The organism is Mesorhizobium loti CJ3sym (assembly GCF_000472785.1).
In the GTDB taxonomy this organism is placed as follows: domain Bacteria; phylum Pseudomonadota; class Alphaproteobacteria; order Rhizobiales; family Rhizobiaceae; genus Mesorhizobium; species Mesorhizobium loti_E.
In genome coordinates, this window is record NZ_AXAL01000028.1 from 55,645 (window position 1) to 96,633 (window position 40,989).

Consider the following 40,989-nt stretch of genomic DNA (forward strand, 5'->3'; position numbering starts at 1 on the left):
TGACTATGCCCGCGCGCTTTTCGCTGATGAGACCCGGCTGGAGTTCGTCCGTCGCGTCATCACCAGGCCGAGCGATGCGGCGAGCGAGGACCACGACACGCTGGCCGACGCCGCCTTCATCGAAGCCGAGGCCGACGGCGCCTTTGCCATTTCCTGGGAAGCGCATGGCTTGCGCTATGGCCTTCCGGCCGATGTCGACTGGTCGGTCACCAATGGCCATGTCGCGGTCGCCAATGTATCGCGCGCGATTATTCCGGTGCTGCGCGAGCGCTATGCCAATCTGGCCATCGTCGAAATCACCGCCTCGCCTGATGTGCTGGCCGAACGGCTGGCGATGCGCGGCCGCGAGTCGCGCGGCGAAGTGCTGGCGCGGCTGGCACGTAGCGCCAATGTGACGCTGTCGGGCCCCGGCGTGACCTCGATCGACAACAGCGGCCCGCGCGAAGTGGCCGGCGAGCGCTTCGCCGAGCTGCTGCGCAAGGCCATGGCCTTCTCCGACATGTCGGGCCTGATCTGATTTAGCTAGGCGCGCATCTTCGAGCCTCGGCGTGTGCGGCTCGACTGGACCGAAGCACCGCTTCGCTGATGCTTCACTTGCTTTGCCACAGCTTCCGGAGCGCTATGTGGTGCTGAACGCACATGTGATTCTAGGCTACGTTTCCCGGGAAAGCCGCCCGGAGTATCCGGGGCGAACAAGACAGGACAGGAAGCCTCCATGCAGAGTCTGACACCCATTCTCTCGACGATCACGGCGGCGTTTCTCGCCTCTGTCGTCGAGGTCGTGGAAGCCTTCACCATCGTGCTTGCGGTCGGCGTGACGCGCAGCTGGCGCCCGGCACTGACAGGTGCGGCCCTGGCGCTGGCGGTGCTGGCGGCGCTGGTGCTGGCATTTGGCCCGCTGCTGGCGCTGATACCCATCACCACGCTGCAATTCGTCGTCGGGGTGCTGCTGATCCTGTTCGGCATGCGCTGGCTGCGAAAGGCCATCCTGCGCAGCGTCGGCGTCATCGCGCTGCATGACGAAGAGGCGGCCTTCGCCAAGGAGACAGCCGCCCTGAACCAGCAGGCCAATGATCGCCGCGCCGACTACCTCGCCGGACTGGCCTCGTTCAAAGCGGTGCTGCTGGAAGGCGTCGAGGTGGTGTTCATCGTGATTGCCGTCGGCGCCGCTCACGGGCAGACGCTGTACGCCGGCCTGGGCGCGCTGGCGGCCTTCATCCTGGTGATGCTCATCGGCCTGGTAATCCACCGGCCACTAGCGCGTGTGCCGGAGAATGCGCTGAAATTCGTGGTGGGGCTGATGCTCACCAGCTTCGGAATCTTCTGGACCGGTGAGGGCATCGGTGCCGACTGGCCGGGCGCCGATCTCGCTCTGCTCGCCATCTTCGCCATCGTGGCGCTGGCATCCTTTGCCATGGTGCGCTGGCTGCGCAGCACCTATCCCTTATCGGCCGGAGGGCTCGCCCGATGAACGCCATTCGTCTTGTTGCCAGGGAATTCTTCGGCATGTTCGTCGATGACGGCAATCTGGCGGTGCTCGCGCTGGTGCTGGTGGCCGCCATCGCGGCAGCGGTGAAGCTGCTTGCACTGCCGCCGCTCATCGGCGGGGCGCTGCTTCTGGTCGGCTGCCTCGCCATCCTGTTGCAAAGCGTTCGTCGCGCGGCAGGCGCGATCAAGCGGTAGCATCGACAAGCACCATCGGCCGACGTCGGAACCATGGACGTCGGATGTAAAACCTAAAATCATGGTACCGGTATCACGATAGTACAACTTCCTGCCTGAGCGATCGTAGACAGGCGAATAACATTATAATAGCATACCATTATAACTCGTAGAGGAACCGCTAAATCCCGGGTTTGCAAGGGATGGCAGCGGGCGAGACCGATCTGTTTCAAATCCTTGGGCGGCCAGCGCCCCGCACGAGCGATGTCGACACGAGGCGCCCAAAATGCATGGGAGGAAAACATGCGGACTTTCCTGAGAGGAGCCGGCGTTCTGCTGGTGCTGGCGCTGTCGGCGTTGATGCCGTCCATCGCGTCAGCCCAATCGGTCGAGGATATCATCTCGCGCGGCAAGCTGGTCGTCGCCATCGACACAACGACGCCGCCCTACGGATTTCTCGACGCCAATCTGAAGCCGACCGGTTTCGACATCGAGGTCGCCAACAAGATGGGCGAGGCGCTCGGCGTTCCCGTCGAATTCGTCACCGTCACCTCGCCCGGCCGTATCCCGGCGCTGCTGACCAAGCAGGTCGATGCGGTGATCTCGATCTTCTCGATCACGCCCGCGCGTGCCATCCAGATCGACTATTCGATCCCCTATGCCGGCCAGTCGGCGGTGGTGATCGCGCCGAAGAGCACCAGCATCAAGGGCGTCGCCGACCTGCTCGGCAAGAAGGTTGGCCTGACGCGCGGCACCGGCGAGGACGGGCTGCTGACCAAGGCCGCTGAAACCAATCCAGGCATCGAGATCCTGCGCTTCGACGACTATTCCTCGCTGCTACAGGCAATGGTGTCTGGCCAGATCGATGCCATGGGTGGCGGCGACTATGGCGAGATCTATTTGAAGAAGGCCCAGAATGGCGACGCCTTCGAGCAGAAATACGTGCTGAAAACCTTCTATTTCGGCATCGGCGTCGCCAAGGGCAACGACAATCTGCGCCAGTGGATCAACACCTGGCTGTTCACAATGAAGACCGACGGCACGCTGGACGCGCTGTCGATGAAATACCGGAACCAGCCACTGCCGGTGCTGCCTGTCTTCTGATCACGCATCCGGAGTCGGGCGGGGCCGGATCGGCCCCGCCTCCTTGACCTCGTGACGGAATGTCCATGCAAACCGCCCTGCAATTCGGCCCGATCCTGGTCCATCTCGACCTGCTGCTACGCGGGTTGGAGAAGACCATCCAGCTGGCGGCGCTGTCGATCCTGTTCGGCACCGCCATCGGCGTTCTCGGCGCCGTCGGCCGCAGTTTCGGGCCGCGTTTCCTGTCGTGGCCGATCGCCTGCTATGTCGAGCTGATCCGCAACACGCCGCTTTTGATCCAACTCTATTTCGTGTTCTTTTCGCTGCCGCTGTTCGGCTTCAAGCTGTCGAGCACCACGGCGGCCGTCGTCGCGCTCTCAATCCATCTCGGCGCCTATGCCACCGAGATATTGCGCGCCGGCATCGAGGCCATTCCGGAAGGGCAGATCGAGGCGGCCAAGTCGCTCGGCCTCAGCCGCTACCGCATCATCCGTCATGTCGTGCTGGTGCCGGCGGCGCGCGCGGTCTACCCGTCGCTATCGGCGCAGTTCATCCTGCAGATCATGGGCACCTCGATCGTCGGGGCTATCGCGGCCGAGGAACTGACGGCGGTTGCCAACAACCTCGTCATGCAGACCTTCCGGAGCTTCGAGGTCTACATCATCATCGCGGTCATCTATTTCGTGCTCGTGCAGGCCGCCAGCCTGCTGTTTGCCGGCATCGGCAAGCTCATGTTCCGCTGGAAGGTCTAAACCATGAGCCTGCGCGATTTCGGCCCCAATGAATTGATGTTCCTGCTCTTGGCGACGCGCTGGACGATCCTGCTGGCGCTCATCGCCTTTGCCGGCGGCGGCCTGATCGGCCTCGTGGTGGCGGCGATCCGGGTGGCGCCGGCGCGGCCGCTGCGCTGGCTGGCCGCCTTCTACACCCAGTTCTTCATGGGCACGCCGATCCTGATCCAGCTGTTCATGGCTTATTACGGATCTTCGTTCCTTGGCTACCGGCCGGACCCGTGGGTGGCTGCGGCGGTGACATTCTCGCTCAATGGCGGCGCCTTCTTCGGCGAGATTTTTCGTGGTGCCATCGAGGCGATCCCCAAGGGGCAGTGGGAAGCAGCGACCGCGCTCGGCTTCCGCTTTGTCAGGACGCTGCGGCTGGTGATCATCCCGCAGGCGGTACGGCTGATGCTGCCGCCAACCGTTGGCTTCATGGTCCAGATCGTCAAGACGACGTCCATCGCCTCGCTGATCGGGCTGACCGAGCTTGCCCGCGCCGCCACGCAGGTCAACACCGTCACCTTCCAGCCGGTGATGGTGTTCGGCACGGTGTCGATCATCTACTTCGCACTCTGCTGGCCGCTGTCGCTCTATGCCGGCCACCTCGAGCGTCGTTTCGCTACCGGAACGATGCGCAAGGCCGAGTCGCCGTTGGTCATGTCCGCTATCTGAGCGAGCCCATCAGCCCTTGAAGGCCGGCAGCGTCAGACCCTTGACGCCGACATCGAGCGCGAACAATCCGCCTGGATTCTGCTGGCCGATGAAGTGGCTGTTGGGGCGCTTAAGCACGGCAGACGTGACGTAGAGAATGTCGAGGTCCTTGCCGCCGAATTCACAGCAGGTTGGCAGGTCGGTCGGCAGCAGCACGGTCTGCATCAGCCGGCCATCGGCGTCGTAACGGCAGACCTTGCTGGTCACCGGGATGGTCACCCAGTAGCAGCCCTCGGCGTCCACCGTAGCGCCATCGGCGACGCCGCCGGTCACCGTCATGTCGATGAAGGTGCGGCGGTTCTCGATGTCGCCGGTAGCAGGATCGAAATCATAGGCCCACACCGCGCCGGCATGGCTGTCGGAGAAGTACATGGTTTTCGAATCCGGGCTCCAGGCGAGACCGTTGGAGCAGCCAATGCCGTCGATCATCTTGTGGACCGACAGATCGGGATCGAGCCTATAGAGCGCGCCGATGAATTCGATCGGCTTGCCTGGCACTTCGAACATCGAGCCCGACCAGAAGCGGCCCTGGCGATCCGGCTTGCCGTCGTTGAAGCGGGTTGCCGGCATATGGGATTCCGGGTCGACGATCGGCTCGAATTTGCCGGTCACCGGGTCGAAGAAGTGGAAACCGTTGGTCATGGTCAGCACCAGACCGCCTTTTTCGCGCAGGCCGAGGCAACCGAGATATTCCGGCGTGGCGAAGACTTCGTCCTTGCCGGTAGCGGGATCGTAGCGGTGGATCAGCTTCTTCCAGATGTCGATCCACCACAGCACGCCGGCTTGCGGGTCCCAAAGCGTGCCTTCGCCGAGTTCGGCCCTGGCGTCGACGACACAAGAGATTTCGACCATGGTCAGCTCTCCTTTCTGCGCAGCCTGCCGCCGAGGCCGGCGAAGGTTTCGCTGCCGATCGAGACGGTGAGCAAGATAACCGCGCCATAGACGATGAGCAGTGCCCCGCTCGACAGGTTCAGCGCCGGCAAAAGACCGGTCAGGATGGTCAGCACCATGGCGCCGGCGACGGTGCCGAGATAATGCCCGCTGCCGCCGAGGATGGAGGCGCCGCCGATCGCCACCGCGGCGATCGAGGTGAACAGATAGGCGTCGCCCATGCCGAGATAGGCCTGGCCGGAATAACCGGTCAAAAGCATGCCGGCGAAGGCGGCGGTCAGGCCCGAGATGACATAGGTCAGGATGGTGGTGCGCGCTGTCGGCACGCCAGAGAATTCCGCCACCGTGGCGCTGGTGCCGAGCGCATAGAGATGCCGGCCGAACGCCGCCTTGGAGAGCAGCAGCGTCGCAACGAGAGTCAGCGCCAGCCAGATCAGCGCGATGACCGGAAAGCCACCGATGCGCCCGACCGACAGGAACTGGATCAAGGCCGGCGCCGAGGGCGTCGGCGAGCCGCCGGTCAGCACCAGGATCAGGCCTTGCAGGATGACGTTGGTGGCTAGCGTCATGATGATCGGCGGCACGCCGAACTGGGCGACGCCGACACCGTTGATCAGGCCGATGAAGGCGCCACCGGCGAGCAGCAACGGCATGACCCAGACCAGCGGCAGGTCCTGGCCGCCGCACAGCAGCGCCATGATAATCGCTGCCGAATTGAGCACCCAGGGCACCGAGAGGTCGATGCCGCCGCCGATGATGACGAACGTCTGGCCGAGCGCGACAATGCCGACGAAGGCCGCCAGCACGACGGTCGAGCGCATGTTGGAGACCGAGAGGAAGCCCGGTGAGAACAAAGCCGTGACCAGGAGCAGCACGACCATGCCGGCATAGGCAAGCACGATGAGGCGATTGCGGGCGAGGAAAGCGCTCATTGGACGCGGTTCCTGGCGGCCTTTTCGGCAACGGAACTGGCCAGCACCGAAAGCAGCAGGATGACGCCGGACGCGACCGGCTGCCAGTAGCTCGACACATGCAGGACGAAGACGAGGTTGCCGATCAGCGTCAGCACGAAGGCGCCGATCAGCGTGCCGGCGAGATGGCCACGGCCGCCAAACAGGCTGACGCCGCCGATGACCGCCGCCGCCACTGAAGGCAAGATATAGTCCTTGCCGATGGTCGGCGACCCCGCGCCGGTCTGCGTCACCAGGAACAGCGCCGCGCCAGCGGCGAACAGACCGGAGAGGCCGTAGGTGACGAGATTGACTCTTGTGATCGAGACACCGGACAGGAAGGCCGATTTCTCGTTGGAGCCTGCCGCCTGGATGGTGATGCCGACGCGCGTCGCACGGAACCACCACCAGAACAGCAGCAAAGCCAGCAGCATCCAGACCGGGCTGGTCAAGCCAAAGAGCTGCGCAGAGGCGAAGCCGACCCACCAGACGGGGATGCTGCCGCCATCGGTCGGCAGGATGATCATGGCGACGCCGTTGAGGATCGACCAGGTGGCGAGCGTGACAAGGAAGGGCTGCAGCTTGAGCAGCGAGATCAGCAGGCCGTTGAGCGCGCCGATCAGGAAGCCGAGCGCCAGAATGATCAACGTCCAAAGTGCGGTCGTCGACGGATCGTCGGTGAAGCGTGTCGCCGCGATCACCGTGCCAAGGCTGATCATGCCGCCGATCGACAGATCGATGCCGCCGCGCACCAGCACGATGGTCTGGCCGGTCGCCGCAAGCATCAGCGTCATCGCCGCCGCCGTGTCGAGGTTGATCTCATCGAGCGTGAAGACGCCGGACTGCAAGCTGCCATAGATGGCAACGATAAGCGCCAGCATCAGACAGGCGACCAGGAACGGCGCACGGTCGAGCAAGCGGCCGCGCCAGTCGATACCCGGCCTGGCTTGTTTCTCTTCAGCTGGCCTTTGCGCCATCTCCAACGGTCTCTCCGCAGCTGACATCACCATGCCTCAGGCCACCCTGGTTTCAAGCATGGCGGCGCGCAAAATGCCTTCTTCGGAGATATGATCCCCTTCCAGCGCCGCCGCGATACCGCCGTTGCGCATCACCATCACGCGGTCGGCGACATGCACAAGTTCCGGCATGTCGCTGGAATGGAACAGGATCGCGTAGCCCTTGGCCGCGAGGTCGCGCATCAGCTGAAAGATCTCGCCCTTGGTGCCGACATCGACGCCGCGCGTCGGATCGTAGAGCAGGAGCACGCGTGCTTGCGTGAGCAGCATCTTGCCGAAGATCACCTTCTGCTGGTTGCCGCCCGACAAGGTGCCGGCAAGCTGCTCCGATGTGCCAGCCTTGATGCGCAGGAAATCGACCATCTCCTTGACCAGGGCGGCTTCCTTTTGCCGGCTCAGCAAGCCGTTTTCGGTAAAGCGCTTGATGACCGACAAGGTGAGGTTCTCGCGCACGCTCTTGGTCAGCAGCAGCCCCTGTCCGCGCCGATCCTCCGGCACCAGGGCGATGCCGTCCTTGCCGGTCAGCGCCTGGCGCGGATTGTTGATCAAGGTGGGCTTGCCCCACAGCTCTATGCTGCCGCTCGCCTTGCTGGCGCCGAACAGCGCCTGGAACAGTTCGCGCTGGCCGTGGCCCTGCAGGCCACCGACGCCGAGCACCTCGCCTTCACGCAGCGCGAAATCGACCTGGGAAAGCCGACTGCCGCTGGAGAAATTCTTGACCCTGAGCGCAATGCAATCGGTCGCGGTTGCCACGCGCTCGGGATAGAGACGGTCGAGATGCCGGCCTATCATCTGGGTGACGATCTCGTTGTCGGACACGGCATTGGCCTCGTGCGCGGCGACGGTGCTGCCATTGCGGAAAATGGTCAGCCGGTCGGCGATGGCGCGCACCTCGGCCATGCGGTGCGAGATGAAGATGACCAGCCTTCCCTCTGCCGCCAGTTGCCGGGTCAACTTCAGCAGCCATTCGGCTTCGCGCGCGGGCAGCGCCGAGGTCGCCTCGTCGAGGATCAGGATGCGCGGGTCCTTGGCCAGGCCCTTGGCGATCTCGACGATCTGCCGTTCGGCCAGCGTCAGCCGCCGCAACTCCTGATCGGGGCGCAGTGCCGGAAAATCATACTTCTCCAGCAGCGCCAGCGTCTTTCGGCGCATCTCGCCACGGTTGACGGTGCGCAACAGCGTCCTCGGCTCGTGGCGGAACCAGATGTTCTGTTCGACGCTGAGATCGGGGATCAACGAGAGTTCCTGGAAGACGGCGGCAATGCCCAACGCCTGGGCCGCATCCGGATTGGCGGGGCGATAATCCGTGCCGTCGACTAGGATCGACCCGCCATCATGTTTCACGGCACCTGACAGGATCTGGATGAAGGTGCTCTTGCCCGCGCCGTTCTCGCCAAGCAGCGCGTGCACCTCGCCGGCGCGGGCGCTGAATGTCGCCTCGCTCAGCGCGACGATGCCGCCATAGCGTTTGGACAGGCCTTTGACGGTGACGAGGTCCATGAATGCGCCTTCGAAAAGCTCTCCCGACATCCTGCGATGCCGGGAGACAGGGTCGTGGTCACGGATGTTACTTCGCCCCGGCGGCTTCCGCAGCGGTGATCTCGACCCAGTCGGGCGTGATCGGCAGCGTCAGGCCGGGCGCTTGATCCGGAAAGGCGTTTTCGCCGACCGCGATCTTGATCATCTTGGTGCCCGGATAAAGCTTGGACTCGAAGGGATCGGTGGTGACGAAGTCGCCCTTGACCGAGACGGATCGCTCTGCCGGCTTCTTGCCGGTGTCGAGAATGTCGACCGCCAGCTTGATCGCTTCCGAGGAGAGATAGGCCGGGTTGGAGCCAAGGATGCACTTGGCACCTTGCGTCTGGGCGCAAGTAACGGCGGCGACATTGTAGGAGAAGCCGACGACCGGGACGATCGGCCGCCCCGCATCCTTGATGGCCTGGATGGCGCCGGAGCCGTAGCCTTGCGTCATGATGCCGTCGATCTTTGGATTGGCGGCAAGCAGCGCCGCGACTCCCGACTGCTCCGGACCGAGCGCGTAATTGCCATTGTAGTAACCGACGACCTTGATGTCGGGGTATTTGGCCAGCACCTTTTCATAGCCACCCTGCAGCTGCGCCGAGATTGGTGCGCCGGCGAGGCCGCGATCGAGGATGATGTTGCCCTTGCCGCCCAGCTGCGTCGCCATCCACTCGGCCATGACTGAAGGGATGCGGTCCCAGTCGGAAGCCACTGCGAAAGCGCAGGGCTCGGTCACCACCTGGTCGAAGGAGATGACGACGATACCGGCGTCGCAGGCCTTCTTGATGGTCGGGTTCAAGGCCGAATCCGAACCGGCGTCGACGAGGATCGCGTCCGGCTTCTGGCGGATGATGTTGTTGAGCGAATTGATCTGCGCCTGGACGGTGTTCTCGACATTCTCGATCTTGAGGTCGACGCGGCCTTTCAGCGGACCCTTGTTGACCGATACGGTGGCGACACGCTCCATCTGCTGGCGCCAGTCATTGCCGACGAAATTGTTTGAGAGATAGATGGTGTAGGGCTTCTTGTCTTCGGCATGGCCGGCCTGCATGCCCACCGCCATCATGGCGGCTGCAAGCGCTGCGAGGCCGATGTTGCGGCTCAATGATTTCATGATTTTCTCCTCCCGTTTTTGTTCGAAACAGTGGCGCCAAATACGGCGCATTGCACGCGTCAGGTTCCCGAAGCCTCCTTGGGCGTAATCTCGACCCAGCTTGGCGACACCGGCAAGGAAAGGCCGGGCGCCAGGTCCGGGAATACGGTCTTGCCGAGTTCGATCTTCACCGCCGAGGAATTCGGGGCATATTTGGCATCGACCATATCCGTGGTCAGGCCGGGTGAGTTGAACAGCACTGTGGTGTCGGCCGGCTTCTTGCCGGTGTCGAGTATGTCGACCGCGAGCTTGATCGCCTCGGCCGACAACGACGGCGGATTGGCGCCCAGCCAGCATTTGGCGCCCTTGGTCTGCGCGCACGTCACGCCGGTGCCGTTGAAGGCGGCGGCGACGATCGGCACCAGTGGCCGGTCGGCGTTCTGCAGCGCCTTGATGGCGCCGGTGCCGTAGCCCTGCGAAAAGATGCCGTCGACTTCCGGATGGGCGGCAAGCAGGCTGGCGACGCCCTCCTGTTCGGGACCAGCGGCATAATTACCGTTGAAATAGCCGACGATCTCGATGCCGGGATATTTCTTCAGGACGGCGCCGAAATTCTTCTCGAACTGTTCGGAGATCGGCGCGCCGGCAAGGCCGCGATCCATCAGCACCTTGCCCTTGCCACCGAGGATGGAGGCCATCCATTCGGCCTGGTTGTTGGCCATGATGTCGAAATCCGAATGCATCTTGTAGGCGCATTCGGCCGACACGGTCTGGTCGAAACTGACGACGATGATGCCGGCGTCACAGGCCTTCTTGATGGTGGGATTGAGCGCTTCCGCCGACGACGCATCGATGAGGATCGCGGCCGGTTTCTGGCGGATGATGTTGTTCAGCGAATTGATCTGCGCCTGGACTGTGCCTTCGGCATTTTCGATCTTGAGATCGACGCGGCCTTTCAGCGGACCCTTGTTGACCGCCACATTGGCGACGCGTTCCATCTGCTGGCGCCAGTCATTGCCGACAAAATTGTTCGAGAGATAGATGGTGTAAGGCTTCTTCTCTTCGGTATGGCCAGGCATCGCACCCATCGAGACTGCGAACCCGGCAAGCGCCACGAAGCCGGCGCACAAGCTCCTTAATTTCATGGTCTTCCTCCCTAGTGTTTCCTGCCCAGCCGGTGATGGACTGCGCCATCTTGATCGGATGAAGACGGCAAATTGATACCGGTACCAATTACGAATGTCAATTTGACCAGACTTCCCCCAGGCTACGTCCGCGAGCCGAATTCGCCGGAGTTCCTCCCTTGCGACTTCTCCCATGGCCAGCACTTCAGTCTAGCTATCATGCTATTATAATTTTATGAGCCTGTCTATGCGACGTCGGCAGAAAATACCGCCTCCGACACGCTTCAGGACAGGTCGTTGGGCGCGTCATAGGTGATGCTGAAGATGTCGGCGGGGTGGCGGGCAACGGAGAATTCGATGCTGCGCTGGTCCGCCGACTGGTAGAGCATTTCCACGGTCAGCACCGGGCTGCCGAGCGTGATGCCAAGGTCGGCAGCAACGGCCTCGTCGGCGATTTCGGCACGCACCGTGACATGCGCCACATCGAGCCGCAGGCCGAGATGTTTTTGCACCGAACGGAAAATCAGCACGTCCGAAAAATCTTCCCGCTTCAGCCGGGCGCCGATGTCGGGCGGGAAATAGGTGGTGATCTGCGCCTTGCGCTGTTCGCCGATCGACAGCACGCTGCGCAAACAATAGCCCGCCTCGTCCTTGCCCATGCCGAAATGGCGCTGCAGCACGGGCGAAACCTCCTTGCGGTAGGATTTCACTGTCAGCATGGCGTCCTTGGTGAAGGCCGCCATGTCGGCGAAATTCTTGAACTTCCAGCTCAGATTGACCGACGGACTGCGTGCCGCGACTACGGCCGGCTTGGCCGAGCGTTTCCGGATCAGGCCGTCGGCCTCGAGATCGCGCAGCGCCTGGCGCACGGTGATCAGACTCACACCAAAATGCTCGGCAATGGTCGCTTCCTTCGGCAGCTCGCCGCCGACCGGGAAAGTGCCGTTGCCGATCGGTTCGCGCAAAATGTCGGCCAGCTGGCGATAGAGCGGGCCATTGGTGCGGCCGAGCGTGCGCCTGGGAAGACTGTCGATGGTGGGATGGTCCATGTGCCTCGCCGTGCCTCTTGTCGAAGCTTTTATAATAGCTTCCTTCGCCTGAGGCTAGGCAAGGCCGACGGCTATCAACCGTCTCAGACGAAGAGCCGAAGCGGGTGTTCGATCGCCGATTTCAGGGTCGCCAGCCAAGCGGAAGCGGTGGCCTCATCAACGCTTGCCGCATCCACCGTCAGCAGGCATTCGGCATGGTCACCCGCCATGTTGGGCGAGACGGTGAGGCGCATGGCGCGGCCGGGCAAGAGTGGCATCATCACTGGCCGGATGTCGCTTGTGGGCAGTATCCGCAGGGACAGAGCCGCCGGCTTCTCCGTTTCGTCACGGCCGTCGCTCAAAGTCGCAAGCCGCATTGCGCGCAGCGATGTCAGGGACATCTCTAGACTTGTGGCGAACACCGCTTGCCGGCCCGTCGATTCCAGCGCCACGGACGCTTCGGCACCGCTGGCGATCCCACAATTTTCGGCGAATGCCCGACCTGCCGCTCGCAGCAGGATATCCTCGATATCGAAGGTTTTCCCGGCCCCCTCCAGCGCCGCCAGCAACTCTTGCAATGCATTCAGGGCAACGGACGTGGCACAGGCTGCGACCCGCGACGCAGCGAGAGATGGCGCGGCGACAGGGGCGACGGTATCAGGCGAGGTCAAGGGGGCGGCAATCGGAACGAAGCCAAGCACATCAGTCGCCAGAGCGGCAACGCGCGCTCGCGTGCCAGGCGACGCGCATAGGGCGAGGCTGCGAGCCGCCGTGTCGGTGACGCCGCCATGTTCATTTCAGATACTCTGAGTTGACGCAGTTGGTGAGCCGACCCTCGGCGAGATAGGCGTGCACGACCTCGATCGATTTCAGCCGGAGGTCGCGCATCGATGCCGGGCTATAGAAGGCGGCGTGGGGCGTGACGATCAGGCGATTGGCAATCCACGACTCGTCGCGGCGCCATGCCGCCAGCAGCGGATGATCGAGATCGCCCGGTTCGTTCGGCAGCACGTCGAGCCCGGCGCCACCGACAGTGCCGCTGCGCATGGAAACCTCCAGCGCGTCGAGATCGACGATTGGGCCACGCGCGGTGTTGATCAGCACCAAGCCAGGCTTGGCGGCGGCGAAAGCAGCAGCGCCAAGCAAATTGCGGGTTTCCTCGCTCAGCGGCGTGTGGACGCTCACGACGTCCGCCCGCCCCATCAACTCGTCAAGCGAATGAACGCGCTCATAGCCGGTCGACAGGTCGACGCCGGACAGAAGATGCGGGTCGTAGAACACCACCTTCATGTCGAAGGCGGCGGCACGGCGTGCGGTGGCGAGCCCGATGCGGCCAAGCCCGACAATGCCGAAGGTGGCGCCCTTGTGCCGGCGCACCAGCGGCGCCTTGGAGAAATGCCAGCCTTCGGCGCCGTGGCCGGAGAGCTCGGCCCCATAAGCCGACGTCCCACGCGTCAGCGCCAGCATAAGGCCGATGGCGTGGTCGGCGACCTCGGTCGTGCCATAGTCCGGCACGTTGCAGGCCGGAATCTTGCGCGCGCCCCAGCCTGCTGTGTCGATGTTGTCGAAGCCAACACCCGAACGCACGGCGATACGCGCCTTTGGAAAGGCCGACGGAGCGGCAGCGACATTGTGGGTCGGCGAATAGTTGATGACGGCATCGACCGTTTCGCAGATCGCCGGATCGAGTGCTGCCGCTTTGTCGTTGGTCGATCCGGCGAGGATGAACTCGATATCGGCATAATGCTCGCGTTCGAGTTCGGCCTCGTCGGCGGCTTGCCAGTTGGCGCACAGGATCTTCATGCCAGCCCTTCGGATTTCATAATCTGGTGGTGGTTACTTCTTGATGCCGCCGATCCGCCCGCCCATCGGCACCACGGCGCCGACCGGCTGATCGATCGCGACAAGCGTGCCGGTGATGGGCGCTTCGATCTCGACCACGGCCTTGTCGGTCTCGATTTCGGCGATCAGTTCGCCCTCCTTGACCGGTTCGCCAACCGCCTTCAGCCATTTGATGACGGTGCCTTCGCTGACGGTGAGATCGCCGAACGGCATTGTTATCGCCTCGTCGTCGCTGGAAACGGCGGCAACGACTGATGCGGTGGGCTGTGGTTTGACCGGCGCAGGCGCAGGGTTAGCCGGCACAGCACTTTTCAGACCGACCGTGTACCAGTGATCCGGCACTGGCGGCTGGCCCGCAATGACGTCGCGCACGCCTTGCGCAATGCGGGCGCTGTCGACCAGCATGGCGCGCTCCAGCACCGGGGCGAAGGGATGCGAGGTCGGCGCGGTGTGCAGCCTTCCCGGCGGTGCGTCGAGTTCGTCGAAGGCGAGCTCATTGATGGCCTGGGCGATCTCGCCGCCAAGGCCGCACATCGCCCAGGCCTCGTCGACGATGAGCAGGCGATGAGTCTTGCGCACGCTGGCGACAATCGTCTGGATGTCCAGTGGCATGATGGTGCGCGGGTCGATGACCTCGACCTCGATGCCTTCGGCGGCCAGGACTTCGGCCGCTTCAAGCGTGCGCTGCACCATCTGGCCGGCGGCGACGATGGTGATGTCGGTGCCAGCCCGCGCAATGCGCGCGACGCCGAACGGCACATAATGTTCACCAACCGGAACCTCGCCCTTGGAGGCGAACAGCGCTTTGGGTTCCAGCATAATGACGGGATCGCCGGCCCTGAGCGCGGTCTTCATCAAGCCCTTGGCATCCGCCGGGGTCGATGGCACGCAAACGATGAGGCCAGGCATATGGGCGAAGACCGGATGATAGATGCCGCTGTGGTGCGGGCCGGAACTGCGCAGCGCACCGGCGCCAACACGCACCACCATCGGCGCGCTCATCCGGCCGCTGGTCATGTAGCGCAGCTTGGCCGCCTGTAAAAAGATCTGGCCGGCGGTTTCGAAAGCGAAGTCGGCGAACATCAGGTCGGCGACGGTGCGGGCGCCGGTGGCCGAGGCGCCGACGGCGGCGGCGGTAAAGCCCTGTTCGGAGATCGGCGTGTCGACCACGCGCTCGGCGCCGAATTCCTGCCACAGGTTTTTGGTGTGAGCAAAACTGCCGCCGCGTTCGCCGGTGCCTTCGCCGAAATAAAGGATCGCCGGGTTGGCGCGCATTTCCTCGGCGATGCCGTCGCGTACCGCTTCGAGCCAGCCTTGTGTGCGCGTCTCGCCGACGGCGCGCGGCTGCAGGGCTGCAGGCGGATTGATAGGGTCGGCAAAGACATGCAGGCGCACAGTGGCCGGATCTGGTTCCGGCGAGTTGCGGGCGAAGGTCAGCGCTGCCTCGACCACTTTCTCGATCCGCGCCTCTATTGCCGCGAGCGCTTCAGCATCGGCAATGCCGTAGTCCTCGACCAGCTTCTTGCGGAACATGTCGATCGGATCGCGCTTGATCCAGGTGTCGAGTTCTTCCTGCGTGCGGTAAGTGCCGATGACCGGATCGCCTTCGTGGTGGCCGACGGTGCGATAGGTCTTGGCCTCGATCAGCGTCGGACCCTTACCGGAACGGGCGCGCTCTGTCGCCTCTTTCATGGCCAGCCAGACGGCGAAGACATCATTGCCGTCCACCGCCACACCAGGCATGCCATAGGAGGCGGCCTTGGTCGCGATCTCGGGATTGAGCGTGATCGACTTGAGCGGCGTGGCGGTGGCGTAGAGGTTGTTCTCGCAGATAAAGACCGCCGGCGCCCGCTGCACGGCGGCGAAGTTGAGTGCCTCGTGGAAGCCGCCATGGTTGGCGGCGCCATCGCCGAAGAAGGTGACGCCGATATCGTCACGGCCCTGCTGACGCGCGCTCATGCCGATGCCGACGGCATGGCCGATGCCGGCGGCGACGATGCCGTTGGTGCCGAACAGGCCGACCGAGCGATCATAGAGATGCATGGTGCCGCCACGGCCGCCGCAAATGCCGTCGGCCTTGCCGAACAGCTCAGCCATCACCCGGCCGGGGTTGGCGCCCTTGGCTAAAGCGTGACCATGGCCGCGATGGGTCGAGGTGACCCAATCGGTTGGCCTGAGATGCGCGCAGACGCCGACCCCTGTCGCCTCCTCGCCGATATAGAGATGCAGGAAGCCGGGGGTTTCGCCTTTGCGGCAGGCGATCTGGGCGATGCTTTCGAAGCGGCGCAACAGCACCATGCGTTCGAACAGGTCGAGCAGAACCTGCCTGTCAGGCAGGTTTGGAGCGCCCTTGAAATCGTCGCGCGCCCGCGCTGCTGAAATTGCCACCGAGGCCTCCCTGAATCCATCTGGTGCCGGGCGACAGGTGCCGGCGGCGAGCTTGTTGGCCGCTCGCTTCGGCTCATCATAGATTATAATAGCATAATGTCTACTGGCTCTGAATGGAGCCCTTCACGCGCTAGATTTTCGTAATCCGCACGGTGGCGTCGGGCCGCTGGAACAGCTCCGGCCGCAGGCTGAGACCGAGCCCCGGCCCCTCGAGCGGCGCGACATGACCGTCCTTGACCGGCGGAATGTCGGCGACGATCTCGGTGTACCAGCCGGTGAAATAGGCGCGCACGGCCTCCTGGTAGTTGACGTTCGGCAAGGTCGCCGACAATGCGCAGCTGGCGGCATAGACGATCGGCCCGGTGCAATCATGCAAGGTGACCGGCAGTTCACTGGCCTCGGCCATGTTGGCAATCTTGCGTGCCTCGGAGAGCCCGCCGCACCAGGCGAGGTCGATCATGATGACACTAGCCGCGCGCTTGTCGATCAACTGCTTGAACATCTGCCGCGAGGCCAGCCGCTCACTGGCGGCGATCGGTATCGCGGCGTGACGGGCGACTTCGGCCATCGCGTCGAGTTCATTGTAGCGGATAGGCTCTTCCAGCCAGGCGACGTCATATGGCTTCAACGCCTCGGCGATGCGCAGCGCCGGCGGCAAGGTCCACAGGCCATGCAGCTCGACCATGATTTCCATGTCGCGGCCGACGGCGTCGCGGATTTTCTGGAACGGCTCCAGTGCCTTGTCGAGATCGGCAAGCGAAAGGCGGGTGCCGTTCGACGCTTCGGCGGCGATGTCGAACGGCCAGATCTTCATCGCGCCGATGCCTTCGGATTTGAGGCTTCTGGCGAGATCACCCGCATTGTAGCGCCAGGCGAGCAGGTCCTCGTAAGGGCCTTCGTTCGAATCACCAGCCTTGAGCGACCAGTCCTCGCCGCGCTCGAACAGGGCGTTTTTCTTCGTCGCGCGCACATGTTTGTAGCCGGCGCAGGTGTTGTAGATCGGCACGCTCTTGTGTGTGCGCCCGCCAAGCAGCCGCCAGACCGGCTCGCCGAGCGCCTGACCATAGATGTCCCACAGCGCGATGTTGACGGCAGAATTGCCGCGCACCTCGGCGCCGGAATCGCGTGCGCCGACATAGACGCTGCCGAGTGTGCGGTCGTGCAGCTCGATGTCGCGCGGATCCTTGCCCAGGAGATAGGACGCGACATTGTCGTGGATGTAGGCGGCGACCGGCCCGGGCGCCCAGAACGTCTCGCCCGTGCCGATGAGGCCGGCATCGGTGTGGACGCGCAGCCAGAAGAGGAACGGGAATTCCGCAAGCTGCAGCGTTTCGAGCGCGACGACTTTCATCTTTTCCTCCCGGCTGCGACGGACCCCGTGGCCCAGCGGACAATAGCACATCCTCGTTGACAGCCATTTATGGTACCGGTATCAAATGCGTCAAGATGGTCACCGGGGAGGGTGCTCGCTTGCCTGCCGAAAATCAAAACACGAAGTCCAGGAGAGCCTTGGTCACCGGTGCTGCGGGCGGCCTCGGCCGCGAGGTGGCGATCCAACTGGCCCGGCGCGGCTGTAGCGTCGCTATCACCGACATTAATGGCGACGGGCTTGCCGAAACCGCTCAACAGGTAAGAGAAACCGGCGCGGAAGCCGAGACCATCCTTGGCGATTTCACCTTGGAGGGCGCGCCGGAAGCGGCAGTGGAAAAAGTGGTCGCGCGCTGGGGCGGTATCGACATCCTCGTCAACAATGCCGGCTATGGCGTGATCGAACCGTTCCTTGACGCCACCTACAAGGCATGGACCCGCACACTGGCGCTCAATGTCACCGCGCTTGCCATGGCCAGCAAGGCGGCGGGCCGGGTGATGCGCGAGCAGCGTTCGGGACGCATCATCAACATCACTTCGCCCGGATCGCGCATGGCGCTGCCGGACTACACCGCCTACACGGCGAGCAAGGCCGGCGTCGATTCCATCACCCGCGCCGCTGCCGTGGCTTTGGCGCCCTATGGCGTGCTGGTCAACAGCCTGGCGCCGGGCATGATGGACACCGAGATGCAGCGCTCGACCGAAGCCGACCTCGCCCGCGCCAATGGCCGCAACGATTTGCAAGCCTTTCTCGACGAGCGCACGCGACGGATCCCGATTGGCCGCCGCGCCGAGATCGCGGAGGTCGCGGAGGCCGTCGTCTGGCTCTGCCTCGATTCGCCAAAATACATGACCGCCGAGCGCCTCAACATGTCGGGCGGGCTCGACAAGGACTGATCCCATGCTGCGAAACTCCCCTCCCGGCACCGCCGACATCGGCGCGCTCGAACGCAAGGCAACGCAGTTGCGGCGCCACATGCTGACCATGGCGCGCGGCCAGGGCCAGGGCTATATCGGCCAGGGCCTCGGCATCGCCGACACGCTTGCCGCGCTCTATTTCCACGAACTGCGCTACGACCCGCACAATCTGGCGTGGCCAGACCGCGACCGTTTCCTGCTCTCGACCGGGCACTATTCGATCGCGCTGTGGGCAGCGCTCGCCGAAGCCGGCATCCTTCCCGTCGAAGAGCTCGTCACCTATGGCGCCGACAACAGCCGGCTGGAAATGTCGACGCTCGACACCACGCCCGGCGTCGAAATGATCGGCGGCTCGCTCGGCCATGGGCTGGGGCAAGGTGTCGGCCAGGCGCTGGGCTTGCGCGTTGACAAATCCGACGCACGCGTCTTCGTCGAGCTTTCCGACGGCGAGATGCAGGAAGGCTCGACCTGGGAAGCGGCGATGTCGGCCAGCCATTTCAAACTCGACGGGCTGGTGGCGCTGATCGATTGCAACGGCATCCAGGCCGACGGCCCTGTCGTGCTCGACATGGAACCTGTTTCCGACAAATGGCGTGCCTTCGGCTGGCAGACATCGGAGATCGACGGCAATGACATGACCGCGATCGTCGGCGCGCTGGCGGCCGCAAGGAACCGCAACGGCAAGCCGAAGGCGATCGTGCTGCGCACGCTGCCCGGCAAGGGCGTGCCGCGCATCGAGACCTCCGAGAAGTCGCACTTCTTCCGTATCGATGTGGCGCTATGGGACGGCATCATTGCCGAGTTCGAGAAGACCGTGGGAGCAGCCCAATGAGCAGCTTGGCGACGGAGGCCGGCCGCACGCTGGCCATGGGCCAGGACGAAGCGGTCGGCGGCGGTCGGCAAAGTGTCGAGGCGCCCTTCGGCAAGTCGCTGGCGCGGCTTGGCCAGAGCCGCCCCGACATTGTAGGGCTGACCGCCGATCTCGGCAAATACACCGACATATTGCCGTTCCGCGATGCCTTTCCAGACCGCTTCTTCAATGTCGGCATGGCCGAGCAGAATCTGGTCGCGGTTGCCGCCGGGATGGCGCGCACCGGCAAGATGCCATTCGCCACCACCTATGGCGTGTTCGCGACGCGGCGCGCCTATGACTTCGTCGCCATCGCACTCGCCCACTCCAACCTCAACGTCAAGATCGTCGCCGGCCTCCCGGGTCTGACGACCGGCTATGGCGGCACGCACCAGGCGATCGAAGATCTGGCGCTGATGCGCATGATCCCCGGCCTGACCATCATCGACCCCTGTGACGCCACCGAGATCGAGGCGGCAACCGAAGCGATCGCGGAGCATCGGGGGCCGGTGTATATGCGCCTCTTGCGCGGCAGCGTGCCTGTCGTGTTCGAACCCGGCTATCGCTTCGAGATCGGCAAGGCGCGTCGGCTCCGCGAGGGTTCGGATATCGGCATCATCTCTACCGGGTTCATGACCGAGCGAGCACTGGATTCGGCGGATGCCTTGCGCAAACAAGGCATCTCCACTGGCGTGCTGCATGTGCCGACGATCAAGCCGTTCGATGCCAAGGCGGTGGCCGAATTTGCCAACTCAGTTGGCCGTATCGTCACGGCGGAAAACCATGTCGTGGTGGGTGGTTTGGCGAGCCTGGTCGTCGAGGCCTTGTTCGATGCCGGCATCGCGAAGACAGTGACACGCATCGGCCTCCCCGACCACTATATCGAATGCGGCGCGGTGCCGACCTTGCAGGCGAAATACGGCCTGACCACCGAGGCCGTCATCGCGACGATCGTTGCGCTGAGTTAGGGTTCCGCATGAAGATCACCGAGATCGAGACCTTTGCCGTCGGCGCCGGCTGGAAGAACTGGCTGTTCGTCAAGGTCCATACCGACAGCGGCATCCACGGCATCGGCGAAGGCACGCTGAACGGCTTCATCAGGACCACGGAAGCCGGCGTGCATGAGCTCAAGCACCTCGCCATCGGCCAGGATCCGCGCCGCATCAATGCGCTGGCCAAGCGCATGCTGGACAGCGTCTCACTCGATGGCGGCCACATCCACCGCACGGTCATCGCGGCCATCGAGGTCGCCTGCTGGGACATTCTGGGCAAAAGCCTCGGCGTGCCGATCCATCAGTTGCTGGGTGGTAAGGTGCGCGACAGCGTGCTCGGCTACGCCAATGGCTGGTACCGCACCGAGCGCACGCCGGAAGCCTTTCTGGAGGCCGCGAAGGTTGTGATGGCCAAAGGTTTCAAGGCGTTCAAGCTCGACCCGTTCGGCACCGCCCAAGGTTTTATCTCGCGCGAGGAACTGGACCTGTCCTACGCGATCTGCCGAAAGTTGCGTGACGACCTGCCCGGGGACACGCTGATCCTGATCGACGTGCACGCCCGTTTCACCGAGATCGCAGCGCTGCAGGCGGCGCAGAAATTCGCCGACCTCGACATCTACTGGTGGGAGGAGCCGACCTCGCGCGACCGGCAGGAGACCGTGCACGAGGTGGCGCATCGCTCGCCTATCCCGGTGGCGACCGGCGAGATGTACGACACGGTCGGCCAGTTCTACTCGTTGGCCGCCGGCGGCGGCGTCAACATCTTCCAGCCCGAGCCGATGTCGCTCGGCGGCATTGCGCCGTCGATGCAGGTGGCCAATCTGGCGTTTGCCCATGGCAGCCACATCGCACCGCACCAGAGTGGTGGACCGGTGGCGACGGCGGTCTGCCTGCAGCTTGCAGCGGCGGTGCCGAACTTCCTCATCCAAGAGCATTTCGACGCCTTCAACGACCCATGGACACGTGATCTCGTCACCTGGCATCCGACGGTCAATCCGGACAACGGTCATCTGTCACTGCCGGACGCGCCCGGGCTCGGCATCGATCTCAACATCGATGCGATTAGGGATCATCCCTACGATCCCAACGCCTATCTCAACGTCCACGCCGAAGGATGGGAGAAGCGACTTGGGCGGCGGGAGCAGAAGCCCTGATCACGCACTCTCCCGGTCGACGATTTCGAAGCCGAGGCTGGTGATGGTCGGCACCTTGGTGTCGCCGCCGAGCCTTGCCAGCAATTGCCGCACCGCGCGCCGACCCATTTCATAGCGATTGACCTTGACCGTGGTCAGCGGCGGATAGAGCTGTGCGGCGAGGTCGATGTCGCCATAGCCGGCAATCGCGATCCTGCCCGGCACTGCCCAGCGTCGGCGGTGGCATTCCTGCACGGCGCCGACGGCCAGCGTGTCGCTGGAAAAGAAGATGGCGTCGATATCCTTGTGCCTCGAGGTCAGCGTCACCAGCGCCTCGGCGCCACCTTGCGCGGTGATCGGCACCTCGACCTCCATGTCGGCATGGTTCTTGATGCCGAGTTCGGTGAGGGCCGCGTGATAGCCGGTGCGCCGCTGCTGCAAGCGGTCATTGCCGTGGATCGGCGTCGAGACGAAGCCGATGCGCTTGTAGCCCTTGGCGGCCAGATGCATGGTCATGGCATAGGCGGTCTCGAAGTTGGAGACGCCGACTACCATGTCGATCGGCTTGCGGCCCTTGATTTCGGATATTTCGACCACCGGCGCGCCGCTGTTCTTCAAAAGCGCTCGCGCCGTCTCGCTTTGCACGAAGCTCTGCAGGATCATGCCGACCGGACGCCAGCCGAGCAGGTTGCGGATGGCTTTCTCCTCGGCTTCCTGCGTGAACTCGCCCTGCACCAGCAGCATCGAATAGCCGCTCTCATGGCATTCGTCGGACATGCCTTGCACCTGTTCGGCGATGCCCGAATTGATCAGCGGCGGCACCACCGTGCCGATCATGCGGCCATTGCCGCGCATGCTGGAAGCCAGCCGATTGGGCACGAAACCGGCCTGCTCGATGGCCTCGAGCACCTTGGCCCGTGTCTCCGGCGAGACCATGTCGGGATTGGACAGCGCGCGCGACACCGTCATCGGCGCCACGCCGACGCGCTTGGCGATCTCGCGGACGCCAAGGCGTTGCGGCTTCTTCTCGCCCGCCGGCGGCTTGTCGGTCATCACCCTGCTCCGAGAGAACGCGATCCGGCAAAGCAATGTTCTGCAGACCGTGTCGTAAGCGCCATTCATAGCGGTTGCGGCCGAGGCTTTCCAGCTACGTGCCCCGGCTATGCACCGCCGGGAAATTTCCTCGTTGACAAGTTATAATATTATAATCTTAATGGTTGCGAGGAGCGTGCCAGGGTTGGCGCGGGTGCATGTGCCGGCCGCAAGAGCTGGCAACAGGCGCCGTCAGGGAGGTCAGGATGAACAGCGCGGCCGAGGTGAGCTCGCCGCCGCGGGACGCGCAATCGTTCCGACGGCGATTGATCGGCTTCATCGCCGTTGGCGAAGTCGGCGTGCTGGCAGCGATGGCCTTGCTGGTCGCCTTCTTCTGGCTGCTTGAGCCGGCCTTCCTGTCGGAGCGCAACATCCGCGCCATTCTCAACGTCGTGTCGTTTGTCGGCATCATCGCCATTGGCCAGACCATCCTGCTAGTCGCCGGCGAGTTCGACCTGTCGGTTGGCTCGGTCGCCGGCCTGTCCGCCGTGGTCGCCGGCAAGCTGATGACGGCGGCGGCCTTGCCGGTGACAGCAGCCATTCTCGGCGGCATCGGCGTCGGCGCCCTGATCGGTCTCCTCAACGGGCTGATCGTCGTCCGGCTCGGCATTCCTGCGTTTATCCAGACGCTCGGCATGCTGTTCATCGGCCAAGGGCTGATCCAGGTGGTGACGGGTGGCTATCCGGTCTACCCACTGCCGGATGCGATCAATGATATTGGCGGCACCGATCTCGTCTTCGGTCTCGGTTGGAGCTTTGCCTTCTTCATCATCGCCGCCATCATTGCCGACTTCGTGCTGCGGCGCACAGTGCTTGGGCGCAACATGTATGCCACCGGCGGCAACAAGGAGGTGGCGCACCTCGTCGGCATCAACACCAATGCCTACAAGATCGGCGCCTTCATCACCGTCGGCGCGCTGTCGGCGATCGCCGGCATGTTCGTCATGGCCGACCTCGGCAGCGGCGGCACCTCGATCGGCAGCGGCTGGGAACTGACCGTCATCGCCGGTGTCGTTGTCGGCGGTGTCAGCCTGTTCGGCGGCGCCGGCACGGTGGCCGGCGGCGTCGTCGGCATCCTTTTGCTGAAAATCGTGCAGAGCGGCCTCGTCGTCATCGGCGTCAACTCCAACTGGCAGCAGATCGCGGTCGGCGTGATCATGGTGATGGCCGTCGGCCTCGACATCGTGCGCCGCCGCTACTTCATCGCCGGGGCCTGAGACTCGCGAGAGAACAGTGATATTGCGCCGGCAAAAAGCCGGCGAACCAAGGGAGGTAAGGCATGAAAATCCATTTGAAAACGCGGCTGATCCGCTCCGCGTTGGCGGCGGCGGTGGTTGCAACATCGCTGGGCTCGGTTGGTCTTGCCAAGGCCGCCGACATTCACCTGCTCTGGGTGCAGGCCATGAAAGATCATCCCGTGCACCGGCTGATGCAGGCTGGCTTCCTCAACAAATGCAAGGAGCTTGGCTACACCTGCGAAGTCGTCGGCGACCCGAGTGCGACCAACTGGGATATTCCGGCGACGTTGCCCTTGGCTGAGGCCGCCCTTGCCCGCACCAAATATGACGCCATCGGTGTCTATGGGGTCGATCCAGCGATCTTTTCCTACATCACCAAGCTGGCTAAGGAAGGCTTCCCGATCGTTACCTGGCATGTCCTGCCGCCGGAAGGCACCGTCAAGGGCTTGAAGGCGGCGACGGGCGAAAACATTGCCGAAGTCGGCGCCAATGCCGCGATCGCCATCGGAGACAAACTGGGCGGCAAGGGCACGGTAGCGCTGACGCAGGGCGCCTCCAACGACACCGAGAACGCCATGTCGGACGCTTTCCGCAAGACCATCGCGGCGAAGTACCCCGGCATCAAGGTGCTCGACACGCAGATGGAGGGTTTTGAGCCTTCGGCGGCGGAAGCCAAGGCGGTGGCCATCCTGCAGGGCAATCCTGACGTGACCGCCGCCTTCGGCACGACCGGCAACAGTATCCAGACCTGGTCGGGTGCGGCGCGCAAGGCCGGACGCGACGTCGTCATCATCGGCATGGATTACATCAGGCAGAACCTCGATCTGGTGAAGTCCGGCGCCGCCTACGGCATCGTTGCGCAGCCGCTCTATGAAGAGAGCGCCAAGGTTGCCGAACTGCTGGGTGATCTCGCCCAGGGCAAGACCGTGCCCTACAGCAATCCGTTGCCGGCCAAGGTGATAACCGCCGCCGATCTTGCGCCCTACTACAAGATGCTCGACGGCGCCGGACAGTAACGACCGCACTGCCGGGTCCGCGTCCCGCTGGCCCGGCTCCTTTCCAAGGGATCATCGTGTCCGACATCACTCGACAGACGCTGTTTTCGGCCACCGCAATCGTCAAGAATTTTGGCGGCGTGCAGGCGTTGCGCGGCGTCGACTTCGATGTGATCCCGGGCGAGATCCACGCTTTGCTGGGCCAAAATGGCGCCGGTAAGTCGACGCTGGTCAAAATCCTCAATGGCGTGCATCCGGCCGGCTCCCACACCGGCACGATCCAGCTCGACGGCCAGTCCGTCAGTTTCGCCTCCCCCGCCGATGCGCGGTCGAGCGGCGTTGGTTACGTGCCGCAGGAAATCGAGGTGCTCGAACAGCTTTCGGTCGCCGAGAATGTCTTCGCCGGCCGCACCGGGCTGGGCGCCGGCATGCTGGTGTACCAACGGAAACTCGAGCAGCGCGCCGGCGAGATCTTTGCCGACCTCGGCATCGACATCAATCCCAGGGCCTATGTCGCGTCGCTGACCTCGGCGCAGCGCCATCTGGTGATGATCGCGCGTGCCATCGTCATGAAGCCTCGCGTCCTGATGCTGGACGAGCCAACCGCCTCGCTTTCCGGAACCGAGGTCGATGCACTGTTCAGCGTGCTGCGCCGACTCAAGGCGCAAGGCGTGGCGATGATCTACATCACCCACCGCTTGCCCGAAGTACTCGCCATCTGCGACCGTGCCACCGTGCTGCGTGACGGGCAGGTGGCGGTGCGCATCGCGCGCGAGGACTTCGATGCCGAGACCTTCATCTTCTCGATGTCGGGCCAGAGGTTGCAGCGGCTGTTTCCGGAACACGCGGCACCTGTCGGCACGCCAACCGCACTGGACGTTCGCCATCTCACTGTCGCTGGTCACAGCGGCGCAGTCCATGGCGCAAATGACATCAGCCTTTCCGTGGCTGCTGGCGAAATCGTCGGACTGGCGGGCCTGCTTGGCTCCGGCCGCAGCGAGATCCTGCATGGCATCTATGGCCGTGTGCCAGCCGAGGGCGCAATCCGCGTCAATGGTCAAAGCGTAGCGGTCAGGTCGCCAGCCGATGCTCGCGCGGCCGGCATCGCGTTGCTGACCGAGGACCGCAAACGCGACGGCCTGCTGTTCAACCTGCCGGTCGGCGCCAACATCACCATCGGCAATCTTGCGCCCTTGTCGCGGCACGGCATGGTGCGCGGCTGGCTGGAGCGCAGCTCGATCCTCGCCGCCATGCGCGCGCTCAACGTCAAGGCATCGTCGCCGCAGGCCGCGGTAACCCATCTGTCGGGCGGCAACCAACAGAAGCTGCTGTTTGCCCGCGTGCTGATGCGGGCGCCGAAAGTGCTGCTGCTCGACGAACCGACCAAGGGCGTCGACGCGGCAACCCGGCACGAAATCTACCGGCTCGTCGTCGAACTCGCCGAGAAAGGCGTGGCCTTGCTCATCGTCGCGTCGGAACTCGAAGAACTGATCGGCCTCTGCGACCGTTGCCTCGTCGTCGCCGATGGCCGCATCGTCGACGAATTCAACCGTGGCGAAGGCGGCGAGGATCGCGTGCTGCGCTCGGTGACATCAGCGCAGGCGGAACGCCACGCAATGGCTGCACAGGCCTCGTCATGATGTTCGCCGGCAAACGTATTTTTATCACGGGAGCCGCGACGGGCATCGGCCGGGCGACAGCGGAGTACCTTGCCGCCGAGGGAGCCAGGGTGTTCGGCGCCGGGCTGGACGGCAAAGAGGGAAAGATCCTCGCCGGGCGGTACGGCGAAAACCAGTTGATCTTCCGCGAGAGCGATCTCACCGTCGAAGCCGACGTCCAGGCGGCCATAGCCGCCGCGACAGAGCGCTTTGGCGGCCTCGACGCGGTCGTCAACTGCGCCGGCATTTACCCCACCGGCAAGCGGCTTGAAGAGGTTTCCGACGAGGACTGGGAAGGAACGATCGCCGTCAATCTGACGGCTATTTTCCGCGTCTGTCGGGCGACCTTGCCGCTGCTGCGCGCGGCCGGGGGCGGCTCTATCGTCAACATCGCTTCCGTCCATGCCGACGCCACGGTCCCGGGCGTGCCCGCCTACGCTGCTACGAAGGCTGCGGTTGTCGGCCTGTCGCGGCAGATGGCGCTCGACTATGCCGTCGACCGCATCCGCGTCAACGCCGTGCTGGTCGGCTCGGTCGCCACCCGGATGACGCTGGACGGGCTGGAAGCGGCCGGCGGCGCCGAAGCGCTGGGCCTGTCCTTCGAGCCCAACCGGATCGCCCGCATCGCCAACCCCTCGGAGATCGCTAGCGCCATCGGCTTCCTGATCTCGGATGCCTCGTCCTTCGTCACCGGCAGCGCCATGCAAGTGGATGGTGGCTTGTTGGCGCGGCTGCTTTAAAGTTCAAGCGCAAAAGGCATGAACGAGACGGTGCCGGCGGCACTTTCGCCTGGAGCCAGCACGATCACCCCCTCTTGCGGATCGTCCCATCCGCCTCGGTTGAACGCACCTGAGGCATTGGTTTGCGGCTCGACACAGAAGTATGGTTTGGTGGGATCGGCATAGAGCATCAAGTGCTTGAAGACGGGATCGGCCTTGATGCGCAGGCCTGCGCCGCGTGCTGGAAAGCGGATGGTCGCCTCGCCGCCCCACCCGCCATAATCATTGTTGCGCCAGCCGCCCGGCAAGGGTCGATCCCCGGCGAAGTCCAGTTCAGTCGGAAGCGTGATCGAATCGCCCGAGAGGCCGTCAGGCTCTTCAAGATAGAAGTGTCTGGCACAGAACTGCAGCGTCACATCCGGATCGCGGTCGAACCAGGGATGCAGGCCAAAGCCGAACGGCATGGCGACCGGCCCGATGTTGATCAGTGTCATGGTCACGCTGAGGCCCTCCTCGAAAACCACGAAGGTCTGCGTCGCGCGGTAGGAATAGGGCTCGTCTCCGCCAGCGATATCCAGTGACAGTGTCGCGCTGGCGGCTCCCGCCTCAGTCACAGTCCACGCGTGTTGCCAGCCGCTGCCGTGCACGTTGAATTTCTCGGGCGGATTGTTGGGCAGGACCCCCCAACGTTTTGCCGCGAAGTCGAACACGTTGCCGGCGATGCGGTTGGCGTAGGGCGTCATCGGGAACATGGCGACGCCCAGCACATTGCCGGCTCTGCGATTTTCGTCCGAGAGCCGGCGCATGAGATCGACGCCGCCCCAGCGCAGCGAACTGACGCTGCCGCCGATCTGCGGCACCAGCCCGACCTCAAACGCTCCGGCCTTCAGTATCACCGGTTCAGAAATTGCGCCCATAGCCTGCCATCCATCCACCGTCGACGCCAAGCATCTGGCCCGTCGTGTAGGTGTTGAGTGGATCGCAGAAGAACAGCACGGCCGCAACCGCTTCCTCGATGCTGCCGGCACGGGCGACCGGTGTATGGCTGAGCATCGCCTTGTCGCCCGAGACCATCGTTTCATCCTCGACCGCCCCGACGCCGACCGCATTGACCAGCACCTTTGGCCCGAACTCCATGGCCAGTGTGCGCATGCCTGCGAGAATCGAGGCATTCTCCATGGAAAAGCGCGGATGGCGGCGCATCGGCATGCCGGCGGTCGCCGACAGCAGGAAGACGATGCGCCCGCTGCCGCGCTCGGTCATGGTCACCGCGGCCTTGCGCGCATCGGCATAGAGCGATCTCGGATCTCCGGCCACATTTCCCGGTCGCAACGGGCAGGACATCAGCAGGATATCGGCGGCGCGTGCGTCGGAACCCTCGACGAGAACCCCGCCATTGGCCAGCAGCGCCGCGATCGCTGCCTCGGCGACCGGGTTGCTGTCGCCATCCAGCGCCACCGTTGCACGGTTGAGGTCGATTTCCATGGCCGCACTCACATCATATATCCCGCCGTCCAGCCGCCATCGACAGCCAAAATTTGGCCGTTGATATAGCTGGCAGCGGGCGAGGCCAGGAAAAGCACTGTCTCGGCGATCTCCTGCGGCTCAGCCGGCCGGCCGAGCGGCACATGGGCGAGGAATTCCTGGGTGCGGCCGGCGAACTTGCCGTCCTCGCCATAAAACAGCTTGGCCGTCAGCGCCGTCATCACCGAGCCCGGTGCGATGGCGTTGGTCAGAATACCCTTGGCTCCGAGTTCGATCGCCATCGAGCGCGTCAGATGGATGATGCCCGCCTTGGCGGCGACGAACGGGCTCTGCAGGCGCATGGCGGCAAGGCCGACCACAGAGGCGATGTTGACGACGCGGCCGCCCTTGCCGGCGCCGAGCATCGGGGCCAGTGCGGCGCGGCTCATGATGTAGAGGCCGTCGAGGTCGATGCCGGTGATGCGGTCCCATTCCTCGGGCGGGAACTCGTCGATGGTCACCCGATGCGCCAGCGTGTTGACGCCGGCATTGTTGACGAGAATGTCGAGGCGGCCGTAGCGCTGCATGATAGCGGCGATGGTACTATCGACCGATGCGGTATCACGGATGTCGGTGGCGCAGGCCATGGCATTGCTCAAACCGTCCGCGACCTGGCTCGCGCCTTCGCCGTTGATATCAGCGACGACGACCGCGGCACCATTGTCGGACAGGCGCCTGGCGATCGAGCTGCCGATCGCTCCTGCAGCCCCTGTAACCAGCGCTACCTTGCCTCGCAAATCGCAGCGCATGCCTCGTCCGCCCCCGAACCAATTCGGGTTATGCTATTATAATATTCTCAAGCCACGAACAAGCAATTGCGTCGCATCGAGGCGTTATTCCGCCGCCGCACCGACAATGTTTTTGCGGGCCGCATCGATCATCAGGCGTCGCGCCCGGAACGCACCCCATTGCTGGTCGACCAGCACGCCGATGAGGATGACGCCGCCCATCACCGCGAAGTTGAGGGAGGACGGAATGCCAAGCAGGTTGACGAGATTTTGCAGCTCCTGCAGCAGCACGGTGCCCAGCACGACGCCGATCAGCGAGCCCTCGCCGCCACGCAGCGAGAAGCCGCCGAGCACGGCAGCGGCGATGGCGTAGAGCTCGTAGAACTGGCCATGGCTGGCCGGCGAGATCGAGCGCGTATACATGGCGAAATAGATCGCCGACAGCGCCGTCAGCACGCCGCAGATGACATAGGCGGCCATGACGATGCGGCCGGTGCGGATGCCGGAATATTTCGCCGCCTCCTCATTCTTGCCGATCGCATAGAGATAGCGGCCGAACACCGAGCGGTGCAGCACCACCCACATGATAATGGCGATGACGATCAGCGCGATGAAGCTGTTGGGCACGCCATATGAGCGGCCGGCGGTGAGAAATTCCAGCTCCGGAAAATTCTGACCGAAAGCAAAGCCTGCGGTACCGTCGGCGGTGTAGAAGCGAGCGACGCCGCGATAGATCAAAAGGCCGCACAAAGTTACGACAAAGGGCTGCAGCTTGAGCCGTGTGATCAGCCAGCCATGCGCCAGACCGATGATGGCGCCGAGCACCAGGATGAGCACGAAGGCGACCGGCCATCCCATGCCACGCGTGGCGATGAAGTCGACGAACAGTGTTCCCAGCAACGCCACCACCGAGCCGACCGACAGTTCGATGCCGCCGGTGATGATGACGAAGGCCTGGCCGATCGACAGGATGCCGAAGAGGCCGATCAGGTTCGAGGTGTTGGCAAGGTTGATCGGTAACAGGAAGCGCGGATTGATGATCGCCACGATCGCCCCGACCACCAGGATCAGGATCAGCAGGCCGAGATCTTTCTTGCTCATCGTCTTCTCCCAATCCCTGCCTGGGCAGGTTGCGCGGTCTCGCGATACCTGCGCGAAAACTATTTCGGCTGCTTGCCCACTGCCAGCAGCAGCACATTTTCCTGGCTGAACTGGTCCTTGTCGAGAATGCCCGAGATCTGGCCCTCATGCATGACGGCGATGCGGTCGGACACGCCGATCACCTCTTCCATGTCGCTGGAGATCATCAGTACGGCGACGCCGGCATCGGCCAGCGCCCGCATCAGCCCGTAGATCTCCGCCTTGGCGCCGATGTCGATGCCGCGTGTCGGCTCGTCGAGGATCATCACCTTGGGGTTCATGGCCAGCCATTTGCCGAGCACGACCTTCTGCTGGTTGCCGCCCGACAGCGTGCCGGTACGCGTCTGCACCGAAGGCGCCTTGATGCCGAGGTTTTTCTTCTGCGTCTCGGCGGTGGCGGTCTCAGCACTGGCGGACACCAGGGAGCGCCTGGCATGCGCCGGCAGATTGGGCAGGGAAATGTTCTGCGCGATCGAGAGGTCGAGCAGGATGCCGGTCAGCTTGCGGTCTTCCGGCACCAGGAAAATGCCATGCGCGACGGCATCGGCGGCAGAACCGAGAACAAGTGGCTTGCCGTCGAGCTCGAGCGTGCCGCCAAGGCTGCCATCGATGCCGAAGAACACGCGTGCCAGTTCGGTGCGGCCGGAGCCGACCAGTCCGGCAAGGCCGAGGATTTCGCCGCGCCTGACGTCGAGGGAGACCGGCCGGCTCGGATAGGCTGGGGTGCGGATGACCTTGGCGGCGAGTGCAACGGCGCCGGGGGCACGCGCGGCCTCGGAGGCCTTTTCGCGCTCCTTCAGCATGCGACCGATCATCAGCTTGACCATCTGGTCATGATTGATGTCGCGCTTGCCCAGCGTGCCGGCCAGCATGCCGTCGCGCAGCACGACGACGCGGTCGGCGACGCGCTCGATCTCGTGCAGGCGGTGCGAAATGAAGATGACGCTGATGCTGTCGGCCTTCAACGCCTTGATGACGTCGAGCAATTTGTCGGTTTCGGCGAGCGGCAGGCTCGATGTCGGTTCGTCGAGGATCACCAGCCGCGCCTTGATCGACAGCGCCTTGGCGATCTCGACCATCTGCTGCTGGGCGAGCGACAGGTCGGCGACCTGCGTGTCGGGGGAGAAATTGGCGCCGACGCGCTTCAGCAGCGGCGCCACCATCTCCCGCAGCTTCGCGCGGTCGACGAGTTTCAGCGGTCCGGCACGCAGCGGTTCGCGGCCGAAGAAGATGTTGGCGGCGACATCGAGATTGTCGAACAGATTGAGTTCCTGGTGGACGAAGGCAATGCCCGAGCCCAGGCTGCCTTCGACGCTCAGCCCCTTATGGGCGGTGCCATCGACCGTGATGGTGCCGGTGTCCGGCGTGGTGACACCGCCGAGGATCTTCATCAGGGTCGATTTGCCGGCACCGTTCTCGCCGACGAGGCCGATGACCTCGCCCGGCCTGACGTCCATGGAAAAACCATCGAGCGCGACGACGCCCGGATAGGTCTTGCGCACGTTCTCAAGGCTGAGGAACGGGATTGAGGCTGTTATGGACGTGTCGGAATAATTCATCATGCCTGACAGCAGCCGGCGGACCAAAATGGCCGCTTTAGCAGACTGACGATCCCAGCGGGCTTCGTCAATGCGAGCAGCCGGCTCAAGCTACGTTGAGCCGGCTGAACTGTCTGTGATCTTACTTTGACATCGCCTTCAGATTGGCGGCGTAGGCGTCGACATCATCCTTGCCGATGATCTTGGTTGGGATGATGATCAGGTTGCCGGCCGGGATGCCCGACTTGTCGCCCTTGAGATAGGCGGCCATCAGCTTCATGCCCTGATAGGCCCATTCGAAGGGCTGCTGCACGACGGTGGCGGCAATGGTGCCTTCCTTGACGCCGCCCAGCGTGATCGGATCGTCATCGAAGCCGACAACCGTGATCGAGCCGAGCTTGCCGGCATCGCGCAGCGCTTCATAGATGCGCGGCGTGTTGTAGGAATAGAAGCCGACCATGCAGGTGACGTCGGGGCTGGCGACCAGCGCGTCCTCGACGTTCTTCTTGGCGCGGGCCTGGTCGATGTCGTCGCCACGCACGTCGTCGAGCGTGATCTTGGTGCCGGCGAGACCATCCTTGAAGCCCTGGATGCGCTCCTTGGCATTGTCGGCGCCGAGCAGGCCGACGAAGCCGAGGCACTTGCCGCCATTGGGCATGGCCTTCTTGGCGATATCGGCCGCCTGCTTGCCGGCGTCGACATTGGACGAGCCGATATAGGCGACACGCTTGGTCTGCGGGGCGTCAGAGTCGGTGGTGAACAGCGCCGTCTGCGAGGCGATCTTGTTCAGGCCATCGGTCGAGGTCTTGGGATCGACGGCCGAAACCATGATGCCCTTGACGCCGGCCGTCACCAGATCGTCCATCAGACGCTGCTGTATGGCGACCGAGGACTGCTCGGGGTATTTGAGCTCAAGCGTGTAGTCGGGCAGTTCGCCTTGCGCCTTCTTGACGCCGGCTTCGGCCGCTTTCCAGAAATCGGAAGCGCCGTTGACCACGAAGGCCAGCGTCGGCTTGTCGTCGGCGCGCGCGATTGCCGTGGCCGACAGGCCAAGCAGCAGCGCCGTGGCGGCTACGGATGCATTACGTATCAAGGATTTCATGTTCAACCTCCCGTTTTGGTCCAGCCGTTGGGCTGACCCGTCTTGCTCACTTAGAATTGCCTTGCTCATTTGAATTTGTGGTTTGCAGCTTGGACGCCCTCCTCCTCAGGGTTCCCGGCACTGAAAGAATGGCGTCGCTCCAGCCACGATCACGGACTTTAGAGACTCATCCCCGTTTCGTAAATAGTCCGATTTGTCTGACATATCACATATCTGCTATAAGGTTAGCGGAGGCAATACCCACTCGCCATCGGACCATTCACGAGCACTCCCGGATCCAGCGACCCGGACGCGGCGGATTGACGTTACAGCGCATTTTTGTATTAGTAAACAGTATTAGTTCCAAACCTGTATCCGGACACGTCCCTGCGGCTTCGCAGCCGATATGCCCGACGACCCCAAGCCTCGGCGTACGGCATCTCAGGCCGAAAAATCCGTGTATTCCTGGTATCCGGCGTGCAAGAGCAATGGACCGCGATGCTACTAATAGATATAAACTGTCCAGTGCTTTCTATAAATCGGCGCCGCCGCGTCATCTTGTCGACCCGGAAGGCTGCCGCTAGACAGGATTGGGGACACCAACGCAATGAGCGATACCAGGGATCCGGCCATCGAGACCGCGAAGCGCCGCAAGGCGCCGGCGAAGCCCAAGGGGCGGGTCACCATGACCGACATCGCCAGGGCCGCCGGCTGTTCGCAGGCGACCGTGTCCTTCGTGCTCAACAATTCGCCAGGGATAAAGCTGTCGCGGCAAACCCGCGAACGGGTGATCGAGGCCGCCCGTGCGCTTGGCTACAGTGCGCCCGCCTTCTCGGCACTGCAGAAGCCCGTTGCCACTTTCGGGAGCCCTGCCTTCGATGGACCCGCCTTTGATGGACCCGCCTTTGATGGACTCGACGGGGTGATCGGCTTTGCCGTCGACCAGCTTGCGACCAGCCCGGAGGCGGTGGTGGCCATCGAGGGCGCGCGCCAGGCCTCGTGGAATGCCGGCAACGTGCTGCTGGTGGCACAGACCATGGGCGACGCCGTGATGGAGCCGCGCGCCATACAGGCGTTGACCAGGCGGGGTATTTCGGCGCTGATCTACATGACCATCTTCACCCGCGAGATCACGGCGCCCGACTTCCTCTACAGCCTGGACATCCCGGTGATCCTGCTCAACTGCTACACGGCGGACTATGCCTTCCCCGCCGTCGTGCCTTCAGAGATCGCTGGCGGCCAGAGCTCGACCCGGCATCTCGTCAGCCACGGCCATCGCCGCATCGCCACCATCACCGGCGAGCCGTGGATGCAAGCCGCACAGGATCGGCTGAAGGGCTACCGCCGCGCGCTTGCCACCGCCGACATCCCGTTCGATCCGGACCTCGTGGTCGAGGGCGACTGGTCGGCAAGTGCCGGCTATGCCGCGACCGTCAAGCTGTTGGCGCTGAAAGACCGCCCGACCGCCATCTTCTGCCAGAACGACCGCACCGCGATCGGCTGCTACGAGGCGTTGAAGGAGGCCGGCCTGCACATCCCGCAGGACATCTCTGTGGTCGGCTATGACGACGAGGAAATCGCCCGGCATTTGTTTCCGCCGCTGACAACCTCGATCCTGCCGCATATGGCGATGGGCCAATGGGCGATCGAGCAGCTCGAGGCGCCGACGGCGCCAGGACGAGGGCGCTACCCCATCACCAAGCTGGAATGCCCGCTGGTGGAGCGGGAGAGTGTGCGCGCGGTGAAGGCCGGCTGACAGCTGCCGCCGACCGCTATCGCCCGCCTTAACGCCAGCGCTACCTGTCGATGTCGACGTCCCTGGTCTCCTGCCCGATCAGCAGCGCGATCAGCGTCAGGACGGCCATCGCCGAGAGATAGACGCCGACCCAGAACGGGCTGCCGCCGCCGACGCGCCACAGCGCCACCGCGATGAACGGCGCGACGGCGGCGCCAAGGATCGAGGACACGTTGTAGGAGATGCCCGAGCCAGTATAGCGCACGCTGGCCGGAAACAGTTCCGGCAGCAGCGCGCCCATCGGCCCGAAGGTCATGCCCATCAGCGTGAAGCCGATGATGAGCCAGGCCATGACACCGACCGTGCCGGCCGCGAGCATCGGAACCCACAGCAAGCCGAAGACGATGATGCCGAGCGTGATCGCGATCAGCGTCGTGCGCCGCCCCCACCGCTCCGCCCACGGACCGGAAACCAGGGTGAAGATGCCGAAGAACACCACGCCGATGATCATCATCAGCACGAAGGTCGTGTAGTCGTAACCGAGGCCCGGAACCGCGCCTGTGGGAGCAGCCCGGCCATAGCTCAGCGAGAAGGTCGTCATCAGGTAGAACAGCACGTAGGTCGCCAGCATGTAGAAAGTGCCGAGGATCAGTTGCCGCCAGTGCGTCTTCACCGCGGCCGCCAGCGGCACCTTTTTGACCTCGCCTTTGCGGACCGTGTTCTCGAAGGCAGCGCTTTCCACAAGGCTGAGGCGCACCCACAGGCCGATGACGACCATGACGACCGAGAACAGGAACGGGATGCGCCATCCCCACGCCAGGAAGGCGAGCGATGGCCGCGACGGATCGTCGGAAGGCAATGCAGCCGCGATGATCAGGAACAGCCCGTTGGCAATGATGAACCCGATGGGCGCGCCAAGCTGCGGAAACGTGCCATAGATCGCGCGCTTGCCCTTGGGCGCGTTCTCCGTCGCCACCAGCGCCGCGCCACTCCATTCGCCGCCAAGCGCGAAGCCCTGCGCCAGCCGCAGCACAACCAGCAGCGCCGGCGCAAACCAGCCAGCCACCGGATAGGTCGGCAAGAGGCCGATCAGGAACGTCGCGATGCCCATGGTGAGCAGCGCGCCGACCAGCGTGATCTTGCGGCCGCGCCTGTCGCCTAGATGGCCAAAGAAGATGGCGCCCAGCGGCCGCGCGATCATCGCCGCGCCGAACACGGCAAAGGAGGCGAGAAGCGCTGTCGTCTCATTGCCCGCCGGGAAGAACAGATGCGGGAACACCAGCACCGCCGCCGTGGCGTAGACATAGAAGTCGTAGAATTCGATGGTGGTGCCGATCAGGCTCGCCAGGATGACGCGGGAACGCGGATTGGCGGGAACGGCGTTGGCCGACGCTGCGGTAGCTGAGATGGACACTGGGACATACTCCGACGGGGCGCGGTTGCTGTTCGCAGCCCCTTTTGTGCTGTCGACGAGGCCGTGCCCGATCGGCCGCTGGCCTCATCAAGATCGATGGGGTCGAAATAGAGGGCATGCGCATTGTTGGCAATGTCGGACGGTCAACCAGACGCAGGGAAATTATCGGCCAAGGCTGTTGCGAGGGTCGCGAGCAGGCAGCCGGCCAGTATGCGGCCGGGCAATTGTCGTCCATAATCGGTCCATGACGCGTCCGGGCTTGCGCTGTGTGCAGGTAGTCGCGGCTTTGCTGGCCGCAAGCTGCCCGCGCGCGCAAGCCGGCGGGATCTTCGAGACCGGCGCCTACTCGTTCTCCGACGAACTCGGCGGCTTCAGGATCCTCTCGGCCACGGGCACCGGGACCCGCGCCGACCCGATCGTAGTGACCGAGGAACTGGACACCGCTGACCCGGTGACGCTGACCATCCGTGCCATCAGGCCGATCCAGCCCTTCGGATCGGCGGGCGACTACGCGACCGGCTTCCTGCCGCTGAAGATCGTGACCCGCAACAACAGCGGCGACGCCTGGATCGAATTCGGCTTCGAGCTGCAGGCGATCATGAACCGGCCGAGCGACTATGGCGACGGCCTGTCCTTCGACCAGGCGCAGCGCGAGGACGACATGATCAAGTCCGACAGCTTCGCCGAATTCAAACGCGATTTTGAGCCCTATGACCGGCTGCTGTTCAGCAAAGGCAAGGTCGACCCGCGCGAGAGTGCTTCGTTTTCGTTTTTGGTAACGGATTTTTCGCCGAAGGACAGGTTTTACCTGGTGGAGGAGCCGAGGCTGCCTTCGTCGTAGGGGAGTGGCGCGATGGCACCGTAGGACCGCCAGACCGGCATCTTCTGCCAGAACGACCGCACCGCGATCGGCTGCTACGAGGCGCTGAAGGAAGCCTGCACACTCCACAGGACATTTCCGTGGTCAGCTACGACGACGAGGAAATCGCCCGGCATTTGTTCCCGCCGCTGACGACCTCGATCCAGCCGCATATGGCGATGGGCCAATGGGCGATCGAGCAGCTCGAAGCGCCGGCGGCGCCTGGGGGGAAGGCATCCGATTACCAAGCTGGAGTGCCCGCTGGTGGAGCGGGAGAGTGTAAGGTCGGCGGACTAGCGAGAAACGAAAGCGATCGCTTTCTGGTATCGTAGAATTAGGCGGCGTCAAGTCCCTTCGGCGACAGAATTAAAGCTATCTGGGACTAACGGCCCATGCCGATATCAGCTAAGCACAAGCCCAATGGCGAATCATCGAATGAAATTGGGATGCGGGGCTTATAGATGAATGTCCGGCTAGCACCAACAGCAGTGATAGTTCAGCAAGGCAAGATCCTCGACTTTATCGACGGGCTCACGCAACGCAACGAGACGCCAGAAGAGTACGTGCGCCAGGAGATCGCAAAGTCTCTGGTGCGCGAATACGACTACCTGAAAGCTGAAATAGGTGTCGAGTTCACGCTGGCAGTTGGATCGAGAAAGCCTAGAGCCGACCTAGTTATTTTCAATCCCGGCGATCCGCACACCCAGGATCGAGCCCGGGTGATCATTGAATGCAAGTCCCAGAAAGTGAAGTCGTCTGACCGAACAGACGGCGTCGGCCAGCTTCAGAGTTATATGGCAGCCTGCCCCAACGCAATCTATGGAATGTGGACTAACGGGCTCGAACGCTTCTGTTATCGCCGCGTTGACAAAGACGGAAGCATCTCATTCGACGAGATACCCGATATTCCGAGCAAAGGCAGAGGCGAAGATGAGGTCGAGCGGCCCAAATTTGAGCAGCTAAAGGCTGCGTCATCGGATGCTCTGCTGTTCGCATTCCGCCGCTGCCACAACTACATCGCGGGCAATCAGGGACTTCAGAAGCCTGAGGCCTTTTTGGGAACTTCTCAAGATCATATTTTGCAAGATTCAGGACGAGCGCCATTCGGACGAAGTGGATTTTTTTGCCACGTCGAAGGAACGACACAACCTTAACGGTCAAATGAAGGTGAAGAAGCGGATTTCATCTTTGTTCGCGGAAGTTAAGAGTCAATACAGCACGATCTTTAAGTCAAATGAAGAGGTGGATCTGAACCCCGAGGTTCTAGCCTATATCGTCAGCCAACTTCAAATGTATTCACTTCTTGAAAGCGATATCGACGTAAAGGGGCGAGCGTACGAAGAAATCGTGGGCTCAAATCTGCGAGGTGATCGCGGCGAGTTCTTCACGCCACGTAATATCTGCCAGATGGCGGTAGCTATGTTGGACCCCGGCGAGAAGCAACTAATCATGGATCCCGCGTGCGGAACCGGCGGCTTCCTCATCACCGCCATGAACCACGTCATTGAAAAAATTCGGCATGCAGAAATTGCGAAGTGGGGCGGCAATATTGAGCGCGCCGAGGCAGCAACTCCTGCGCGAGTAAAGAGCTTTGCTGAAAAGTTCATAGTTGGGACCGACCTGAACCCAAATCTGGTAAAGGCGTCCAAGATGAATATGGTAATGAATAATGATGGCGCGGGCGGCCTTTATCAGGCTAACGCATTGCAATCGCCAGCAAGGTGGGAAGAAGCACTGCGTGCCCGTAACCTGATGGGATGCGTCGACATTCTGTTTACCAACCCGCCTTTCGGTTCAAAAATCCCTATCGACGACCCTGCCATTCTCGAATCTTACGATCTTGGCCATTCGTGGGCTTACGATGAGAAGGCCGACAAGTGGACGATGCGCGACGAAGTGCAGAAGTCGCAGCCGCCAGAAATCCTCTTCATTGAGCGATGTGTCCGACTACTGAAGCCGGGCACGGGGCGGTGCGCTATCGTCCTACCTGATGGCATCCTTGGATCGCCCGGCCTAGGCTACGTCCGCGAATGGATACTTAAAAACACGCGTGTTCTTAGTAGCATAGATCTACACCCAGATACCTTCCAACCGCATGTTTCAATTCAGACGAGCGTTCTCGTACTCCAGCGCAAGACACCGGAGGACATGGCAGTCGAAGAGGCAGCAGGACGCTTCAACAATTATCGAGTATTCATGGCTGTGGCCGACCACATTGGCCATGACAAGCGCGGTAACATTACCTACGTCCGCGACAGCGCAGGAAACGAAATTGTAGAAGAGATCGAAGAGCAGACTAAGGAGTATGAGGACGGCAAGCCCATCTACAGGCGACAACGAGCACAGAAGAAAGTCATAGACGACAACACTCTTCAGATCGCACAGGCGTTTCGGTTATGGCTGTCCGAGCAAGATTAGCCGCCCCGCGCGAGCCGCAAGACCGATGGCCTTGGCATACGGTCAATTCAGCTGCTCTGCCGGCCTCGTTGCTATTCAGCGGCCAACGCCGAATGGAAGGCGAGTCGTACCTGACAAACGGCTATGGGATACGAATTGCAATTGAAGCCAAGGCCCAAGGATGGAAGACATTTGGAGATATCGCCACAGTAAGTGCTCCACCTAGAATTAAGCAAATTATGGTATCGCCGGAGAACGGTGTGCCTTATTTAAATACTAGCCAGGTATTTGATCCAATTCCGTCCCCCAGAAAGTGGCTGGCGTTAGAAAAAACACATGCAGCTGAAAAACGGTTCGTGGCGGAAGGTACTATTCTGGTTATGGCATCTGCCACTGTCGGACGCAGTATTGTAGCGACAAAGCAACACGAGAACGCAATAATATCACATCACTTTATGCGCGTGAGCGCAAAGCGACCAGATCTCTCTGGATGGATATATGGCTTTCTTAGATCCCCGCAGGGTCAAGCGATGATGAGTAGCTCGCAGTATGCGAGTATCATTCGTCACATTGAACCTGCGCACCTTAATTCGCTTCCTATCCCCGAGGTTTCGGCAGACACAGCGAAAATCTTCGCAGAGCGAGTTCGCGCAATAGTTGATTGCCGCAACAGGGCTACTGAATTGAGCCGGCGAGCTGAAGATAAATATGAAGCAGCACTCGGTTTCGACAAGATCGAGGGTGCCGAAACCGGCTTCACAATCTGGACTTCTGAGATCGATAGATTTCGCCGGCGATTTGAAGCCGCTTATCATGCGCCCGATGTCCGCTCGCTCGTTGCCAGCTTCCGCCGCTGGGAGCCGCTCGGCACGCTAGTTAAACGGGTTTGGTGGCCCAATCGCTTCAAGCGCATATTTGGTGAAGGTGGCACTCCCTACATGAGTGCGGATGATGTGTTCACAACCAATCCGTATTATCTAAAGACGGTTCTGGTCGAGGGAAAGAAAGATCTCGAAGAATTTCTCGTTCAAAAGAATTGGATTATAATGGCGAGGTCAGGTCAAATCTATGGATTGAACGGTTCAGCAAAACTTGTTTCAGATTACCATCGATCATTTTTCCTATCTGATGATTTAATTCGCATTGCTCCCGACCCAACAAAGGCACGGGCCGGGTACTTGATCACGGCACTTACTCATCCAACACTAGGGCGACCTCTCGTCATCCGAGAAGCTTACGGCATGTCTATTCCGCATCTAGGGTCAGGACCTATTAAAGTTCTTGCGGAGACAGCAAACGGCTGATTCATTGGCGGTGCGAGGAGGCGCTGCAATGAGTGATTTGATCTGGCTGTCGGAGGCGCAGATGCGCCGGATCGAGCGGCATTTCCCGCTGTCTCACGGAGTGCCCAGGGTCGATGATCGGCGGATCGTCAGTGGCATCATCTTCGTGATCAGGAACGGCCTTCGGTGGCGCGACGCGCCCAGCGAGTATGGTCCCCACAAGACGATCTACAACCGCTTCA

The 40,989-nt window shown here is 62.8% G+C and carries 39 protein-coding genes and 1 pseudogene (1 of these 40 only partly in view); 21 read left to right on the top strand and 19 right to left on the bottom strand.

The annotated features are described in order from the left end of the window. The 6 genes from phnN to A3A9_RS0130095 all read left to right on the top strand — a co-directional run. On the top strand, positions 1-517 hold the 3' portion of the coding sequence (gene phnN / locus A3A9_RS0130070; protein ID WP_027061951.1) for a phosphonate metabolism protein/1,5-bisphosphokinase (PRPP-forming) PhnN. The gene continues 113 nt to the left of window position 1, outside the view; only the last 517 of its 630 coding nucleotides appear in the window; its start codon lies beyond the left edge, outside the window; the stop codon is at positions 515-517. 198 nt (positions 518-715) lie between these two features. Next, positions 716-1,471, top strand: coding sequence for a COG4280 domain-containing protein (locus tag A3A9_RS0130075; protein WP_027061952.1), 756 nt, complete (start codon positions 716-718; stop codon positions 1,469-1,471). After that, entirely contained in the window at positions 1,468-1,683 is a 216-nt protein-coding gene (locus A3A9_RS0130080; RefSeq protein ID WP_027061953.1) for a hypothetical protein, read from the top strand. Before A3A9_RS0130075 ends, A3A9_RS0130080 begins: the two co-directional genes overlap by 4 nt. A 282-nt stretch (positions 1,684-1,965) precedes the next feature. Beyond that, a complete protein-coding gene (locus tag A3A9_RS0130085; protein WP_027061954.1) occupies positions 1,966-2,766 on the top strand; it encodes a transporter substrate-binding domain-containing protein in 801 nt (266 codons plus the stop codon). Positions 2,767-2,831: 65 nt separating this feature from the next. After that, on the top strand, positions 2,832-3,497 hold the full coding sequence (locus A3A9_RS0130090) for an amino acid ABC transporter permease (protein ID WP_027061955.1): 666 nt from the start codon (positions 2,832-2,834) through the stop codon (positions 3,495-3,497). 3 nt (positions 3,498-3,500) lie between these two features. Continuing rightward, positions 3,501-4,193 (top strand): amino acid ABC transporter permease, encoded by a 693-nt coding sequence (locus tag A3A9_RS0130095; RefSeq protein WP_027061956.1) that lies wholly within the window; start codon positions 3,501-3,503, stop codon positions 4,191-4,193. 9 nt (positions 4,194-4,202) lie between these two features. On the opposite strand, the gene A3A9_RS0130100 is transcribed toward A3A9_RS0130095, so the two are convergent. The 11 genes from A3A9_RS0130100 to A3A9_RS0130150 form a co-directional block, all read right to left on the bottom strand. After that, positions 4,203-5,084, bottom strand: coding sequence for an SMP-30/gluconolactonase/LRE family protein (locus A3A9_RS0130100; protein ID WP_027061957.1), 882 nt, complete (start codon positions 5,082-5,084; stop codon positions 4,203-4,205). Between the two features lie 2 nt (positions 5,085-5,086). After that, entirely contained in the window at positions 5,087-6,055 is a 969-nt protein-coding gene (locus A3A9_RS0130105; RefSeq protein ID WP_027061958.1) for an ABC transporter permease, read from the bottom strand. After that, entirely contained in the window at positions 6,052-7,050 is a 999-nt protein-coding gene (locus A3A9_RS0130110; protein ID WP_245279152.1) for an ABC transporter permease, read from the bottom strand. Before A3A9_RS0130110 ends, A3A9_RS0130105 begins: the two co-directional genes overlap by 4 nt. A 36-nt stretch (positions 7,051-7,086) precedes the next feature. After that, entirely contained in the window at positions 7,087-8,589 is a 1,503-nt protein-coding gene (locus A3A9_RS0130115) for a sugar ABC transporter ATP-binding protein (protein WP_027061960.1), read from the bottom strand. Between the two features lie 67 nt (positions 8,590-8,656). After that, complete coding sequence (locus tag A3A9_RS0130120) at positions 8,657-9,724, bottom strand: substrate-binding domain-containing protein (RefSeq protein ID WP_027061961.1); 1,068 nt, start codon at positions 9,722-9,724, stop codon at positions 8,657-8,659. A gap of 59 nt (positions 9,725-9,783) precedes the next feature. Further along, on the bottom strand, positions 9,784-10,848 hold the full coding sequence (locus A3A9_RS0130125; protein ID WP_027061962.1) for a substrate-binding domain-containing protein: 1,065 nt from the start codon (positions 10,846-10,848) through the stop codon (positions 9,784-9,786). Positions 10,849-11,111: 263 nt separating this feature from the next. Next, entirely contained in the window at positions 11,112-11,876 is a 765-nt protein-coding gene (locus tag A3A9_RS0130130; RefSeq protein WP_027061963.1) for a GntR family transcriptional regulator, read from the bottom strand. Between the two features lie 83 nt (positions 11,877-11,959). Beyond that, positions 11,960-12,424, bottom strand: coding sequence for a hypothetical protein (locus A3A9_RS41385; RefSeq protein WP_245279153.1), 465 nt, complete (start codon positions 12,422-12,424; stop codon positions 11,960-11,962). 223 nt (positions 12,425-12,647) lie between these two features. Then, complete coding sequence (locus tag A3A9_RS0130140) at positions 12,648-13,658, bottom strand: C-terminal binding protein (protein WP_027061964.1); 1,011 nt, start codon at positions 13,656-13,658, stop codon at positions 12,648-12,650. Between the two features lie 33 nt (positions 13,659-13,691). Continuing rightward, positions 13,692-16,085: a thiamine pyrophosphate-dependent enzyme gene (locus tag A3A9_RS39730; RefSeq protein ID WP_027061965.1), complete on the bottom strand. Its 2,394-nt coding sequence runs from the start codon at positions 16,083-16,085 to the stop codon at positions 13,692-13,694. A 130-nt stretch (positions 16,086-16,215) separates the two neighbouring features. Continuing rightward, positions 16,216-17,436: a mandelate racemase/muconate lactonizing enzyme family protein gene (locus A3A9_RS0130150; protein WP_027061966.1), complete on the bottom strand. Its 1,221-nt coding sequence runs from the start codon at positions 17,434-17,436 to the stop codon at positions 16,216-16,218. A gap of 158 nt (positions 17,437-17,594) precedes the next feature. On the opposite strand from A3A9_RS0130150, the gene A3A9_RS0130155 reads away from it, so the two are divergent. The 4 genes from A3A9_RS0130155 to A3A9_RS0130170 are packed head-to-tail and all read left to right on the top strand — an operon-like array spanning position 17,595 to position 21,367. Next, positions 17,595-18,350, top strand: a complete 756-nt coding sequence (locus A3A9_RS0130155) for an SDR family NAD(P)-dependent oxidoreductase (RefSeq protein ID WP_245279154.1) — start codon at positions 17,595-17,597, stop codon at positions 18,348-18,350. 4 nt (positions 18,351-18,354) lie between these two features. Then, positions 18,355-19,203 carry a transketolase gene (locus A3A9_RS0130160; protein WP_027061968.1) on the top strand — a complete coding sequence of 283 codons (849 nt, stop codon included), beginning with the start codon at positions 18,355-18,357 and terminating at the stop codon, positions 19,201-19,203. After that, the gene (locus tag A3A9_RS0130165) at positions 19,200-20,189 is read left to right on the top strand and encodes a transketolase family protein (RefSeq protein ID WP_027061969.1); all 990 of its coding nucleotides are present in this window, start codon (positions 19,200-19,202) and stop codon (positions 20,187-20,189) included. Before A3A9_RS0130160 ends, A3A9_RS0130165 begins: the two co-directional genes overlap by 4 nt. 8 nt (positions 20,190-20,197) lie before the next feature. Next, positions 20,198-21,367 (top strand): mandelate racemase/muconate lactonizing enzyme family protein, encoded by a 1,170-nt coding sequence (locus A3A9_RS0130170; RefSeq protein ID WP_027061970.1) that lies wholly within the window; start codon positions 20,198-20,200, stop codon positions 21,365-21,367. Here A3A9_RS0130170 and A3A9_RS0130175 read toward each other — a convergent pair whose 3' ends face one another. Next, a complete protein-coding gene (locus tag A3A9_RS0130175) occupies positions 21,368-22,399 on the bottom strand; it encodes a substrate-binding domain-containing protein (RefSeq protein ID WP_027061971.1) in 1,032 nt (343 codons plus the stop codon). A gap of 245 nt (positions 22,400-22,644) precedes the next feature. On the opposite strand from A3A9_RS0130175, the gene A3A9_RS0130180 reads away from it, so the two are divergent. The 4 genes from A3A9_RS0130180 (at position 22,645) to A3A9_RS0130195 (ending at position 27,069) form a co-directional block, all read left to right on the top strand. Continuing rightward, positions 22,645-23,655, top strand: a complete 1,011-nt coding sequence (locus tag A3A9_RS0130180) for an ABC transporter permease (RefSeq protein WP_033838881.1) — start codon at positions 22,645-22,647, stop codon at positions 23,653-23,655. 62 nt (positions 23,656-23,717) lie between these two features. Further along, positions 23,718-24,692, top strand: a complete 975-nt coding sequence (locus tag A3A9_RS0130185; protein WP_027061973.1) for a sugar ABC transporter substrate-binding protein — start codon at positions 23,718-23,720, stop codon at positions 24,690-24,692. A gap of 56 nt (positions 24,693-24,748) precedes the next feature. After that, the gene (locus A3A9_RS0130190; RefSeq protein WP_027061974.1) at positions 24,749-26,311 is read left to right on the top strand and encodes a sugar ABC transporter ATP-binding protein; all 1,563 of its coding nucleotides are present in this window, start codon (positions 24,749-24,751) and stop codon (positions 26,309-26,311) included. Then, a complete protein-coding gene (locus A3A9_RS0130195) occupies positions 26,311-27,069 on the top strand; it encodes an SDR family NAD(P)-dependent oxidoreductase (protein WP_245279155.1) in 759 nt (252 codons plus the stop codon). The genes A3A9_RS0130190 and A3A9_RS0130195 overlap by 1 nt, the downstream gene beginning before the upstream one ends. On the opposite strand, the gene A3A9_RS0130200 is transcribed toward A3A9_RS0130195, so the two are convergent. From A3A9_RS0130200 to A3A9_RS0130225, 6 genes are all read right to left on the bottom strand, one after another. Further along, positions 27,066-27,965, bottom strand: a complete 900-nt coding sequence (locus tag A3A9_RS0130200; RefSeq protein ID WP_027061976.1) for an aldose 1-epimerase — start codon at positions 27,963-27,965, stop codon at positions 27,066-27,068. The two genes, A3A9_RS0130195 and A3A9_RS0130200, sit on opposite strands and share 4 nt — an antisense overlap. Then, positions 27,949-28,545 carry an SDR family oxidoreductase gene (locus tag A3A9_RS0130205; protein WP_245279156.1) on the bottom strand — a complete coding sequence of 199 codons (597 nt, stop codon included), beginning with the start codon at positions 28,543-28,545 and terminating at the stop codon, positions 27,949-27,951. Before A3A9_RS0130205 ends, A3A9_RS0130200 begins: the two co-directional genes overlap by 17 nt. Next, a complete protein-coding gene (locus A3A9_RS0130210; protein WP_027061978.1) occupies positions 28,542-29,321 on the bottom strand; it encodes an SDR family NAD(P)-dependent oxidoreductase in 780 nt (259 codons plus the stop codon). The genes A3A9_RS0130205 and A3A9_RS0130210 overlap by 4 nt, the downstream gene beginning before the upstream one ends. 84 nt (positions 29,322-29,405) lie before the next feature. Beyond that, positions 29,406-30,401, bottom strand: coding sequence for an ABC transporter permease (locus A3A9_RS0130215; RefSeq protein ID WP_027061979.1), 996 nt, complete (start codon positions 30,399-30,401; stop codon positions 29,406-29,408). Positions 30,402-30,460: 59 nt separating this feature from the next. After that, the gene (locus tag A3A9_RS0130220) at positions 30,461-31,999 is read right to left on the bottom strand and encodes a sugar ABC transporter ATP-binding protein (protein ID WP_027061980.1); all 1,539 of its coding nucleotides are present in this window, start codon (positions 31,997-31,999) and stop codon (positions 30,461-30,463) included. Between the two features lie 121 nt (positions 32,000-32,120). Beyond that, positions 32,121-33,080 (bottom strand): sugar-binding protein, encoded by a 960-nt coding sequence (locus A3A9_RS0130225; RefSeq protein WP_027061981.1) that lies wholly within the window; start codon positions 33,078-33,080, stop codon positions 32,121-32,123. A 586-nt stretch (positions 33,081-33,666) separates the two neighbouring features. Between A3A9_RS0130225 and A3A9_RS0130230 the strand changes: the two genes are divergently transcribed. Then, positions 33,667-34,815, top strand: coding sequence for a LacI family DNA-binding transcriptional regulator (locus A3A9_RS0130230; protein WP_027061982.1), 1,149 nt, complete (start codon positions 33,667-33,669; stop codon positions 34,813-34,815). Positions 34,816-34,855: 40 nt separating this feature from the next. Here the strand turns inward: A3A9_RS0130230 and A3A9_RS0130235 are convergent, their stop codons facing one another. After that, positions 34,856-36,202: an MFS transporter gene (locus A3A9_RS0130235; RefSeq protein WP_027061983.1), complete on the bottom strand. Its 1,347-nt coding sequence runs from the start codon at positions 36,200-36,202 to the stop codon at positions 34,856-34,858. 250 nt (positions 36,203-36,452) lie between these two features. Between A3A9_RS0130235 and A3A9_RS0130240 the strand changes: the two genes are divergently transcribed. The 6 genes and pseudogenes from A3A9_RS0130240 to A3A9_RS0130255 all read left to right on the top strand — a co-directional run. Further along, positions 36,453-37,049, top strand: a complete 597-nt coding sequence (locus tag A3A9_RS0130240) for a hypothetical protein (protein ID WP_051371266.1) — start codon at positions 36,453-36,455, stop codon at positions 37,047-37,049. A 33-nt stretch (positions 37,050-37,082) separates the two neighbouring features. Then, positions 37,083-37,364, top strand: a pseudogene (locus tag A3A9_RS0130245) (substrate-binding domain-containing protein); the annotation flags it as partial. A 164-nt stretch (positions 37,365-37,528) separates the two neighbouring features. After that, a complete protein-coding gene (locus A3A9_RS45360) occupies positions 37,529-38,221 on the top strand; it encodes a type I restriction enzyme HsdR N-terminal domain-containing protein (RefSeq protein WP_202596418.1) in 693 nt (230 codons plus the stop codon). Between the two features lie 7 nt (positions 38,222-38,228). After that, on the top strand, positions 38,229-39,485 hold the full coding sequence (locus A3A9_RS45365; protein ID WP_202596419.1) for an HsdM family class I SAM-dependent methyltransferase: 1,257 nt from the start codon (positions 38,229-38,231) through the stop codon (positions 39,483-39,485). Further along, positions 39,464-40,768: a hypothetical protein gene (locus A3A9_RS44330; protein WP_152536202.1), complete on the top strand. Its 1,305-nt coding sequence runs from the start codon at positions 39,464-39,466 to the stop codon at positions 40,766-40,768. Before A3A9_RS45365 ends, A3A9_RS44330 begins: the two co-directional genes overlap by 22 nt. A 28-nt stretch (positions 40,769-40,796) precedes the next feature. Next, on the top strand, positions 40,797-40,989 hold a 193-nt coding region (locus tag A3A9_RS0130255; RefSeq protein ID WP_027059232.1), incomplete at its 3' end, for a transposase.

Coding starts and splice junctions, on each gene's coding strand:
- A3A9_RS0130110 (WP_245279152.1), bottom strand. CDS start 7,050: ATGGCGCAAAGGCCAGCTGAAGAGAAACAAGCCAGGCCGGGTATCGAC.
- A3A9_RS0130085 (WP_027061954.1), top strand. CDS start 1,966: ATGCGGACTTTCCTGAGAGGAGCCGGCGTTCTGCTGGTGCTGGCGCTG.
- A3A9_RS0130175 (WP_027061971.1), bottom strand. CDS start 22,399: ATGACCGACAAGCCGCCGGCGGGCGAGAAGAAGCCGCAACGCCTTGGC.
- A3A9_RS0130075 (WP_027061952.1), top strand. CDS start 716: ATGCAGAGTCTGACACCCATTCTCTCGACGATCACGGCGGCGTTTCTC.
- A3A9_RS0130120 (WP_027061961.1), bottom strand. CDS start 9,724: ATGAAATCATTGAGCCGCAACATCGGCCTCGCAGCGCTTGCAGCCGCC.
- A3A9_RS0130195 (WP_245279155.1), top strand. CDS start 26,311: ATGTTCGCCGGCAAACGTATTTTTATCACGGGAGCCGCGACGGGCATC.
- A3A9_RS0130240 (WP_051371266.1), top strand. CDS start 36,453: ATGACGCGTCCGGGCTTGCGCTGTGTGCAGGTAGTCGCGGCTTTGCTG.
- A3A9_RS0130100 (WP_027061957.1), bottom strand. CDS start 5,084: ATGGTCGAAATCTCTTGTGTCGTCGACGCCAGGGCCGAACTCGGCGAA.
- A3A9_RS0130090 (WP_027061955.1), top strand. CDS start 2,832: ATGCAAACCGCCCTGCAATTCGGCCCGATCCTGGTCCATCTCGACCTG.
- A3A9_RS0130230 (WP_027061982.1), top strand. CDS start 33,667: ATGAGCGATACCAGGGATCCGGCCATCGAGACCGCGAAGCGCCGCAAG.
- A3A9_RS0130170 (WP_027061970.1), top strand. CDS start 20,198: ATGAAGATCACCGAGATCGAGACCTTTGCCGTCGGCGCCGGCTGGAAG.
- A3A9_RS0130125 (WP_027061962.1), bottom strand. CDS start 10,848: ATGAAATTAAGGAGCTTGTGCGCCGGCTTCGTGGCGCTTGCCGGGTTC.
- A3A9_RS0130095 (WP_027061956.1), top strand. CDS start 3,501: ATGAGCCTGCGCGATTTCGGCCCCAATGAATTGATGTTCCTGCTCTTG.
- A3A9_RS0130105 (WP_027061958.1), bottom strand. CDS start 6,055: ATGAGCGCTTTCCTCGCCCGCAATCGCCTCATCGTGCTTGCCTATGCC.
- A3A9_RS0130115 (WP_027061960.1), bottom strand. CDS start 8,589: ATGGACCTCGTCACCGTCAAAGGCCTGTCCAAACGCTATGGCGGCATC.
- A3A9_RS45360 (WP_202596418.1), top strand. CDS start 37,529: ATGAATGTCCGGCTAGCACCAACAGCAGTGATAGTTCAGCAAGGCAAG.
- A3A9_RS0130165 (WP_027061969.1), top strand. CDS start 19,200: ATGAGCAGCTTGGCGACGGAGGCCGGCCGCACGCTGGCCATGGGCCAG.
- A3A9_RS0130140 (WP_027061964.1), bottom strand. CDS start 13,658: ATGAAGATCCTGTGCGCCAACTGGCAAGCCGCCGACGAGGCCGAACTC.
- A3A9_RS0130160 (WP_027061968.1), top strand. CDS start 18,355: ATGCTGCGAAACTCCCCTCCCGGCACCGCCGACATCGGCGCGCTCGAA.
- A3A9_RS0130180 (WP_033838881.1), top strand. CDS start 22,645: ATGAACAGCGCGGCCGAGGTGAGCTCGCCGCCGCGGGACGCGCAATCG.
- A3A9_RS0130185 (WP_027061973.1), top strand. CDS start 23,718: ATGAAAATCCATTTGAAAACGCGGCTGATCCGCTCCGCGTTGGCGGCG.
- A3A9_RS45365 (WP_202596419.1), top strand. CDS start 38,229: ATGAAGGTGAAGAAGCGGATTTCATCTTTGTTCGCGGAAGTTAAGAGT.
- A3A9_RS0130130 (WP_027061963.1), bottom strand. CDS start 11,876: ATGGACCATCCCACCATCGACAGTCTTCCCAGGCGCACGCTCGGCCGC.
- A3A9_RS0130215 (WP_027061979.1), bottom strand. CDS start 30,401: ATGAGCAAGAAAGATCTCGGCCTGCTGATCCTGATCCTGGTGGTCGGG.
- A3A9_RS0130225 (WP_027061981.1), bottom strand. CDS start 33,080: ATGAAATCCTTGATACGTAATGCATCCGTAGCCGCCACGGCGCTGCTG.
- A3A9_RS0130200 (WP_027061976.1), bottom strand. CDS start 27,965: ATGGGCGCAATTTCTGAACCGGTGATACTGAAGGCCGGAGCGTTTGAG.
- A3A9_RS0130150 (WP_027061966.1), bottom strand. CDS start 17,436: ATGAAAGTCGTCGCGCTCGAAACGCTGCAGCTTGCGGAATTCCCGTTC.
- A3A9_RS44330 (WP_152536202.1), top strand. CDS start 39,464: ATGGCTGTCCGAGCAAGATTAGCCGCCCCGCGCGAGCCGCAAGACCGA.
- A3A9_RS0130220 (WP_027061980.1), bottom strand. CDS start 31,999: ATGAATTATTCCGACACGTCCATAACAGCCTCAATCCCGTTCCTCAGC.
- A3A9_RS0130210 (WP_027061978.1), bottom strand. CDS start 29,321: ATGCGCTGCGATTTGCGAGGCAAGGTAGCGCTGGTTACAGGGGCTGCA.
- A3A9_RS0130080 (WP_027061953.1), top strand. CDS start 1,468: ATGAACGCCATTCGTCTTGTTGCCAGGGAATTCTTCGGCATGTTCGTC.